51 protein-coding genes, 1 tRNA gene, 1 pseudogene and 1 riboswitch (1 of these 54 only partly in view) are annotated in these 56,405 nt (G+C 72.0%); of the genes and pseudogenes, 27 read left to right on the plus strand and 26 right to left on the minus strand.

Features of this window, described 5'->3' with window-relative positions; translation table 11 throughout:
- Together AB0N63_RS08225 and AB0N63_RS08230 are read right to left on the minus strand one after the other, a co-directional pair.
- A protein-coding gene (locus tag AB0N63_RS08225; RefSeq protein ID WP_365525795.1) for a zinc-binding dehydrogenase crosses the window boundary here: on the minus strand, positions 1-212 show its 5' portion. 754 nt of this gene lie to the left of the window's left edge; only the first 212 of its 966 coding nucleotides appear in the window; its start codon is at positions 210-212; its stop codon lies beyond the left edge, outside the window.
- A 366-nt stretch (positions 213-578) separates the two neighbouring features.
- The gene (locus AB0N63_RS08230) at positions 579-1,802 is read right to left on the minus strand and encodes an NADP-dependent malic enzyme (protein WP_365525797.1); all 1,224 of its coding nucleotides are present in this window, start codon (positions 1,800-1,802) and stop codon (positions 579-581) included.
- A gap of 556 nt (positions 1,803-2,358) precedes the next feature.
- On the opposite strand from AB0N63_RS08230, the gene AB0N63_RS08235 reads away from it, so the two are divergent.
- From AB0N63_RS08235 to AB0N63_RS08245, 3 genes are read left to right on the plus strand one after another with little or no spacing between them, the layout of a single operon-like run.
- The gene (locus AB0N63_RS08235; RefSeq protein WP_365525800.1) at positions 2,359-3,321 is read left to right on the plus strand and encodes an ABC transporter substrate-binding protein; all 963 of its coding nucleotides are present in this window, start codon (positions 2,359-2,361) and stop codon (positions 3,319-3,321) included.
- A 32-nt stretch (positions 3,322-3,353) separates the two neighbouring features.
- Complete coding sequence (locus AB0N63_RS08240; protein ID WP_365525803.1) at positions 3,354-4,295, plus strand: amino acid ABC transporter permease; 942 nt, start codon at positions 3,354-3,356, stop codon at positions 4,293-4,295.
- Between the two features lie 50 nt (positions 4,296-4,345).
- Positions 4,346-5,098 (plus strand): amino acid ABC transporter ATP-binding protein, encoded by a 753-nt coding sequence (locus AB0N63_RS08245; RefSeq protein ID WP_365526414.1) that lies wholly within the window; start codon positions 4,346-4,348, stop codon positions 5,096-5,098.
- Positions 5,099-5,160: 62 nt separating this feature from the next.
- On the opposite strand, the gene AB0N63_RS08250 is transcribed toward AB0N63_RS08245, so the two are convergent.
- Entirely contained in the window at positions 5,161-5,937 is a 777-nt protein-coding gene (locus tag AB0N63_RS08250) for a class I SAM-dependent methyltransferase (protein WP_365525805.1), read from the minus strand.
- Between the two features lie 100 nt (positions 5,938-6,037).
- On the opposite strand from AB0N63_RS08250, the gene AB0N63_RS08255 reads away from it, so the two are divergent.
- Entirely contained in the window at positions 6,038-6,667 is a 630-nt protein-coding gene (locus AB0N63_RS08255; protein WP_365525807.1) for a CGNR zinc finger domain-containing protein, read from the plus strand.
- On the opposite strand, the gene sodX is transcribed toward AB0N63_RS08255, so the two are convergent.
- On the minus strand, positions 6,571-7,005 hold the full coding sequence (gene sodX / locus AB0N63_RS08260; RefSeq protein ID WP_365526416.1) for a nickel-type superoxide dismutase maturation protease: 435 nt from the start codon (positions 7,003-7,005) through the stop codon (positions 6,571-6,573). The two genes, AB0N63_RS08255 and sodX, sit on opposite strands and share 97 nt — an antisense overlap.
- A gap of 145 nt (positions 7,006-7,150) precedes the next feature.
- Between sodX and sodN the strand changes: the two genes are divergently transcribed.
- Positions 7,151-7,546 (plus strand): superoxide dismutase, Ni, encoded by a 396-nt coding sequence (gene sodN, locus AB0N63_RS08265; protein ID WP_019980405.1) that lies wholly within the window; start codon positions 7,151-7,153, stop codon positions 7,544-7,546.
- A 196-nt stretch (positions 7,547-7,742) separates the two neighbouring features.
- A pseudogene (locus tag AB0N63_RS08270) lies at positions 7,743-8,489 on the plus strand (VOC family protein).
- A gap of 8 nt (positions 8,490-8,497) precedes the next feature.
- On the opposite strand, the gene AB0N63_RS08275 reads toward AB0N63_RS08270, so the two are convergent.
- The 3 genes from AB0N63_RS08275 to AB0N63_RS08285 all read right to left on the minus strand — a co-directional run bounded on the left by AB0N63_RS08275 (position 8,498) and on the right by AB0N63_RS08285 (position 12,191).
- Positions 8,498-9,184, minus strand: coding sequence for a GNAT family N-acetyltransferase (locus tag AB0N63_RS08275; protein WP_365525811.1), 687 nt, complete (start codon positions 9,182-9,184; stop codon positions 8,498-8,500).
- 318 nt (positions 9,185-9,502) lie between these two features.
- Entirely contained in the window at positions 9,503-10,666 is a 1,164-nt protein-coding gene (locus AB0N63_RS08280) for a family 2 encapsulin nanocompartment cargo protein polyprenyl transferase (protein WP_365525814.1), read from the minus strand.
- A gap of 118 nt (positions 10,667-10,784) precedes the next feature.
- Positions 10,785-12,191, minus strand: coding sequence for a family 2B encapsulin nanocompartment shell protein (locus AB0N63_RS08285; protein ID WP_365525816.1), 1,407 nt, complete (start codon positions 12,189-12,191; stop codon positions 10,785-10,787).
- Positions 12,192-12,403: 212 nt separating this feature from the next.
- On the opposite strand from AB0N63_RS08285, the gene AB0N63_RS08290 reads away from it, so the two are divergent.
- Positions 12,404-13,321, plus strand: coding sequence for a pyridoxal-phosphate dependent enzyme (locus AB0N63_RS08290; RefSeq protein WP_365525819.1), 918 nt, complete (start codon positions 12,404-12,406; stop codon positions 13,319-13,321).
- 61 nt (positions 13,322-13,382) lie between these two features.
- Here AB0N63_RS08290 and AB0N63_RS08295 read toward each other — a convergent pair whose 3' ends face one another.
- Positions 13,383-14,978 carry a Na+/H+ antiporter gene (locus AB0N63_RS08295; RefSeq protein WP_365525822.1) on the minus strand — a complete coding sequence of 532 codons (1,596 nt, stop codon included), beginning with the start codon at positions 14,976-14,978 and terminating at the stop codon, positions 13,383-13,385.
- Between the two features lie 81 nt (positions 14,979-15,059).
- On the opposite strand from AB0N63_RS08295, the gene AB0N63_RS08300 reads away from it, so the two are divergent.
- From AB0N63_RS08300 to AB0N63_RS08310, 3 genes are all read left to right on the plus strand, one after another.
- Complete coding sequence (locus AB0N63_RS08300; protein ID WP_365525825.1) at positions 15,060-15,320, plus strand: UBP-type zinc finger domain-containing protein; 261 nt, start codon at positions 15,060-15,062, stop codon at positions 15,318-15,320.
- A gap of 249 nt (positions 15,321-15,569) precedes the next feature.
- A complete protein-coding gene (locus AB0N63_RS08305; protein WP_009190566.1) occupies positions 15,570-15,986 on the plus strand; it encodes an anti-sigma regulatory factor in 417 nt (138 codons plus the stop codon).
- A gap of 17 nt (positions 15,987-16,003) precedes the next feature.
- Positions 16,004-17,173, plus strand: coding sequence for an RNA polymerase sigma factor SigF (locus AB0N63_RS08310; protein WP_365525828.1), 1,170 nt, complete (start codon positions 16,004-16,006; stop codon positions 17,171-17,173).
- 579 nt (positions 17,174-17,752) lie between these two features.
- Here the strand turns inward: AB0N63_RS08310 and AB0N63_RS08315 are convergent.
- Positions 17,753-18,232, minus strand: a complete 480-nt coding sequence (locus tag AB0N63_RS08315; RefSeq protein ID WP_365525831.1) for a hypothetical protein — start codon at positions 18,230-18,232, stop codon at positions 17,753-17,755.
- A 136-nt stretch (positions 18,233-18,368) separates the two neighbouring features.
- On the opposite strand from AB0N63_RS08315, the gene AB0N63_RS08320 reads away from it, so the two are divergent.
- Both AB0N63_RS08320 and AB0N63_RS08325 read left to right on the plus strand, forming a co-directional pair.
- The gene (locus AB0N63_RS08320) at positions 18,369-19,337 is read left to right on the plus strand and encodes a diacylglycerol kinase family protein (protein WP_365525834.1); all 969 of its coding nucleotides are present in this window, start codon (positions 18,369-18,371) and stop codon (positions 19,335-19,337) included.
- A 319-nt stretch (positions 19,338-19,656) separates the two neighbouring features.
- The gene (locus AB0N63_RS08325; protein WP_003992873.1) at positions 19,657-19,914 is read left to right on the plus strand and encodes a WhiB family transcriptional regulator; all 258 of its coding nucleotides are present in this window, start codon (positions 19,657-19,659) and stop codon (positions 19,912-19,914) included.
- 273 nt (positions 19,915-20,187) lie between these two features.
- Here the strand turns inward: AB0N63_RS08325 and AB0N63_RS08330 are convergent, their stop codons facing one another.
- On the minus strand, positions 20,188-21,654 hold the full coding sequence (locus AB0N63_RS08330) for a PAS domain-containing sensor histidine kinase (protein WP_365526418.1): 1,467 nt from the start codon (positions 21,652-21,654) through the stop codon (positions 20,188-20,190).
- 929 nt (positions 21,655-22,583) lie between these two features.
- Here AB0N63_RS08330 and nagB point away from each other — a divergent pair.
- From nagB to AB0N63_RS08365, 7 genes are all read left to right on the plus strand, one after another.
- A complete protein-coding gene (gene nagB, locus AB0N63_RS08335) occupies positions 22,584-23,369 on the plus strand; it encodes a glucosamine-6-phosphate deaminase (RefSeq protein ID WP_365525837.1) in 786 nt (261 codons plus the stop codon).
- A 288-nt stretch (positions 23,370-23,657) separates the two neighbouring features.
- On the plus strand, positions 23,658-24,422 hold the full coding sequence (locus tag AB0N63_RS08340) for a GntR family transcriptional regulator (RefSeq protein WP_009190560.1): 765 nt from the start codon (positions 23,658-23,660) through the stop codon (positions 24,420-24,422).
- A gap of 137 nt (positions 24,423-24,559) precedes the next feature.
- Positions 24,560-24,823: a DUF3311 domain-containing protein gene (locus AB0N63_RS08345; protein WP_365525840.1), complete on the plus strand. Its 264-nt coding sequence runs from the start codon at positions 24,560-24,562 to the stop codon at positions 24,821-24,823.
- Positions 24,820-26,448, plus strand: a complete 1,629-nt coding sequence (mctP, locus tag AB0N63_RS08350; protein WP_365525843.1) for a monocarboxylate uptake permease MctP — start codon at positions 24,820-24,822, stop codon at positions 26,446-26,448. The genes AB0N63_RS08345 and mctP overlap by 4 nt, the downstream gene beginning before the upstream one ends.
- A 167-nt stretch (positions 26,449-26,615) precedes the next feature.
- Positions 26,616-27,122: a GNAT family N-acetyltransferase gene (locus AB0N63_RS08355; protein ID WP_365525846.1), complete on the plus strand. Its 507-nt coding sequence runs from the start codon at positions 26,616-26,618 to the stop codon at positions 27,120-27,122.
- Positions 27,123-27,167: 45 nt separating this feature from the next.
- A riboswitch (cobalamin riboswitch) is annotated at positions 27,168-27,322 on the plus strand.
- 121 nt (positions 27,323-27,443) lie between these two features.
- Positions 27,444-29,816, plus strand: coding sequence for a ribonucleoside-diphosphate reductase subunit alpha (locus AB0N63_RS08360; protein WP_365525849.1), 2,373 nt, complete (start codon positions 27,444-27,446; stop codon positions 29,814-29,816).
- The gene (locus tag AB0N63_RS08365; protein ID WP_365525852.1) at positions 29,816-30,835 is read left to right on the plus strand and encodes a ribonucleotide-diphosphate reductase subunit beta; all 1,020 of its coding nucleotides are present in this window, start codon (positions 29,816-29,818) and stop codon (positions 30,833-30,835) included. The genes AB0N63_RS08360 and AB0N63_RS08365 overlap by 1 nt, the downstream gene beginning before the upstream one ends.
- Here AB0N63_RS08365 and AB0N63_RS08370 read toward each other — a convergent pair.
- Complete coding sequence (locus AB0N63_RS08370) at positions 30,748-31,017, minus strand: hypothetical protein (protein WP_365525855.1); 270 nt, start codon at positions 31,015-31,017, stop codon at positions 30,748-30,750. The genes AB0N63_RS08365 and AB0N63_RS08370 overlap by 88 nt on opposite strands.
- 93 nt (positions 31,018-31,110) lie before the next feature.
- On the opposite strand from AB0N63_RS08370, the gene AB0N63_RS08375 reads away from it, so the two are divergent.
- Positions 31,111-32,076, plus strand: coding sequence for a helix-turn-helix domain-containing protein (locus AB0N63_RS08375; RefSeq protein ID WP_365525857.1), 966 nt, complete (start codon positions 31,111-31,113; stop codon positions 32,074-32,076).
- Positions 32,077-32,127: 51 nt separating this feature from the next.
- On the opposite strand, the gene AB0N63_RS08380 is transcribed toward AB0N63_RS08375, so the two are convergent.
- The 10 genes from AB0N63_RS08380 to AB0N63_RS08425 form a co-directional block, all read right to left on the minus strand.
- Positions 32,128-33,504 (minus strand): cytochrome P450, encoded by a 1,377-nt coding sequence (locus tag AB0N63_RS08380; protein ID WP_365525860.1) that lies wholly within the window; start codon positions 33,502-33,504, stop codon positions 32,128-32,130.
- Positions 33,501-34,586 carry an epi-isozizaene synthase gene (gene cyc1 / locus AB0N63_RS08385; protein ID WP_365525862.1) on the minus strand — a complete coding sequence of 362 codons (1,086 nt, stop codon included), beginning with the start codon at positions 34,584-34,586 and terminating at the stop codon, positions 33,501-33,503. Before cyc1 ends, AB0N63_RS08380 begins: the two co-directional genes overlap by 4 nt.
- A gap of 285 nt (positions 34,587-34,871) precedes the next feature.
- Entirely contained in the window at positions 34,872-35,522 is a 651-nt protein-coding gene (gene def / locus AB0N63_RS08390; protein ID WP_365525864.1) for a peptide deformylase, read from the minus strand.
- Between the two features lie 59 nt (positions 35,523-35,581).
- Positions 35,582-36,562 carry a hypothetical protein gene (locus AB0N63_RS08395; RefSeq protein WP_365525866.1) on the minus strand — a complete coding sequence of 327 codons (981 nt, stop codon included), beginning with the start codon at positions 36,560-36,562 and terminating at the stop codon, positions 35,582-35,584.
- A 105-nt stretch (positions 36,563-36,667) separates the two neighbouring features.
- Positions 36,668-37,906, minus strand: coding sequence for an HD domain-containing protein (locus AB0N63_RS08400; protein ID WP_365525868.1), 1,239 nt, complete (start codon positions 37,904-37,906; stop codon positions 36,668-36,670).
- A complete protein-coding gene (locus tag AB0N63_RS08405) occupies positions 37,903-39,441 on the minus strand; it encodes an HD domain-containing phosphohydrolase (protein WP_365525871.1) in 1,539 nt (512 codons plus the stop codon). Before AB0N63_RS08405 ends, AB0N63_RS08400 begins: the two co-directional genes overlap by 4 nt.
- A 223-nt stretch (positions 39,442-39,664) precedes the next feature.
- Complete coding sequence (gene rsrA / locus AB0N63_RS08410) at positions 39,665-39,979, minus strand: mycothiol system anti-sigma-R factor (protein ID WP_365525878.1); 315 nt, start codon at positions 39,977-39,979, stop codon at positions 39,665-39,667.
- Entirely contained in the window at positions 39,976-40,671 is a 696-nt protein-coding gene (gene sigR, locus AB0N63_RS08415) for an RNA polymerase sigma factor SigR (RefSeq protein ID WP_365525881.1), read from the minus strand. Before sigR ends, rsrA begins: the two co-directional genes overlap by 4 nt.
- 316 nt (positions 40,672-40,987) lie before the next feature.
- Positions 40,988-41,644 (minus strand): alpha/beta family hydrolase, encoded by a 657-nt coding sequence (locus AB0N63_RS08420; RefSeq protein WP_365525884.1) that lies wholly within the window; start codon positions 41,642-41,644, stop codon positions 40,988-40,990.
- A 111-nt stretch (positions 41,645-41,755) separates the two neighbouring features.
- Positions 41,756-42,571: an SOS response-associated peptidase gene (locus AB0N63_RS08425; RefSeq protein ID WP_365525887.1), complete on the minus strand. Its 816-nt coding sequence runs from the start codon at positions 42,569-42,571 to the stop codon at positions 41,756-41,758.
- A 49-nt stretch (positions 42,572-42,620) separates the two neighbouring features.
- Between AB0N63_RS08425 and AB0N63_RS08430 the strand changes: the two genes are divergently transcribed.
- The 4 genes from AB0N63_RS08430 (at position 42,621) to AB0N63_RS08445 (ending at position 46,441) form a co-directional block, all read left to right on the plus strand.
- Complete coding sequence (locus AB0N63_RS08430) at positions 42,621-43,343, plus strand: M50 family metallopeptidase (RefSeq protein ID WP_365525889.1); 723 nt, start codon at positions 42,621-42,623, stop codon at positions 43,341-43,343.
- A 243-nt stretch (positions 43,344-43,586) separates the two neighbouring features.
- The gene (aroA, locus tag AB0N63_RS08435; RefSeq protein WP_365525892.1) at positions 43,587-44,915 is read left to right on the plus strand and encodes a 3-phosphoshikimate 1-carboxyvinyltransferase; all 1,329 of its coding nucleotides are present in this window, start codon (positions 43,587-43,589) and stop codon (positions 44,913-44,915) included.
- Positions 44,916-44,931: 16 nt separating this feature from the next.
- Positions 44,932-45,942 (plus strand): ribosome small subunit-dependent GTPase A, encoded by a 1,011-nt coding sequence (rsgA, locus tag AB0N63_RS08440; RefSeq protein WP_365525894.1) that lies wholly within the window; start codon positions 44,932-44,934, stop codon positions 45,940-45,942.
- 175 nt (positions 45,943-46,117) lie between these two features.
- Positions 46,118-46,441: a multidrug efflux SMR transporter gene (locus AB0N63_RS08445; RefSeq protein ID WP_365525896.1), complete on the plus strand. Its 324-nt coding sequence runs from the start codon at positions 46,118-46,120 to the stop codon at positions 46,439-46,441.
- A 46-nt stretch (positions 46,442-46,487) separates the two neighbouring features.
- On the opposite strand, the gene AB0N63_RS08450 is transcribed toward AB0N63_RS08445, so the two are convergent.
- Positions 46,488-47,198: a TetR/AcrR family transcriptional regulator gene (locus AB0N63_RS08450; protein WP_365525899.1), complete on the minus strand. Its 711-nt coding sequence runs from the start codon at positions 47,196-47,198 to the stop codon at positions 46,488-46,490.
- Positions 47,199-47,429: 231 nt separating this feature from the next.
- Here AB0N63_RS08450 and hisN point away from each other — a divergent pair, with 231 nt between their 5' ends.
- Positions 47,430-48,230: a histidinol-phosphatase gene (gene hisN / locus AB0N63_RS08455; protein ID WP_365525901.1), complete on the plus strand. Its 801-nt coding sequence runs from the start codon at positions 47,430-47,432 to the stop codon at positions 48,228-48,230.
- Positions 48,231-48,377: 147 nt separating this feature from the next.
- On the plus strand, positions 48,378-48,773 hold the full coding sequence (locus AB0N63_RS08460) for a CBS domain-containing protein (protein WP_365525903.1): 396 nt from the start codon (positions 48,378-48,380) through the stop codon (positions 48,771-48,773).
- Between the two features lie 132 nt (positions 48,774-48,905).
- Here AB0N63_RS08460 and AB0N63_RS08465 read toward each other — a convergent pair whose 3' ends face one another.
- Complete coding sequence (locus AB0N63_RS08465) at positions 48,906-50,357, minus strand: catalase (RefSeq protein WP_365525906.1); 1,452 nt, start codon at positions 50,355-50,357, stop codon at positions 48,906-48,908.
- Positions 50,358-50,501: 144 nt separating this feature from the next.
- Here AB0N63_RS08465 and AB0N63_RS08470 point away from each other — a divergent pair, with 144 nt between their 5' ends.
- Positions 50,502-50,918 (plus strand): Fur family transcriptional regulator, encoded by a 417-nt coding sequence (locus tag AB0N63_RS08470; RefSeq protein ID WP_365525908.1) that lies wholly within the window; start codon positions 50,502-50,504, stop codon positions 50,916-50,918.
- 155 nt (positions 50,919-51,073) lie between these two features.
- On the opposite strand, the gene AB0N63_RS08475 is transcribed toward AB0N63_RS08470, so the two are convergent.
- The 3 genes from AB0N63_RS08475 to AB0N63_RS08485 all read right to left on the minus strand — a co-directional run bounded on the left by AB0N63_RS08475 (position 51,074) and on the right by AB0N63_RS08485 (position 56,397).
- Positions 51,074-51,147, minus strand: a tRNA-Met gene (locus AB0N63_RS08475).
- 208 nt (positions 51,148-51,355) lie between these two features.
- Positions 51,356-53,188: a sel1 repeat family protein gene (locus tag AB0N63_RS08480; RefSeq protein WP_365525911.1), complete on the minus strand. Its 1,833-nt coding sequence runs from the start codon at positions 53,186-53,188 to the stop codon at positions 51,356-51,358.
- Positions 53,189-53,403: 215 nt separating this feature from the next.
- Positions 53,404-56,397 (minus strand): UPF0182 family protein, encoded by a 2,994-nt coding sequence (locus AB0N63_RS08485; protein ID WP_365526420.1) that lies wholly within the window; start codon positions 56,395-56,397, stop codon positions 53,404-53,406.
- Between the last annotated feature and the right edge of the window lie 8 nt (positions 56,398-56,405).

Consider the following 56,405-nt stretch of genomic DNA (forward strand, 5'->3'; position numbering starts at 1 on the left):
ACGCCCGCGGCGTCGCAGCCGAGGATCATGGGCAGCCTGTCCTCGGACAGGCCCACGCCCTTGAGGGACCAGAGGTCGTGGTGGTTCAGGGAGGCGGCCCTGACGTTGACGGTGCTCCAGCCGGGGCGGGCCTCGGGGGCCGGGCGCTCCCCCGACTCCAGTCCGTTCAGCGGCTGGTCGCGGTCGATTCGGGCGGCATAGACAGCGAACATGACCTTGACGATAGGCCCGCTCCGCCCGTCACGGAACCGACCGCCCCTGTGACACACGCCCTCTTGCCAACGATGCCGTGCGTGCGACGGGACGCACGGCGCCTCGTTCCGCCGGATGCGCAGCCGCTGTGCCGGCCAGGTGGGCCACCGTTCCCGCTCCTCCCCCGCGCGCGTACCGCCGGGTGCGTCGCCCCTCCCCGCGCGCGTACCGCCGAGCCCGTCACCCGTACGGCCGGCTGGGGCACCGCCCTGTTCGCACCCCGTTCCGCGACACGGGCCGTCCTCGGTGGCGTGCCCGGGCGAGGGAATGGCCCCGCTCTTTCGGGCGGGGCCATTCGGGTTCGTACCGGCTCGCGCCGGGTCACATCAGCGGCGGGCGACGCCCTCCGCCCGGGCGGCCGCGGCGACCGCCGCCGTGACGGCGGGGGCGACGCGCTCGTCGAACGGCGAGGGAATGACGTAGTCCGCGGCGAGATCGTCGCCGACGACCCCGGCCAGCGCCTCGGCCGCCGCGATCTTCATGCCCTCGGTGATCCGCGACGCCCGCACCTGCAGCGCACCGGCGAAGATGCCGGGGAACGCGAGGACGTTGTTGATCTGGTTGGGGAAGTCGGACCGACCGGTGGCCACGACCGCCGCGTACTTGTGCGCGACGTCGGGGTGCACCTCCGGGTTCGGGTTGGCCATGGCGAAGACGAAGGCGCCCTTCGCCATGGAGGCGACGGCCTCCTCGGCCACCGTGCCGCCGGAGACGCCGATGAAGACGTCGGCGCCGTTCAGCGCGTCCTCCAGCGTCCCGCTGAGGCCGGCCTTGTTGGTGAACTCGGCCAGCTCGCGCTTGACCGGCGTGAGGTCCTGCCGGTCGGCGGAGACGATGCCCTTGCGGTCGGCGACCGCGACGTCGCCGATGCCGGCCTCGACCAGCATCTTGGCGATGGCGACACCGGCCGCGCCCGCGCCGGAGATGACGGCGCGCAGCTCGGCGATGGTGCGCCCGCTCAGCCGGGCCGCGTTGCGCAGCGCGGCGAGGGTGACGACCGCCGTCCCGTGCTGGTCGTCGTGGAAGACCGGGATGTCGAGGCGCTCCTGGAGCTTGCGCTCGATCTCGAAGCACCGGGGCGCCGAGATGTCCTCCAGGTTGACGCCGCCGAAGGACGGCGCGAGCCGCACGACGGTCTCGACGATCTCGTCGGCGTCGGTGCAGTCGAGGGCGATCGGCACCGCGTCCACGCCGCCGAACTGCTTGAAGAGGATCGCCTTGCCCTCCATCACCGGGAGGGAGGCTTCGGGTCCGATGTCACCGAGGCCGAGCACGGCCGTGCCGTCGGTCACGACGGCGACGACGGACGACTTCCATGTGTAGTCGTTGACCAGGTCCGGCTGCTCGGCGATGGCGGTGCACACCCGCGCGACGCCGGGCGTGTACGCCAGGGACAGGTCGTCCTTGTCCCGGACGGGCACGGTGGCCTGCACGGCCATCTTGCCGCCACGGTGCAGCGCGAACGCCGGATCGAAGGAATCCAGCGGCTCTGCCCCGCCGTCCTGATCCGTACTGCTGTCGCTGCGAGGATTGACGATCTCCGCTGCCACTTGGTTTTACCCCTTAATTGTTCATGGTTTGAGGGTGGCCACTCCTGGTGAGGGGTGGGCGGGACCGCGCACAGCCCTGTGAGTGATGCTTCGGGCGCATACGCGTCGGGCGCGCCGCACACGCGCCCTGAGCCCCAGGATGAGGGGTGTAAAGAACCTTCATACCGGACGCGCGGCGTCGGCGACGAGTCCATAACGCGAAGGTCACATGACGACGCCCCGACACTTGGCCCAATATGGGGACAAGTACTCGTCGAATGTTTGACAAGGCCCTGGAATCACCCAAAAGACGTGTTCCTTTGATCCACATCCCGGGACGGGCAGAAGATCTTCCGGCCGGAAGAGGGCATTCCCGCAGATGATCCGGCCTTGCTGGGGCGCATATGAGGGGTTCGGAGGTCTCCCGTTATCCGATTTTGACATGGCGAGTCCCCTGATTGGCGCATCCCGAATGGCAAGATGCGTCAATCGCACGAGGTCGCGACACCCGAAGGTGTGCTGTCGTCGACCCCACCACCCATCGGCAACGCCACCCATCCGCCGGAGGAGAACCACCATGACCGCACGCTCCACCCGTCGTACGACCACCGCCAAGCACTCCCGTCTGGCAGCGGCCGGTGCGATCGCGGTCGCAGGCGCCCTGATCCTCACCGGCTGCGGTGACCAGACCAAGGACACGGACAAGTCGTCCGACAACGCGTCGTCCGCCTCGGCGCCGCTGGCGAACAAGCTCCCGGCCTCGATCCGCGACAAGGGTGTCATCCGGGTCGGCTCCGACATCTCCTACGCCCCGGTCGAGTTCAAGGACGCCTCCGGCAAGGTCGCCGGTATCGACCCGGACCTCGCGGACGCGATGGGCAAGCAGCTCGGCGTGAAGTTCGACTTCCAGAACGGCACCTTCGACGCCCTGCTCACCGGCCTGCGCTCCAACCGCTACGACATCGCGATGTCGGCGATGACGGACAACAAGAACCGCCAGGACGGCGTGGACCCGACCACGGGCAAGAAGGTCGGCGAGGGCGTCGACTTCGTCGACTACCTCCAGGCCGGCGTCTCCGTCTACACCCGCAAGGGCGACACCAAGGGCATCGCCACCTGGTCGGACCTGTGCGGCAAGAAGATCGCCGTGGAGCGCGGCACCGTCTCGGAGGACCTCGCCAAGGCCGAGACCAAGAAGTGTCCGGCCGGCAAGCAGATCACCATCCAGGCCTTCGACGACAACCAGCAGGCCGAGACCCGACTGCGCTCGGGCGGCGCCGACGCCGTCTCCGCCGACTTCCCGGTCGCCGCCTACGCGGTCAAGACCTCCGGCGGCGGCAAGGACTTCGAGATCGTCGGCGACCAGGTCGAGGCGGCCCCGTACGGCATCGCGGTCGGCAAGTCGAACACCCAGCTGCGCGACGCCCTCCAGGCCGCGATGGACGCCGTCATCAAGAGCGGTGAGTACCAGAAGATCCTGGCCAAGTGGGGCGCCCAGGACGGCGCCGTCCAGCAGTCCGCCGTCAACGGCGGCAAGTGACCGCCCCGCGCGGCCACCGAAAGGCAACACCTGTGAGCGCTGACATCGACAAGACGGCGGAGCCCAAGGGCACGCCTCCCGCCGGACCGCAGGCCGTCAAGGCCATCCCGGTCCGCCACTACGGACGGTACGTCACCGCCGTCATCGCGATCGCCCTGCTCGCCGCGATCATCTACGCCTTCAGCCAGGGCAAGATCAACTGGCAGGCCGTCCCCGACTACTTCTTCGACGACCGGATCACCACCGGCGTCGGCAAGACCCTCCTTCTGACCGTCCTGTCGATGCTGATCGGCATCGTCGGCGGCATCGTCCTCGCGGTGATGCGCCTGTCGAAGAACCCGGTGACCTCGTCCATCGCCTGGTTCTACATCTGGTTCTTCCGCGGCACCCCGGTCCTGGTCCAGCTGTTCCTCTGGTTCAACCTGGGCCTGGTCTTCGAGTACATCAACCTGATGCCGTTCTACAAGGACTACTGGTCGAACTTCATGACGCCGCTGCTGACGGCGCTGCTCGGCCTGGGTCTGAACGAGGCGGCGTACATGGCGGAGATCTGCCGCGCCGGCCTGCTCGCCGTCGACGAGGGCCAGACCGAGGCGGCCCACGCGCTCGGCATGAGCCACGGCAAGACCCTGCGCCGGATCATCATTCCGCAGGCCATGCGGGTGATCGTGCCGCCTACCGGCAACGAAGTGATCAACATGCTCAAGACGACCTCGCTCGTGGCGGCCGTCCAGTATCCCGAGCTGTTCCGCTTCGCCCAGGACATCGGCACGGTCTCCGGCGCCCCGGTGGAGATGTACTTCCTCGCCGCCGCCTGGTACCTGATCCTCACCTCCGTGCTGAGCGTGGGCCAGTACTACCTGGAGCGCTACTACGCACGCGGCTCCAGCCGCAGCCTGCCGCCGACGCCGTGGCAGAAGGTCAAGGCCAGCATGTTCTCCATCGGCCGGCCGAAGGGAGCCGTGGGCGCATGAGCGACAAGCTCACGAAGCAGGACGCCACCCCGCGCGACACCACCGTCGCGATGGTCAAGGCGGAGGGCGTGCACAAGTCCTTCGGCCAGGTGGAGGTGCTCAAGGGCATCGACCTGGAGGTGAAGCCGGGCGAGGTGTTCTGCCTCATCGGCCCCTCCGGCTCGGGCAAGTCGACCTTCCTGAGGTGCATCAACCACCTGGAGAAGATCAACGCGGGCCGGCTGTACGTGGACGGCGACCTCGTCGGCTACCGCCAGCACGGCGACAAGCTCTACGAGCTGCGCGACCGCGAGGTCGCCATGAAGCGCCGCGACATCGGCATGGTCTTCCAGCGCTTCAACCTGTTCCCGCACATGACGGCCGTCGAGAACGTCATGGAGGCGCCGGTCCAGGTCAAGGGCACGAGCCGGGCCGAGGCCCGGGAGCGGGCGATGAGCCTGCTGGAGCGGGTGGGGCTGGCCGAACGCGCCGGCCACTACCCCTCGCAGCTGTCCGGCGGCCAGCAGCAGCGGGTGGCGATCGCCCGCGCCCTGGCCATGGACCCCAAGCTGATGCTCTTCGACGAGCCGACCTCGGCGCTCGACCCGGAACTGGTCGGCGACGTCCTCGACGTCATGCGCGACCTCGCCGAGTCCGGCATGACGATGGTCGTCGTCACCCATGAGATGGGCTTCGCCCGCGAGGTGGGCGACAACCTCGTCTTCATGGACGACGGCGTGGTGGTCGAGTCCGGCCACCCGCGCGACGTCCTGACCAACCCGCAGCACGAGCGCACCCAGTCGTTCCTGTCGAAGGTGCTGTAGCCCCGGCCGGCGCGCGAAGGGGCGGTACGGGATTCCCGTACCGCCCCTTACGCCGTGGTCGGCTACTTCAGCGCCAGGAGCAGCGTGTCCGACGGGGAGCACCACACCGGGCGGGCCTCCGCGAATCCCTTCTCGCGCAGCACGCGCGCGTGCCAGGCGGGCGAGGGCATGTCGCCGTCGGCGTGCTCGCCGTAGATCTCGAACCGGCGGGCGGTCGGCTCGGCCAGCACCGGGTCCTGCGCGGCCAGCTGCCACCACTCGGCCCAGTCCAGCGCGCCCCCGTCCCTGGCCTGGTCCATGCGGGCGTGCCGCTGCGCGCGCTCGGCGGCGTTGATCCGCGGGGTGGTCTCGTCGATCATGTGGTCCGCGTTCATGAAGACGCCGCCGTCGCGGACGAGGTCCGCGATCGATCCGTACAGGGCCGCGAGGGGTTCGCAGTGCAGCCAGTGCAGGGCCGTCGCGGTCAGGACGGCGTCGTAGGAGTCGTGCGGCAGCTTCGCCGTCCAGTCGGGGTCCTTCAGGTCGGCGGTGACGAAGGAGACCCGCTCGTCGCCCCCGAACGTGCCGCGGGCGATGGCGAGCAGCGCCGGATCGAGGTCGACGCCGGTGCTGGTGGCGCCGGGGAAGCGGGCGAGCAGGCGGGCGGTGATGGTGCCGGTGCCGCAGGCGAGGTCGAGGACGCGCGGGGCGGTGCCGACGAGGGCCTCCACCATGTCGAGCATGACCCGGAAGCGGTCCTCCCGGTCCGGCATGTACCACTCCTGCTGCCGGTCCCAGCTCTGCTGCCAGGCCTGCCAGTCGGTTCCCGCAGCGGTGAGGTCCCTGTGCGTGTCCGTCATCGTCGCCCTCCCTGACGTAGGCCGCGTAATACCCTGGAAGCACGACCGTCTGTTACAAGGTCGTGCCCACGACCATAGGGCACACCGGTAAGGACTACAAGTGGAACTGGCCTATTACTCGGACTACGCCGTCCGTCTCGTCAACACCGAGGAACCGGCCCGGGGGAAGGACACCCTGACGTCGGTGGAGGCGGTACGGGACCTGTTCGGCGCGAACGGCTCGGCGGCCCGCCGCGCCACCGAGGCCGACGTGACGCGCTTCCGCTCGGTGCGGGCCCGGCTGCGGGCGGTCTTCGAGGCGGCCGACCAGGGCGACGAGACCCTGGCGGTGGCGCTGCTGAACTCCCTGCTGCTGGAGTTCCCGGTGAGCCCACAGATCTCCGGACACGACTACCGGGACGAGGACGGCCGCCCGCTGTGGCACATGCACCTGGCCGACCACCCGTCGAACGCCACGGCCGGCTACGCGGCGATCGCCGCCATGGGCCTGGCCTTCCATCTGACGGAGTACGGCGTGGACCGGCTCGGCCTGTGCGAGGCCGCGCCCTGCCGCAACGCCTACCTCGACACCTCCACCAACCGCTCACGCCGCTACTGCTCCGACCGCTGCGCCACCCGGGCCAACGTGGCCGCCTACCGCGCCCGCAAGCGCCTGGAGGCCGACCGGTCGGCGAACACGGGCCTGGCGGCCGACAGCGCCCAGCGCGCCAGCGCGGGTCCGGAGCGCTGACCGGGCCGCCGCGGCCGGTAACGGAACCACACCTTCCCGAGCACCAGCTCCTCGGGGACGGTGCCGTAGTCGGTGCTGTCGCCCCCGGCGTACGTGTTGTCCGCGAGCACCCACCAGCCGCCCTCGCGCCGTTCCGCGGCCCGCTTGACGACCAGCAGGTCCTGCTGGAACGGATGGCGCAGGACGACCACGTCACCCGGCCGGATGCGGGCCCCGTACCGCACCAGGAGCCGGTCGCCGTGGTACAGCGTCGGCACCATGGACGGCCCGGTCACCTCGGCCAGCCCGAAAGGCAGTACGGCGGCCCCGCGCTCGGTCTCCTGCGACAGCTCCGGCATCCCCGGCACCTCCCCGGTCCGTTCGTCCACCAGTCTCAGTCTGACCCTGGACTTTTGTCCTAAGCCCAAGGGGGCACCCGAGAAATCACGCCTTGCAGGGAGTAATGTCCCACCTGAGAAGACGATCACGAGGAAGGAATGCTCCATGCTTTCCCGCCTGTTTGCCCCCAAGGTCAAGGTCAGCGCGCACTGCGACCTGCCCTGCGGCGTGTACGACCCGGCCCAGGCCCGCATCGAGGCGGAGTCGGTGAAGGCCGTCCAGGAGAAGATGGCCGCCAACGACGACCCGCACTTCCAGGCGCGTGCCATTGTCATCAAGGAGCAGCGCGCCGAGCTGGCCAAGCACCACGTCTCGGTGCTGTGGAGCGACTACTTCAAGGCCCCGCACTTCGAGAAGTACCCGCAGCTGCACCAGCTGGTCAACGACACGCTGAAGGCCCTCTCCGCCGCCAAGGCCTCCACCGACCCGGCGACGGGCCAGAAGGCCCTGGATCTCATCGCCGAGATCGACAAGATCTTCTGGGAGACCAAGAAGGCCTGAACCCCAGGCTTCGACGCGGCGGCTCCCACCGGGGCGCGACGCCCCGGTGGGAGCGTCCACGAGAGAGGTCCGGCCGTAGCTCACGGCCGGACCTCGGCTCGTTCCGGGAGATCTTCCGGAGAGCCGCCGCGATGCGGCGGTCAAGAGCGTCCGGCGCGGTCGGGGGGCCGTCGGTTCGGCGGCCTGCGATCGGCGCATGAGCATCCGCTGGACCTACGCCTTCGTCGACCGGCCCGCCGCGCGGTTCGCCCGCGCGCTGGAGTTCTGGACGGCTGTCACGGACACCCGGTTGTCCGAACGTCGTGGTGACGACGGTGAGTTCACCACTCTGCTCCCGGACGGCGCCGATCCGTGTGTCAAGGCGCAGGCCGTCGGATCGGGGGACGGTGGCGCGCGTCTCGATCTCGTCGGCGAGGACGTCCGCGGGCTGATGACGGCGGCGGTGCGGCTCGGGGCCGCGGTCGTCGCCGAACACGAGGAGAGGGCCGTACCGCGGTCGCCCGGTGGGCGGTTGTCCTGCGCGGTGCCCTGGGGCGGGGAGTCCGTACGTCCGCCCGTCGTCCGCGGCGGCCGACTCGACCAGGTGTGCCTGGACGTCCCGCCCTCCGCCTTCGCCGCCGAAGTCGCCTTCTGGGGCGCGCTGCTGGCCGACTGGGAGTCGCGGCCCGGTTCCCGGCCCGAGTTCCACGTCCTCACGCCGCCGCCCGGCCTGCCGGTCCGCGTCCTGCTGCAACGCCTGGACGGGGAACGGCCCGCCGGCGCCCATCTCGACCTCGCCTGCGCGGACATCGCCGCCACCCGCGCGGACCACGAGCGGCTGGGCGCCACCCATGTGGCCGACCGTCCGCGCTGAACCGTGCTGCGCGACCCGGCGGGCGGACTGTACTGCCTGACCGGGCGGGACCCGGAGACGGGCGGACTGACCGCCGCCGGGCGGGGCTGAGGCGGCGGTCAGCTCCCGAGAGGCCTCGCCGCGTCCGCCGTGGGCGCGGGATCGGTGAGGGGTTCACGCCACATGGGCCACATCCGGGGGCCGTCGGGGAGATCGAGGGTGCGGTCGGTGAACGTGAAACCCAGCCGCTCGTACAGCTTGGTGCTGCGCGTGCTGCTGGCCTCCAGATAGGCCGGAAGACCCTTCCGGTCGCACCGGTCGAGAACATGCCGGATCAGCGCGCCGCCCAGCCCCTCGCCCTGCCGCTCCGGAGCGACGCCGATCATCCACAGGTACTCGTGGGCACGGCCGGCCGGGTGCGACTCGGCCAGCAGCCGGGCGATCTCCTCGACCCGGGGGTTCGCCGGGTCGACGGCCTCCCGCATCCGCACCGCCTCGTCGGCCCCCTCCAACCCGCCGGCGCCTTCCGGCGCGGCGGCCGAGCCGCCTTCGTCCGGGCCCTCGTGGCCGTCGGCCGGTACGGACAGCCAGAGCGCGCACGCCGAGCCGTCCTCGGTGACATCGATCCGGCCCACGGCGAGGACGATGTCGGTGAAGGCGGCCATCAGCCGGTGGTGGGTCGTGCGGCGGTACTCCTCACCGGGGAAGACCCAGCCGCTCACCGGGTCGTCCTGGAACGCCTCGTCCAGCAGCCGCACGATCAACTCCCGGTCGTCCGTGCCCGCCACCCGAATCGCCACGCCCATCTTCCGCCCCTCCACCCTCTGACTTCTCCGGAAGCAACGGGAGTCGAGCGTACTCGGAGGACGGTCCGGGTGAGGAGTGGCGGGCCCCGCACACCGTGGGGAAGTGCGGGACCCGCCGGGCCGAAGCCGCCAAGGTCCGCACGGGGTCAGGAGCCGTACGGACCCGGCGACTCCGGGGTCTGCGTCCGCCCCTCCGGTTCCTCCATGGGAAGCTCCGTCCCCGCCCCGGGGATTCCCTGTGGAGTTCCGGACTCGCGGAGTCGCGGCGCTGTGGAGTTGTGCCGTCACCCGGCGCCGGTGTGGATGCCGGCGCCGGCGTCAGCTGGTGCGTCTGGTCACGAACTCGGCCAGGGCCAACAGGCCCCCCGCCGCGGCGGGGTCCGGGATCGCCCGGGACAGTTCCTGGACCGCCTGGGCCATCCGGTCGGCCGCCTGGGACTGGGCCCAGTCCCGGCCGCCCGCCCGCTCCACCGCCAGCGTGGCGCGCTCCTCCTCCCCTTCCTGGTGCGGCCGGGCGTACAGCTCGGCGAGTTCGGCGGCCGCCGGGGTGGCGGAGGTGAGTGCGGCGACCACCGGAAGGGACTTCTTGCGGGCGGCGAGATCGGCGCCCGCGGGCTTGCCGGTGCGCTCCGGGTCGCCCCATATGCCGATCACGTCGTCGATGAGCTGGAACGCGAGCCCGGCCTGTCGACCGAAGGCGTCCAGCGCGCGCACCTCGTCCTCGGCCGCCCCCGCGTACAGCCCGCCGACGGCGCACGCACAGCCGAGCAGCGCGCCCGTCTTGGCCTCGGCCATGGCGAGCACTTCGGCGAGCGTCACCTCCGTCGGCGCCCGGCTCTCCAGTGCCGTGTCCGCGCGCTGGCCCGCGCACAGCTCCACCACGCACGCGGCGAGCCGGGCGGCGGCGGCCGGGGCGGCCGGGTGCGGGTCCTCGGCGAGCAGCCGCAGGGCGAGCGCGTGAAGGGCGTCGCCGGCGAGGATGGCGTCGGCGTCGCCGAACACCGTCCACACGGTGGGCCGGTGCCGCCGGGTGGTGTCCCGGTCCATCACGTCGTCGTGCAACAGCGTGAAGTTGTGGACCAGTTCCACCGCCGCGGCCGCCCGGACCGCGGCCGCCCGACCCCGCGCCCCGCCGATCGCGTGGGCGGCCGTCAGGACCAGCGCCGGGCGGATCGCCTTGCCCGCGTTCCCCGTGGCAGGGGTGCCGTCGGCGTGCTCCCATCCGAAGTGATAGCTCGCGATCCGGCACAAGGACGAGGGCAACGAGGCGACCGCCGAACGAAGTTCCGGGTCGACGGACACGCGGGCCCGGTCCAGGATCACCGCCGCGTCGAGCCCGTCGGACGCACCGGCCGCTACGCCGTCGGGGCCGGTGGCGGGCCGGGGGAACGGCACGGGCGCCGTCCCCGCCGGCCGCGCCGGCGTCACATCGCCCAGGCCACCGGGCGGTCGCGGTGTCGTCTCCGTCATGAACTCGGCCATCCGCTCCCCCTCGGAGAGTCCGCGAACACTGGTGGCTGCGCTGCCGGTACCGGGTCCCTGCCCCCGTGGTGTCCTACCCGGAGCGGCGGGCGGGGACACCGCGGGCCGGCGGGGAGCGTCAGCGCCAACGGCCGACCTCGATGTTCTCCAGGACGCCCAGCGCGTCCGGGACCAGCACGGCCGCCGAGAAGTACGAGGTCACCAGGTACTTGATGATCGCCTGCTCGTTGATGCCCATGAACCGCACGGACAGGCTCGGCTCGATCTCGTCCGGGATGCCCTGGGCGCGCAGCCCGATGACGCCCTGGTCCTCCTCGCCCAGACGCATGGCGATGATGGAACTGGTCCGGGCCTCCGTGACCGGGATCTTGTTGGACGGGAAGATGGGCACTCCGCGCCAGGTGGGGATGCGGTTGCCGCCCATGTCGATGGTCTCGGGCACCAGGCCCCGCTTGTTCAGCTCGCGGCCGAACGCGGCGATGGCGCGCGGGTGGGCGAGGAAGAGCTTGGTGCCGCGACGCCGGCTGAGCAGCTCGTCCATGTCGTCGGGGCTCGGCACGCCGTCGTGCGGCTGGATCCGCTGGTCGTACTCGCAGTTGTGGAGCAGGCCGAAGTCACGGTTGTTGATCAGCTCGTGCTCCTGGCGCTCCTTCAGCGCCTCGACGGTCAGCCGGAGCTGCTGCTCGGTCTGGTTCATCGGCTGGTTGTAGAGGTCGGCCACGCGGGTGTGGATGCGCAGCACGGTCTGGGCGATGCTCAGTTCGTACTCGCGGGGCCGGGCCTCGTAGTCGACGAAGGTGTGCGGGATGTCCGGCTCGCCGCTGTGGCCCGCGGCGAGGTCGACCTCCTTCTCGCCGTACTTGTTGGTGCGCTGACCGGGGATCGAGCGCAGCCGCCTGAGGTGGTCGCGCAGCGAGGCGGCGCGCTCGGAGACCTGCTCGAAGTCGTGCCGGGACAGGACGAGGACGGTGCAGGTGGTGTCCGCGCGGACCGTGTACTCCCAGATCGCGTCGGAGTCCAGGAGCGCGTGCTCGCCGAAGTAGGCGCCGTCGGCGAGGATGCCGAGGACCTGGTCGTCGCCGTAGGGGCCGGTGCCGACCTTCTCGGCGCGGCCGTGGACGAGGAGGTAGACCTCCTCCAGCTGGTTGCCGAACGAGGCGATCACCTGGCCGGCGCCGATCTCGCGCTGCCGGCAGCGCGAGGCGAGTTCGGAGAGCACGTCGTCGTCCTCGTACCCCCGCAGTGCGGGCAGTTCGCCGAGTTCGGCGGGGATCACCTCGACGCGCTCGCCCGTCTTGACGAAGGTGATCCTGCCGTCGCCGACGGCGTAGGTGAGCCGCCGGTTCACCCGGTAGGTGCCGCCCTGCACATCGACCCAGGGCAGCATGCGCAGCAGCCAGCGCGAGCTGATCTCCTGCATCTGGGGTACGGACTTGGTGGTGGTGGCCAGGTTCCGCGCGGCCGCCGTGCCGAGGCTCTGCTGCGGCCGGCCCTGCGCCGCACGGACCTCTTCGCCTACCGACATAGAGAATTGCCCTCCCGATCATGCCAGGCGCTCGATCGGCGCCCGCATCGACTTGCATGCGCCACCCTTCCATCACGCACCGTGTCGGTGCTATTACACGAAAGAGCGGGAATGGATCACCGCCGGGCCGGGCAAAGGCGGTGGTCCGGCCCGGTCCCTGCGCCGCTGCGCCGCCCCGTGCGCTCCCCTGCCCGCTCCGGGACAATGGGCCGGTGACCAGCTCCGCCGCCCCCGGCCCCGCCGCACCGACCCCCCGGCTGCCGTCGCCGCTGCAGGAGCTGGCCGACGACCGCTTCACCCGGCGCGGACTGCGGCTGCTGCTCAAGCGGGACGACCTGATCCACCCGGAGCTGGTCGGCAACAAGTGGCGCAAGCTCGCCCCGAACCTGGAGGCCGCGGCCGGCCGGACGGTCGTCACCTTCGGCGGCGCGTACTCCAACCATCTGCGCGCCACCGCCGCCGCGGGCCGGCTGCTCGGGCTGCCCACCGTCGGCGTGGTGCGCGGCCACGAGCTGGCCGGCCGTCCGCTCAACCCGTCCCTGGCCCGGTGCGCGGCCGACGGGATGCGGCTGCACTTCGTGGAGCGCTCGACGTACCGCCGCAAGGCCGAGCCGGAGACGCTGGCGGCGCTGCTGGAGGCGGTCGGCGCGCGGGACGCCCATGTCGTGCCGGAGGGCGGAAGCAACGCGCTCGCGGTGCGCGGCTGCCGGGCCCTCGGCGCGGAACTCGGCGCGCACGCCGATGTGGCGGCCGTGGCCTGCGGCACCGGCGGCACCCTGGCCGGCCTGGCCGCCGGTCTGCCACCGGGCCGGCGCGCCCTCGGCGTACCGGTCCTCAAGGGCGGCTTCCTGGGCGAGGAGATACAGGCCCTACAGCAGGAGGCCTTCGGCGCGCGCCGGGGCACGTGGTCGCTGGACGAGCGGTTCCACTTCGGCGGGTACGCCCGCACGACGCCCGAGCTGGAGGCCTTCGCCGTGGACTTCTCCGCCCGCCACGGCGTCCCGGTCGAACGCCTCTACGTCGCCAAGCTGCTGTACGCGCTGGTCGCCCTGGCAGCCGAGGACGCCTTCCCGCGCGGGACGACGGTCGCGGCGGTCGTCACGGGCCGCCCCTTCCCGGACCAGCCCTGAGGCGCCTCGCCACGGAACCCGTCACCCCCGACCCGACCGGCTCACCCGCCGCGGGCGGCCCCTACGCCGTCTCCCGGTAGACCGCCGCCTCCTCAAGGTCCAGGCGGCGCAGCAGCGTGCGCAGCATCTCGTCGTCGATGTAGCGGCCGTCCCGCAGACGTACGAACACCTCCCGTTCGGCGCCGATCATGTCCCTGGACAGCCGGCGGTAGGTGTCGTCGACCGATTCCCCGGTGACCGGGTTGGTCTGGCCGAGGCGTTCCCAGACGGCGTTGCGGCGGCGCTCCAGGACCGCGCGGAGGCGTTCGGCCAGCGGCGGGGGCAGGCTGTTGCGCTCGTCGGCGAGCAGTTCCTCCAGGCGCCGCTCGGCGGCCAGGGAGGCCTGGGCCTGGGCGTTCGCCTCGGCGAGGGTGGCGGCCTGCGCGTCGCGGCCGGGGAACTTCAGCAGGCGGATCAGCGGGGGCAGGGTCAGGCCCTGGACGACGAGGGTGCCGATGACGGTGGTGAAGGTCAGGAAGAGCAGCAGGTTGCGCTGCGGGAAGGGGCCGCCGCCGTGCACCGTGACCGGGATGGAGAAGGCGATGGCCAGCGACACCACGCCCCGCATGCCGGCCCACGCGGTGACCATGGCGCCCCTCCAGGTGGGGTTCTCCTCCCGCTCGCGCACCCGCCGGGACAGCAGCCGGGGCAGGAACGTCGCCGGGTACACCCAGACGAACCGGGCCGCGACGACCACCAGGAAGAGGACGACCGCGTACAGGACGGCGTCGGCGCCGGAGTACGTGTCGAGGCCGCGGACGACGACCGGCAGCTGGAGGCCGATGAGGGCGAAGACCGCGGACTCCAGGACGAAGGCCACCATCTTCCACACGGCCTCCTCCTGGAGGCGGGTGGCGAAGTCGACCTCCCACGCGCGGTGCCCGAGGTAGAGGGCGACGGTGACGACCGCGAGCACACCCGAGGCGTGCACCTGTTCGGCGACGCCGTAGGCGACGAACGGGATCAGCAGGGAGAGGCTGTTCTGGAGCAGCGCCTCCCTCAGATGGGTGCGCAGCCAGTGCAGGGGGGCCATCAGCACCAGGCCGACGCCGACGCCGCCGACCGCCGCGACCAGGAACTCCTCCACTCCCCCGGCCCAGGTCGCGCCCTCGCCGACCGCCGCGGCCAGGGCGACCTTGTAGGCGGTGATCGCGGTGGCGTCGTTCAGCAGGGACTCGCCCTGGAGGACCGTGGTGATCCGCGAGGGCAGTCCGACCCGGCGGGCCACGGCCGTCGCCGCGACCGCGTCCGGCGGTGCCACCACGGCGCCCAGCACCAGGGCGGCGGTCAGCGGCAGGTCCGGCACGATCAGATAGGCGGCCCAGCCGACCACGAAGGTCGCGAAGAGCACGTAGCCGACCGAGAGCAGCGCCACGGGTCGCACCTGTGCGCGCAGGTCCAGATACGAGCTGTCGATGGCCGACGTGTACAGCAGCGGGGGCAGCAGCAACGGCAGGACGACCTCGGGGTCCAGGGCGTAGTCGGGCACCCCGGGGACGTAGGAGACCGCCAGTCCGGCGGCGACCAGCAGCAGCGGCGCGGGCACCGGGGTGCGCCGGGCGGCCCCGGCCACCGCGGCGCTGCCCGCCACCAGCAACAGCAGCGGCATCACGTCCATCGTCCTCGCCCGCCCATCGTCGTCTCGTTCCGTCCGCCCGTTCCACGTGGTCGCGGGTGCGGACGTCGTAATCTGGCAATCATGAAACAGTGCACGCACACCGGCGCGCTGCCGAACCCGGAGCCCGAACCCCGCAGCGAGACGTGCCTGGAGTGCCTCGCCGAGGGCACGCACCCGGTGCAGCTGCGACTGTGCCTGACCTGCGGCCACGTAGGGTGCTGCGACTCCTCGCCGAATCAGCACGCCACCAAGCACCACAAGGACACCGGGCACCCGGTGATGCGGACGTTCGAGCCGGGCGAGGACTGGCGCTGGTGCTTCGTGGACCACGTACTCGTGTGACCGGGGTTCCGGACGGTTCGGGGCTCTGACGCCTGGGTACGTCAACCCGGCGCGCGCTGTTCCCATTTGAGCCCGCCGAACCCCTAGACACGGAGCGTATCCGTGCGTTTACTATGAGTGACAGCAGGGGTTGGGGTCCCAGGGACAGTAATGTCGAGAGCGCGGTAGCGTCACCGCTGAACCACGCGTCGCGTGACCCGGGGGGCGACCCTCGGCCCCGTAAATGCTTGTACCACCTTGGAGGTGAGGGTGTCCCAGATCGCAGGCGAGCCCGCGGCGAACCAGGACTTCGTGGAGGTCCGGCTGCCGGCTGCGGGTGCCTACCTGTCGGTGCTGCGGACGGCCACGGCCGGCCTCGCGGCCCGTTTGGACTTCACCCTGGACGAGATCGAGGACCTGCGCATCGCGGTGGACGAGGCCTGCGCGATCCTGCTCCAGCAGGCCGTGCCCGGCTCGGTGCTCAGCTGCGTCTTCCGGCTGGTCGACGACTCGCTGGAAGTCACCGTCTCGGCCCCCACCACGGACGGCCACGCGCCCTCGCGGGACACCTTCGCCTGGACCGTCCTGTCCGCGCTCGCGGGCAAGGTCTCCTCCGCGGTGGACGAGGACAAGACCGTGTCGATCAGCCTCTACAAACAGCGCGGCGCGGGACCCGGGCCGGCGTGAGGAACGGGGACGGGCCGGTGCGGGACGAAGAGCGCGGCGCACGGGAACTGCCGGCCGAGGGCGGGTCGCCGCCCCGCGCGGACGGGGCCGGGGCCCCGGCCGGAGGCGGTCCGGGCGGTCCGGCGGGGAGCGCGCGGCCGGCCGCGGGCATCGACGGCATCCCCGAGCAGGCCAGGCCGCACCCGGACGACGAGACCGCGGGCACCGCTGCCGCGGGCGAGCGTCCGGACGACGCCGTACGGGGCGCGCCGCCGCCGGTGCGCGGCGGGGCCTCCGCGGGCCGGAGGGGCCCCGCCACCCACGCCACGCCGAAGGCGGGGGAGGAGGCGAGGGCTCGGGGAAGGGCGACGGGCGGGACGATGAGCGAGCACGAGCGGAACTCCGAGGACGGCACACCGAGCGTGCCCAGCGTGCACGGCACGCACCACGACGCGCACGACCGCAGTGGCGCACGCGCGATGTTCGTGGAGCTGCGCGCCCTGAAGGAGGGCAGCCCGCAGTACGCCGAGTTGCGCAACCAGCTGGTCCGGATGCACCTTCCGCTCGTCGAGCATCTCGCGCGCCGATTCCGCAACCGCGGGGAGCCGCTGGACGACCTCACCCAGGTCGCCACCATCGGCCTGATCAAGTCGGTCGACCGCTTCGACCCGGACCGCGGCGTGGAGTTCTCGACGTACGCGACCCCGACGGTCGTCGGCGAGATCAAGCGGCACTTCCGTGACAAGGGGTGGGCGGTGCGGGTGCCGCGCCGGCTCCAGGAGCTGCGGCTGGCGCTCACCACGGCGACCGCCGAGCTGTCCCAGCTGCACGGCCGCTCCCCCACGGTGCACGAGCTGGCGGAAAAGCTCGCCATCTCCGAGGAGGAGGTCCTGGAGGGCCTGGAGTCGGCCAACGCCTACTCCACGCTGTCCCTGGACGTCCCCGACACGGACGACGAGTCCCCGGCCGTCGCGGACACCCTCGGTGCGGAGGACGAGGCACTGGAGGGGGTGGAGTACCGCGAGTCGCTGAAGCCGCTGCTGGAGGATCTCCCGCCGCGCGAGAAGCGGATCCTGCTGCTGCGGTTCTTCGGCAACATGACCCAGTCGCAGATCGCGCAGGAGGTCGGCATCTCGCAGATGCACGTCTCCCGGCTGCTGGCCCGCACCCTGGCCCAGCTGCGGGAGAAGCTGCTGGTTGAGGAGTGACACCGTCGGCGTGAGGCCTGACGGCCGCCGACGGCGCGGACGCACCCGCGCGGGGCTGCCCACAGAGCCGGTAGGTCGCTGGATCACCGGGGCACGGACCGACGCGGCAGGTCGCCGGAGGCGCGTCCCGCGGTCTCGGGTCCCGGGACCGCCGGAGGGGCGTCGTGCGGGTGGCTTCGCAGGGTGCTGCACAGTCGTACGGTGCCTGCGGCCGCCCAGCGGGGTCCGCCCCCTCGGCCGCTCGGCGGCGTACGGAAACCCACCAGCCACCCCCGCGGGGACGCGGCCCTCCCGGCGACCCGCACGCGGGCGCGGCCTTCCCGGCCCCCTTGCAGGGGACGCACCCCTCAACCACCCCTGCGGGGAACACGGCCCAGCGGCCGTGACGTCGTCGGCCGCCGGGGCGCGCTTCGAAAGCGGCGTCGTCGGCCCGAAGGGCGGGGCCCGCGGCGTCCGGTCAGGTGCGGTGCATCGCAGGGCCGAGGGTCGCCTGCGTACCGGGCGTACGCGGAGACCCCGGCAACGCGGCGAGGCACCGTGTCAGACGTCGCGGGCCAGACGGGAGTTTCGAAACACGCCCTAGCGGCGTCGGTCGCTCTCCTGCGTGCGGCCCGGGCCCTTGATGCCGAGGGCCAGGGTCGTCGCCGGGTTGACGAGCAGGACCAGCGAGGTCACCGCGACCGCCGCGAGCGCGATGCCCGCCGGGACGGCCATGCCGTCCGCCTTGAGCAGGTTGTAGGCGACGGGCAGCGCCATGATCTGGGTGATGACGGCCGGTCCGCGGCTCCAGCCGCGCCGCAGCAGCAGCCCCCGGGCGGCCAGCAGCGGCAGCAGCGCGAGCACGAGCACGGTGATCCCACCGGTGACGGCCTGCTGCCGGTCGTCGCCGTCGCCCGTGATGCCGAGGACGAGCATCCAGACCCCGCCGGCGAGCAGCGCGAGCGCCTCCAGCCCGCACAGCGCCGCCGCGTACGTCAGCCGCCGCGGGCGTGACCCCGCGGGGTCCGCCGGGTTCGTGGTGCCGACGGTGCCGGAAACGGATTTCTGCTCACTGCTCACCCCTGAAGGGTAGCCTTCGGTGCCCGGGCGCGGGCCGCGCGGGCCGCGCCGCCGTGTCCAGGGTCACGCCCCTTCCTCTTACCCGTTCCCTACCTCGGCCTGGGCGGAGTACTACCCAGTAGGTACCCTGCAACCCATGCGTGCACTTCTCGTGGTCAATCCGGCGGCAACCACCACAAGCGCACGTACGCGCGACGTCCTGATCCACGCGCTCGCCAGCGAGATGAAGCTGGAGGCGGTCACCACCGAGTACCGCGGCCACGCGCGCGACCTCGGCCGGCAGGCCGCGGACAGCGACGAGATCGACCTGGTGGTGGCCCTCGGCGGCGACGGCACGGTCAACGAGGTGGTCAACGGTCTGCTGCACCGCGGCCCCGCCCCCGAGCGGCTCCCCCGCCTCGCCGTGGTGCCGGGCGGTTCCACCAACGTCTTCGCCCGCGCCCTGGGGCTGCCCAACGACGCGGTGGAGGCCACCGGGGCGATCCTGGACGGCCTGCGGGACGGCAGCGAGCGCACGGTCGGACTGGGCCTGGCCTCCGGGACGCCGGGCACCGAGGACGCGGCCGTGCCCGAGCGCTGGTTCACCTTCAACGCCGGCCTCGGCTTCGACGCGGGCGTCGTCGGCCGGGTCGAGCAGCAGCGCGAGCGCGGCAAGAGGTCCACCCACGCGCTGTACGTGCGGCAGGTCGTCCGCCAGTTCCTCGGCGAGCCGAACCGCCGGCACGGCACGATCACCCTGGAGCGGGACGGCGAGGACCCGGCCACCGATCTGGTGGTCGCCATAGTCTCGAACACGTCGCCGTGGACGTATCTGGGCAATCGCCCGATGTACACGTCGCCCAAGGCCTCGTTCGACACGGGACTCGACGTCCTCGGGCTGAGCCGGCTCTCGACGGCCGCGGTCGCCCGGTATGGCACGCAGTTGCTCACTTCGTCCCCGGAGCGCGGACCCCAGGGCCGGCACGCTCTGTCACTGCACGATCTGAGCCGCTTCACCTTGCATTCGAAGGTGCCGCTCCCCCTCCAGATGGATGGCGACCACCTGGGACTGCGAACGAGCGTGACGTTCACAGGCGTACGCCGTGCACTGCGTGTGATTGTGTGAGTGGAAGGGCCGAAAGTCCTTTCACTCGAACGTTTAGGCCAGGGTCCACCCCATGGAAGTACGGCTGTGACCTAGTCGACACCGAGGAATCAAAAAAAACTTTCCGGAAGGGGTTGTATCCGTCGCCGAGGTTTGCGAGTCTCTACATGGCGATCGGGGCGGCCCACCACACGGGCCCCAGAGATCGCCGGAACCCCTCTTCACACCACAGGACCACGCCAGGGAAACCTGACGGTCGGCCCTTCACTTGTTGAGGGATTCGTGAAAGCGTTCACATTCACAAGCAACTTGCACGTAATACCAAGGAGAGGTAGCAGCCATGGACTGGCGTCACAACGCCGTTTGCCGCGAGGAAGACCCCGAGCTCTTCTTCCCCATCGGCAACACCGGTCCTGCGCTGCTGCAGATCGAGGAAGCCAAGGCCGTCTGCCGTCGCTGCCCGGTGATCGAGCAGTGTCTGCAGTGGGCGCTCGAGTCCGGTCAGGACTCCGGCGTCTGGGGTGGTCTCAGCGAGGACGAGCGCCGCGCGATGAAGCGCCGCGCCGCCCGCAACCGGGCCCGTCAGGCCTCCGCCTGACCACAGCCACCCCGCTGACAGCCTGAGCTTGGCGGCGCGTACAGCGAGTACGCATCTCCCGCCCCCGAGCCGCAGCGCGCAGTACCCCCCGGTGGCCCCCGCTCTTCGAGTGGAGGCGCCCGCCGACAGGGGAAGCACGAAGCGACTAGCCCCGGACCTTTCGAGGTCCGGGGCTCTTTGCTGTGCTCCCGGCCCGGAGGCCGCGTTCCGGCCCGGAGGCCGCGCGCGGACCCGAGTTGCCGCCCGGCCCGGGGATCTCACCGCGCCAGGCGGCTACTTGTGGGCCTGGACCGGGAGGTCGAGGATCACCCGCGTACCGCGGTCCGGGGCCGGGACCATGTCGAAGCTTCCGCCCAACTCGCCCTCGACCAGGGTCCGTACGATCTGGAGGCCGAGATTGCCGGAGCGGTGCGGGTCGAAGCCCTCGGGCAGTCCGACCCCGTCGTCCTGGACGGTGACCAGCAGACGGCACTCGCGCGAGGTGCCGCCGCGGACCGCGGAGACCTCGACCGTGCCGGTGTCGCCCTCCCGGAAACCGTGCTCCAGGGCATTCTGGAGGATCTCGGTGAGCACCATCGACAGCGGGGTGGCGACCTCGGCGTCCAGGATGCCGAACCGGCCGGTGCGCCGGCCGGTCACCTTGCCCGGCGAGATCTCGGCGACCATCGCCAGCACCCGGTCGGCGATCTCGTCGAACTCCACCCGCTCATCCAGGTTCTGAGACAGCGTCTCATGCACGATGGCGATCGACCCGACCCGGCGCACGGCCTCCTCCAGGGCCTCGCGTCCGCGCTCGGAGCCGATCCGCCTGGCCTGGAGGCGCAACAGCGCCGCCACCGTCTGGAGGTTGTTCTTGACCCGGTGGTGGATCTCCCGGATCGTCGCGTCCTTGGTGATCAACTCCCGCTCGCGGCGGCGCAGTTCGGTGACGTCGCGGAGCAGCACCAGCGAACCGATGCGGGTGCCCTTGGGTTTGAGCGGGATGGCCCGGAACTGGATCACCCCGTCACTGGCCTCGATCTCGAACTCGCGCGGCGCCCAGCCGCTGGCCAGCTTCACCAGCGCCTCGTCCACCGGGGCGCGCGACGGGGCGAGTTCGGCCGTGGCCTCGCCGAGGTGGTGGCCGACGAGGTCGGAGGCGAGGCCGAGGCGGTGGTAGGCGGACAGGGCGTTCGGCGAGGCGTAGTGGACGATGCCGTCGGCGTCCAGCCGGATCAGTCCGTCGCCGACGCGCGGGGAGGCGTCCATGTCGACCTGCTGGTCCGGGAAGGGGAACGTTCCTGCGGCGATCATCTGCGCCAGGTCGGAGGCGCTCTGGAGATACGTCAGCTCCAGCCGGCTCGGGGTGCGCACGGTGAGCAGATTGGTGTTGCGCGCGATGACGCCGAGCACGCGGCCCTCGCGCCGGACCGGGATGGACTCGACGCGGACCGGGACCTCCTCGCGCCACTCCGGGTCGCCCTCGCGCACGATCCGGCCCTCGTCGAGCGCCGCGTCCAGCATCGGGCGGCGGCCGCGCGGCACGAGGTGGCCGACCATGTCGTCCTGGTAGGAGGTCGGGCCGGTGTTCGGGCGCATCTGGGCGACCGAGACGTAGCGGGTGCCGTCCAGGGTGGGGACCCACAGGACCAGGTCGGCGAAGGAGAGGTCGGAGAGCAGCTGCCACTCCGAGACCAGCAGATGGAGCCACTCGAGGTCGGAGTCGTCGAGCGCGGTGTGCTGGCGTACGAGTTCGTTCATGGAGGGCACGTCTGCGAGCGTACCCGGGCGTTTGTACGGTCTCGAAATATCCGGTGGCGCGGCCTCTGCGTCCGGCGCCGGGACCTCGCGCCCCGGCCGGCATACGGCCCCGCAGACACCCGCGGGCCGCGGCGCCTGGGAGGGACCCTCAACCCTCCCGGCACCGCAGCCCGGAGCAATATCGGCCGTGGGGTGTGCGGTCCCGGTCGGCCGAAGGATGAGGAGCCGGAGCAGTCAGGGCAGAGAGCACCGGTTCCTCGGTCCGTCCTCCTGTGCGGGGAGGACGGAGGCTCGTACGTTCTGTGTGTCGCTCGTCTGTCGGTCGTCTGTCGCTCGCCGCGGGTGGCGCGCGCGGGTTCCGCTGTTCGAGGGACGTCTCCTCGATTCTGGACTAGACCACTGCGCCTGTCCATGAGCGGGGAGGGTGTTCGTCGTCCTTTCTCGCCGAGCGGACGGACCGGTGGGGCCGGAACCGTCCGGCCGGACGCCGAGCGTCACCGGACAGCAGCCTAGCCCGCGCGACCCCGCCACGGGGCCGCTTGACGGCGGCAATTTCGCCGAGTGCCCCCGGCCGCGCCCTTCTCGCGCCGTCGCACGCCTGTCGCGCACGCACACCGCATGTGGGCGTGCACGGCGCGTGAGGCCGAGCATGCGGCCCCGGGGCGAGGGGAGGCGTACGGACACGTGCGGCGCGTGCGGCCATGGACGGCGGATGGGATCGCGGGCGGCGCGTGAGAGCGCGGGCGGGGCGCGGTGGGGCGCCTTGATCGGCGTATGGCGGAAGCCGCGCGGCATGCGGCGGGAACCGCGCGGCGGACCTCCGGAGCCCGCGCCCCGCAAGGGCCGTTCTGCTAGATTGGTCTAAACCACAGGCCCCTCGTACCGGGTCAGGTCCTCTCCTCGGCTCTCCTCAGATCGGCAGGCCCAGCGTGGAAGTTGTCATCGTTCCGGACGCCGCAGCGGGCGGCGAGCTCATCGCCGAGGCCATGGCGCGGCTGCTGCGGCGCAAGCCCGACGCACTGCTCGGCGTGGCCACGGGTTCCACCCCGCTCCCCGTCTACGAGGCGCTGGCGGCGAAGGTGCGCTCCGGCGCGGCCGACACCTCGCGGGCGCGGATCGCCCAGCTCGACGAGTACGTCGGACTGCCCGCCGACCACCCCGAGTCGTACCGCTCCGTGCTGCGCCGCGAGGTGCTGGAGCCGCTGGGGATCCCGATGGAGGCGTTCCTCGGGCCGGACGGCACCGCCGAGGACGTCCAGGCGGCCTGCGAGGCGTACGACCGGACGCTGGCCCAGGCCGGCGGTGTCGACCTCCAGCTGCTCGGCATCGGCACGGACGGGCACATCGGGTTCAACGAGCCGTGCTCCTCGCTCGCCTCGCGGACGCGGATCAAGACGCTGACCGAGCAGACCCGGGTGGACAACGCGCGCTTCTTCGACGGCGACGTCGACCAGGTGCCGCACCACGTCATCACCCAGGGCATCGGCACCATCCTGGAAGCCCGGCACCTGGTGCTGCTGGCCACCGGCGAGGGCAAGGCGGACGCGGTCGCCGCGACCGTGGAGGGTCCGGTCGCGGCGATCTGCCCGGCCTCGGCGCTCCAGCTGCACCCGCACGCCACGGTCGTGGTGGACGAGGCCGCCGCCGGCAAGCTGAAGCTCGCCGACTACTTCCGCCACACCTATGCGAACAAGCCCCACTGGCAGGGCATCTGAGCTGACCGGAGGGGCGCGGGCGCGGTACCGCGCCGACGGACCGGCGTCCGCGTCCGCCGTCCGTCGCCGCCGGGCGGGCCGCACCGGCCGCGCCCGCCGCACGCCCCGCTCCCCCGGGCCGCTGTCCTCATGACGGACGTTGGACTAGACCAGCCTGGGTCACGGCGGTATACAGAGGAGATCACGGAGCGTGCGGGTGAGCACCCGGCACAAGAAGCCGTGCCACGATGTGAGCCGTGGCCGATGGTGATGTCGGTCGCTTCGGCACCTGAGCCGGGAAGGCGGAGCATGAGCACCGACGTCAGCAGTGCGGAGAACGAGGGTGGGGCGACTGTCCGTACCGCACGCGTGCCCAAGTACTACCGTCTGAAGAAGCATCTGCTCGACATGACCCAGACGCAGGCTCCGGGGACGCCGGTGCCGCCGGAGCGCACGCTGGCGGCCGAGTTCGACACCTCGCGCACCACCGTGCGCCAGGCGCTCCAGGAGCTGGTGGTCGAGGGCCGGCTGGAGCGCATCCAGGGCAAGGGCACCTTCGTCGCCAAGCCGAAGGTCTCCCAGGCGCTGCAACTCACCTCCTACACGGAGGACATGCGCGCCCAGGGCCTGGAGCCGACGTCGCAGCTGCTGGACATCGGCTACATCACCGCCGACGACCGGCTCGCCGAGCTGCTCGACATCACGGCCGGCGGCCGGGTGCTGCGCATCGAGCGGCTGCGCATGGCCAACGGCGAGCCCATGGCGATCGAGACCACCCACCTGTCGGCCAAGCGCTTCCCGGCGCTGCGCCGCAGCCTGGTGAAGTACACCTCCCTCTACACCGCCCTCGCCGAGGTCTACGACGTCCATCTCGCCGAGGCCGAGGAGACCATCGAGACCTCGCTGGCCACCCCGCGCGAGGCCGGGCTGCTCGGCACTGACGTGGGCCTGCCGATGCTGCTGCTGTCCCGTCACTCGCTGGACCGCGGCGGCGAGCCGGTGGAGTGGGTGCGCTCGGTCTACCGCGGCGACCGCTACAAGTTCGTCGCGCGGCTCAAGCGCCCCATGGACTGAGGTCCCCGACCGGCCCGGCCCCGCCGGGGGCCGTCAACCGGTATGCGGACAAGGGGTTCCGTTCCCGCGGCACCGTGACCTAGATTGCCTGCGCATTGCACCGATGGTCAGTGGTCAGCGAGGGGACGGAGCCGCACATGTCAGATGCCTCAGGAGTCGGCAGAGGGGCGGTGACGCCCGTGCGGGTCGTCATCGGCCTGTGCCTCGTCGCCCCGTTCGTGGCGATGCTCTGGGTCGGTTCGTACGCCAAGACCGACCCCACGTTCGTCGGCGTCCCGTTCTTCTACTGGTACCAGATGCTGTGGGTGGTGCTGTCCACGGTCCTCACGGTGATCGCGTACCGGCTCTGGCAGCATGACCAGCGCGCCCGCGCGGCCCGGAAGGACGGTGCGGCCAAGTGAAGGACGGCGTCAACGGCGTCGCGCTCGGCGTCTTCATCTTCTTCTTCGTCCTGGTCACCGCGATGGGATTCCTCGCCGCCCGCTGGCGCCGCGCGGAGAACGAGCACAGCCTGGACGAATGGGGCCTGGGCGGCCGGTCGTTCGGCACCTGGATCACCTGGTTCCTGCTCGGCGGGGACCTGTACACGGCGTACACCTTCGTGGCCGTGCCCGCGGCGATCTACGCGACCGGCGCGGCCGGCTTCTTCGCGGTGCCGTACACGATCCTGGTCTACCCGCTGATCTTCACGTTCCTGCCACGCCTGTGGTCGGTGTCGCACCGGCACGGGTACGTGACGACCTCCGACTTCGTGCGCGGGCGGTTCGGCTCCAAGGGACTGTCGCTGGCGGTGGCGCTCACCGGCATCCTCGCCACGATGCCCTACATCGCGCTCCAGCTCGTCGGCATCCAGGCGGTGCTGGACGTGATGGGCGTGGGCGGCGGCGAGAACACCAACTGGTTCGTCAAGGACCTGCCGCTGCTGATCGCCTTCGGCGTGCTGGCCGCGTACACGTACTCGTCGGGTCTGCGCGCACCGGCACTGATCGCGTTCGTGAAGGACGCGCTCATCTACATCGTCATCGCGGTCGCGATCATCTACATCCCGATCAAGCTGGGCGGCTTCGACGACATCTTCGCCAAGGCCGGCGACGCCTTCGCGCAGACCAACCCGGCCACCGGCAAACCGCGCGGCGCGGTCGTGCCCGGCGAGGCGAACCAGTGGACGTACGCCACGCTCGCCCTCGGTTCCGCGCTCGCGCTGTTCATGTACCCGCACTCGATCACCGCGACGCTGTCCTCACGCAGCCGTGAGGTGATCCGCCGCAACACCACGATCCTGCCGCTGTACTCGCTGATGCTGGGGCTGCTGGGGCTGCTGGGCTTCATGGCGATCGCGGCGGGCGTGAAGGTGACCAACGGGCAGCTGGCGATTCCGCAGCTGTTCGAGGACATGTTCCCGGACTGGTTCACGGGCGTGGCCTTCGCCGCCATCGGGATCGGCGCGCTGGTGCCGGCGGCGATCATGTCGATCGCGGCGGCGAACCTGTTCACCCGCAACATCTACAAGGACTTCATCAAGCCGGACGCGACGGCCAAGGAGGAGACCCGGGTCTCCAAGATCGTCTCGCTGCTGGTGAAGGTGGGCGCGCTGGTCTTCGTCCTGACGATGGACAAGACGGTCGCCATCAACTTCCAGCTGCTGGGCGGCATCTGGATACTTCAGACCTTCCCGGCGCTGGTGGGCGGCCTGTTCACCCGCTGGTTCCACCGCTGGGCGCTGCTCGCCGGCTGGGCGGTCGGCATGGTCTACGGCACGGTGGCGGCCTACGGGGTCGCCTCGCCGACGCAGAAGCACTTCGGCGGCTCGGCCAAGGAGATCCCGGGCATCGGCGAGATCGGCTACATCGGCATGACGGCGTTCGCGCTGAACGTGGTCGTGGCGGTGGTCCTCACCTTCGTCCTCAGGGCTCTTAAGGCCCCCGAGGGCGTGGACGAGACCAGCCCGGAGGACTACGTCAAGGACGCGGGCGACCCCGGCGTCGCGGTGGAGCTGCCCCCGGCCACGGCCGGCAGCGCCCACTGACCCCTGCGCGCACCCGAAGGGCCGCCGGAGCCTCCCCCGGCGGCCCTTCGCCGTGCCCGCGACCCCTCCGGCGGTCCTCGCCGTCCCTGTGCCACCGCCTCCCCGGCGGCCCGCACGGCCGGGAAAACCGGCGGCCCGTCGCCCCGCCCCTGCGGCAGACTCCCCCCATGGACATCGTGGTGCGGCGGGCCGAGCCCGCGGAGTACGAAGTGGTCGGGGAGATCACCGCGCAGGCCTATCTGCGGGACGGACTGCTGGACTTCGGGGACGACGACGAGTACCTCGGGGAGCTGCGGGACGTGGCCAAGCGCGCCGCCGCGGCCGAGGTGCTGGTGGCCGTGCGGGACGGCGAAGTGCTCGGCGGGGTCGCCTTCGTCCCGTCCGGCGGCCCGATGGCCGACATAGCCGGGCCCGGCGAGGCCGAGATCCGGATGCTCGCGGTCGATCACGCGGCGCGCGGCCGGGGCGTCGGGGAAGCGCTCGTGCGGGCCTGTGCGGACCGTGCGCGGGCCACCGAAGGGTGTGTGCGCCTGATCCTGTCCACCCAGCCCACGATGCACGCCGCCCACCGCCTCTACGAGCGCCTGGGCTTCGTGCGCACCCCGGAGCGCGACTGGAACCCCCTGCCGGACCTCCTGGACCTCTCCCTGCTCACCTACGCGTTGACGCTCTGACACGCTACGCAGTCGCCACGACACTAGATATGGGGGTGGCTTCCTCACCCGGCACAAGATGTATGCTCGTGCTCGCTGTCGTCGCAGGGGAATCCGGTGCGAATCCGGAACTGTCCCGCAACGGTGTACTCATACACGTATGCCCTTATGGCCGTGTACGAGCGTCAGTCCGAGGACCTGCCGACAGTGCGCCCGGCCGTCCGGCCCGGGCGCCTGACGTCCGGGCCTCGTGGAATGGGCCGGTGGACGCGACGCCGCGTGCGCTCGTGTACTGCCGCATGCCCTCGGCGAGGCCCCGTGCCGAGCGAGGGAGAGCCCCAAGTGACCATCGCGCCTGCGGATCCGGCTTCAGTCGTCGACCGCCTGGAGACCGACGGTCCCGGAACCGCGCTGCTGCGGACCCTGACCGAGCTGACCGCCGATCTCCCCGACGCCGACCCCGGCCGGGTCGCCGCCGCCGCGCTGCGCGGCCGCTCCGCGCGGGCCGACGCGGCCGAGCTGCGGGAGCTGGCCACCGAGGCGTCCGCCGGGCTCATCTCCGAGGACCCCGCCTACTCACGGCTGGCGGCCAGGCTGCTGACCCTCGCCATCCGCGCCGAGGCAGCCTCGCAGGGAGTCACCCGCTTCACCGAGTCGGTCGCCGTGGGCCACCGCGAGGGGCTGATCGCGGACCGCACCGCCGAGTTCGTGCGGCTGCACGCCGAGCGACTGGACGCGGCCGTGGACCCGGCCGCCGACGACCGCTTCGGCTACTTCGGCCTGCGCACCCTGCACAGCCGCTACCTGCTGCGGCACCCGATCACCCGCAAGGTGATCGAGACCCCCCAGCACTTCATGCTGCGGGTGGCGAGCGGTCTGGCGCAGGACGCCACCGACCACGCGGTGGACGAGGTCACGGCGCTCTACGGGCTCATGAGCCGCCTCGACTACCTCCCCTCCTCCCCCACGCTCTTCAACTCCGGCACGCGGCACCCCCAGATGTCGTCCTGCTACCTGCTCGACTCCCCGCAGGACGAGCTGGACAGCATCTACGACCGCTACCACCAGGTCGCCCGCCTCTCCAAGCACGCCGGCGGCATCGGCCTCGCCTACTCCCGCATCCGCTCCCGGGGTTCGCTGATCCGCGGCACCAACGGCCACTCCAACGGCATCGTGCCGTTCCTGAAGACCCTGGACGCCTCGGTGGCCGCCGTGAACCAGGGCGGCCGGCGCAAGGGCGCGGCCGCGGTGTACCTGGAGACCTGGCACTCGGACATCGAGGAGTTCCTGGAGCTGCGGGACAACACCGGCGAGGACGCGCGCCGCACCCACAACCTCAACCTCGCGCACTGGGTCCCGGACGAGTTCATGCGCCGCGTGAACGCCGACGGGCAGTGGTCGCTGTTCTCCCCCTCGGACGTGCCCGAGCTGGTGGACCTGTGGGGCGGGGAGTTCGACGCCGCCTACCGCGCGGCCGAGGCCAAGGGCCTGGCCAGGAAGACGATGCCGGCCCGCGAGCTGTACGGCCGGATGATGCGCACCCTGGCGCAGACCGGCAACGGCTGGATGACGTTCAAGGACGCCGCCAACCGCACCGCCAACCAGACGGCCGAGCCGGGCCACGTGATTCACTCCTCGAACCTGTGCACGGAGATCCTGGAGGTCACCGACGACGGCGAGACCGCGGTGTGCAACCTGGGGTCGGTCAACCTCGGCGCGTTCGCGCGCGACGGGGACATCGACTGGGAGCGGCTGGACGAGACCGTCCGCACCGCCGTGACCTTCCTGGACCGCGTGGTCGACATCAACTTCTACCCGACCGAGCAGGCGGGCCGCTCCAACGCCCGCTGGCGGCCGGTGGGCCTGGGCGTCATGGGCCTCCAGGACGTCTTCTTCAAGCTGCGCCTGCCCTTCGACTCGGCCGAGGCCAAGGCCCTGTCCACGCGGATCGCCGAGCGGATCATGCTCGCCGCCTACGAGGCCTCCGCCGACCTCGCCGAGCGGCACGGGCCGCTGCCGGCGTGGGAGAAGACCCGCGCCGCCCGGGGCGTGCTGCACCCCGACCACTACGACGTGTCCCCGGCCTGGCCCGAGCGGTGGACGGCGCTGCGCGAGCGGATCGCGGCCGTCGGCATGCGCAACTCGCTGCTGCTGGCGATCGCGCCGACCGCCACCATCGCCTCGATCGCCGGCGTCTACGAGTGCATCGAGCCCCAGGTGTCGAACCTGTTCAAGCGCGAGACGCTCTCCGGCGAGTTCCTCCAGGTCAACTCCTACCTGGTCAGCGACCTGAAGGCGCTCGGCGTGTGGGACGCCCGCACCCGCGAGGCGCTGCGCGACTCCAACGGCTCGGTGCAGGACTTCGCGTGGATCCCGGCCGACGTGCGGGCGCTGTACCGCACGGCGTGGGAGATCCCGCAGCGCGGCCTGATCGACATGGCCGCCGCCCGCACCCCGTTCCTGGACCAGGCGCAGTCGCTGAACCTGTTCATGGAGACGCCGACCATCGGCAAGCTCTCCTCGATGTACGCGTACGCCTGGAAGCAGGGCCTGAAGACGACGTACTACCTGCGCTCGCGCCCGGCGACCCGGATCGCCCGCGCCGCCCAGGGCCAGACGCGTGCCGAGGCCCCCGTCCCCGCCCAGCAGACGGCCGACCCCGACGCCGTCGCCTGCTCCCTGGAAAACCCCGAGTCCTGCGAGGCCTGCCAGTGATGACCACCACCGACCGCACCCAGAACCTGCTCGACCCGGGCTTCGAACTGACCCTGCGTCCCATGCGCTACCCGGACTTCTACGAGCGCTACCGGGACGCCATCAAGAACACCTGGCACGTGGAGGAGGTCGACCTCCACTCGGACGTCGCCGACCTCGCCCGGCTCACCCCGGGCGAGCAGCACCTCATCGGCCGTCTGGTGGCCTTCTTCGCCACCGGCGACTCGATCGTCGCCAACAACCTGGTGCTCACCCTCTACAAGCACATCAACTCCCCGGAGGCGCGCCTGTACCTGTCGCGCCAGCTGTTCGAGGAGGCCGTGCACGTCCAGTTCTACCTGACACTGCTGGACACCTACCTGCCCGATCCGGACGACCGGGCGGCGGCCTTCGCGGCGGTGGAGAACATCCCCTCCATCCGCGAGAAGGCGGAGTTCTGCTTCAAGTGGATGGACTCGGTCGAGAAGCTGGACCGGCTGGAGACCAGGGCGGACCGGCGGCGGTTCCTGCTGAACCTGATCTGCTTCGCCGCCTGCATCGAGGGCCTCTTCTTCTACGGCGCCTTCGCCTACGTCTACTGGTTCCGCAGCCGGGGCCTGCTGCACGGTCTGGCCACCGGCACCAACTGGGTGTTCCGCGACGAGACGATGCACATGTCGTTCGCGTTCGACGTGGTGGACACCGTCCGCGAGGAGGAGCCGGACCTCTTCGACGACCAGCTGGAGCAACAGGTCACCGACATGCTGCGGGAGGCCGTCGAGGCCGAGCTGCAGTTCGCGCGCGACCTCTGCGGTGACGGCCTCCCGGGCATGAACACCGACTCCATGCGGCAGTACCTGGAGTGCGTCGCCGACCAGCGTCTGGCCCGGCTCGGCTTCGCCCCGGTGTACGGCTCGGAGAACCCCTTCTCCTTCATGGAGCTCCAGGGGGTTCAGGAGCTGACCAACTTCTTCGAGCGGCGTCCGTCGGCGTACCAGGTGGCGGTGGAGGGCACCGTCGACCTGGACGAGGACTTCTGAGGCTCCTGTCGCTTCAGGGCCTCACGGGACTCCTGGTCCGCGTGTTCCCGCTGCGCCCGCCGGATCTGGCGGTCGATGCGCTTGTCGCGCACGACGCCGAGGGCCGAGGGGAGCGCCATCAGGACCAGGAGTCCGAAGGTCGCGAGCAGTCCGATGAGGGCTTCGATCCGGTCTGTGTTCATGCGGACCACTCTCGCGCCGTGACCGCCCCACCGTGAGTGGCAGGACTGCCGCACACCTTCAAATTCCTGCCACTCATGGTGCACACTGGCGGCATGCTGCACAACGTCGCCGCCGTTCTGCTCGACGGCGTGCACCCTTTCGAACTGGGCGTCGTCTGCGAGGTCTTCGGGATCGACCGCAGCGACGAGGGCCTGCCCCGCTACGACTTCGCCGTGGTCTCCGCCGAGGGACCGGCGCTGGGCACGCATGTGGGCGGGCTGACCGTCAGCACGCCCTACGGCCTGGACCGGCTGGAGGCGGCCGATCTGATCGCCGTGCCGGCCGGGAACGACTTCGCCACCCGCACCTATCCGCCCGCCCTGCTGGACGCCCTGCGCCGGGCCGTGGCCCGGGGGGCGCGGGTGCTGAGCGTGTGCTCGGGGGTGTTCGTGCTGGGCGCGGCCGGCCTGCTGGAGGGGCGGCGCTGCGCGGTGCACTGGCACCACGTGACCGAGCTGCGCCGGCAGTACCCGCACGCGGTCGTGGAGCCGGACGTGCTCTACGTGGACGAGGACCCGGTGATCACCTCGGCCGGGACGGCCTCCGGCATCGACGCCTGTCTGCACATCGTGCGCAAGGAGCAGGGTCCCGAGGTCGCGAACAAGATCGCCCGGCGGATGGTGGTGCCGCCGCACCGGGACGGCGGGCAGGCGCAGTACATCGAGCGGCCGCTGCCGAAGTCGCCGTGCGACACCGTCGGCGAGGTGCTGGTCTGGATGGAGCAGCACCTCGATCAGGAGGTGACCGTCGAGCAGCTCGCCGCCCGCGCGCACATGTCCCCGCGCACCTTCGCCCGCCGTTTCCAGCAGGAGACGGGCACGACGCCGTACCGGTGGATTCTGCGGCAGCGGGTGCTGCTGGCGCAGCAGTTGCTGGAGGGGACGGACGAGACGATGGACGCGATCGCCGACCGGACCGGGTTCGGGACGGCGGCGGCGCTGCGGCACCAGTTCGTGCGGGCGCTGGGTACCACGCCGAACGCCTACCGGCGTGCGTTCCGGGGCCCGCAGGCCGCCTGAACGCACGCCGGACGAGACCGGTCCGGCCGCCGCGCGGTCGGTCGTGGCCGGTCAGCGGGGCCGGGTGTGCAGCAGCAGGCGGCGCGGACGCAGGGTGATGCCGATGCGCGGCCTGGGGTCGGAGCCGGGCGCCTGCTCGAACCGGAGGGCGCTGGCGACGGCCCCGGTGAGCAGGGTGAGTTCGGCCATCGAGAAGTGGTCGCCCGGGCACTTGCGGTTGCCCACGCTGAACGGGCTCATCGCGTACTTGGGCACCTCCTTCGACTGGCCCGGCAGCCAGCGGTCCGGGTCGAAGTCCTCGTGCCGCGCGAAGGAGCGACGGTCGCGCTGGATGGCGTAGGGGCTGTAGATGACGTCCGCCCCCGCCGGAATGCGGTATCCACCCAGCTCCGTGTCGGCTACCGCCCGGCGCGTCAATATCCATACGGCCGGATACAGGCGCAGCGTCTCCACGACGACATTCCCGGTGTACGTCAGTTTTCGGACGTGCTCGAATGCGACCGGGCTGCCTTCCGTGACCGTTTCCACCTCGTCGCGGATCTTGTCGCCGAGTTCCGGGTACTCGGCGAGAGCGAGGAGCAGCGACATGATCGTGGAACCGACGGTTTCGCTTCCCGCGGTGAGGATGGCAATGACCTGATCGTGGATCTCCTGTTCCCCGATGGGATCGCCATTCTCGTCCGTCGCCTCCAGCAAAGCCGTCAGCAAATCGTCCGGTTTTTGACCGCTCGCCCTGCGGTCGGCGACGATCTCGTCCACCAGGAGATGGAAATCGGCCAATGCGCGGTTGAATTCGAGGTTCGAGCGCAGCGGGAGCCTGTAGAGCGGGCCGAGCGGGACGACCATGCGCTGGTACATGCCGCTGAACAGGGTGGCCAGCGCCGCGCAGATGCGCTCGGCGCGGTCGTCCATGTAGCTGCCGCGCATCAGGCAGCGGGCGGCGACGCGGACGGCCGCCCGGAAGGACTCGGTGGTGACGTCGAGGACGTCGGCCCGGCCCCAGCGCTCGACCAGCGCGTGCGCCTCCTCGGTCATGATCGGCCCGTAGGCGGGGATCGCGTCGAGGCGGAAGGCGGGCTGGATGGTGCGCCGCTGGCGGCGGTGGAGCGGGCCGTTGGCGGTGGCCACGCCCTCCTTGCCGAGCAGGTCGCCGAGGGACTCCCACAGCGGGCCGGCGACGATGAAGTCGGGGTTGAGCGCCAGCGCGCCGGTGAGCGCGGGCGCGGTGACGGCGTAGAGCGTCTTGGGGCCGAGCCGGAGGCGGACGACGTCGCCGTGGTCGCGCAGCCCGGTCAGGAAGGCCAGCGGGTCGCGGGCCAGTTTGAGGCCGTGACCGAGGAAGGGGACGCCTCCCGCCGCCACCGGCGGCTCCGGCGGCCGCCCGTCCGCCTGGTGCCGGTCCTCGGACTTGACCGATTCGACGGTCATTTCTCACCTGCCGTTTCGTTGCTGACGTACGGGGGTGTGGACCGGTCGTCCCAGCTGTCGACCATGTAACGGCCGGACTCGTGGTGGAACCAGTAGACGGAACTGAACCAGTTCCGCATGTTCGCGACACAGGACAACACGGCCGCGCCGAGTTCCTTTCCGCGTACCGTGCCGTCCACCAGGGAGTCCGCGAGACGTAATGCGTCCTGCTCTGCGACAAGGAATTCGGAAATGCATTCCTCGACCCGGCGGCGGAGTTCCGCTATCGCCTCCTCAAGGCTCAGCCCCTCGTGTTTGACAAGACTTATGCCGAGGTTGTGGACCTCGTCGCCCGCGATTTCCTTGGGTAGTGAGCACAGGTCGTTGTACCAGGCGGCGAATTCCTGGCTGAGCAGTGCCGGGCGCCGGTAGGCGGGGTTCTTCCGGACGCTGTCGGGGAGTTCGCGGCCGGCGCTCGGCTCCAGCAGATCGGTCCAGATCCAGTGCGCGAAGGTGAGCCGGCGCAGCGCCAGGTACTCCTCGACCGTGGGCACGACGCCCTCGGTGCGGTTGTGGAACTCGCGGTCGTAGGCCTCGATCACCGCGTGGAAGTGCCGGGCGAAGCGGGCGTTCCAGGTCGCCGGCAGGAAGCCGTACAGCCGCAGCACGCTGTCCGCGAAGGCCGCGACCAGGGTGTCCGGGTGGTGCAGATGGTCCCGGGGCGAGTCGAGCGCCGTGTGCAGCGCGCGGCGCAGCCGCCGCCAGGCCACGGGCCGGCCGTGGACGATGTCGCGGTCGTGCCGGTCGTCCCAGACGAAGAACCACGCGCTGTAGTCGGCGATGGCCTGGAGGACCTCGTCCGGGGCGCCGAGGTAGTAGCCCGCCATGAGGTCGGTGTAGCGCAGGCCGTCGGCGTGCTGCTCCACCTTGTCCGCGGGCATGAGCCGCATTTCCAGCAGCCAGCCACGGGTCTTCTCCTGGAGGCGGGGCCAATAGGCGTGCAACCGCCTGGGAAACTCGGCCTCGATCACCGGGAGCGCCAGTGACGGCGGCACCGCGACCGCCGTGGATGTCGATGGTGCGCTGTATGGGAAAGCCGGCACGAACAACCCCTCTCAGCCGCCGGCGGCGCCCGCCCCCTGCTGTGCCCGGCGCACGCCGTCCTGTATCCCCGTCCTCCCATTCAGCACCACAACTGACCGTTCTGGGAACGGATTTGGCTCACCCATCGCCGTGGATGCCGAGAATATCCCCTTGTGTGACTGATTCGATTCGACGAATGCGCACAAAGGATCGAACAGGGGCGGCACACAAGTACGGCGCCTGACCGTCCGTCCGGTCAGGCGCCGTTCACCGGGGTCACTCGTGCCCCGACTGCCGTGCTGGGCTCAGTCGTTGGCGACCACGGGGTAGCGCGGCTCGTTCTCGGCCATCTGCCGCAGCGCGTCCTTGCGCTCGCGCTTGGAGAGCCGGTCGATGTACAGCTGCCCGTACAGGTGGTCGGTCTCGTGCTGCAAACAGCGTGCGAAGTAGCCGGTGCCGCGCACCTTGATCGCGTTGCCCCGCTCGTCCTGGCCGGTGACCTCGGCGTAGTCGGGGCGGGCGAGCGGCGCGTAGGCGGTCGGCACGGACAGGCAGCCCTCGTTGCTGTCGTCCAGCCGGCGCCGGTCGGCGGGCAGCTCGACCAGCTTCGGGTTGCAGACCACGCCGACGTGCCGGACGCCCTCGTCGTCCATGCAGTCGTAGACGAAGACCTTCAGGTCCACGCCGATCTGGTTGGCGGCCAGGCCCACGCCCTCGGCGGTGCGCTGGCTGGCGAACATGTCCGCGACCAGCTGCTGGAGCTCCTCGCCGAACTCGGTGACGTCCTTGCACTCCTTGTGCAGGACGGGGTTGCCGACGACCGTGATCGGCCGCGAGGTGCCGCGCTCGCGCCAGGCCGCCTCGCGCTCCTCGCAGTCCTCCGTGTCGACGACCCAGCCCTCGTCGTCGACGGGGAGCACGCCCGCGTGCTGCTGATCGGTGTCCTGCTGCGCCATGACCGACGTACGCCTGCCTTCCTGGGATGACTGATGCCGAATAAGAGTACGGGGAATCCTCAGCAGACCTCTTCCAGGTCCCGCCAGTCCCGCGAGTCCGGACTGTCCGCCACCCAGCCGTCCAGCAGCCCCCTGACCAGGGAGGCCGGCGCGGCCACCCCGCACTCCCGTTCGGGCACCCACAGCTGCCCGTCGGTGCGGTGGCCCAGCGGTCCTGGGTGGCCCGGCTCGCTGTGGTCGTGCGGGTCCAGGTGCACGCCGTCGCCCTCGTCGGACGGCATCCGCGACTCCGAGCAGGTCCGGCACAGCAGCCGTACGGAGGACGACCAGTCCTCGGCGGCGAACCCGGCGTCGGCGGCGAGCTGTTCCAGGGCGTCCCGGTCGGCCTCGGTGGCCGCCTCCAGCAGCACCACCCAGGTGGGCACCGGCGAGGGCGCCCACAGCTCGATCTCGTCGAAGACGGGGTAGCTGTGCCCGGCGGTGGTGGTCCGCTCGCCGTGCGGCACGCCGTCGTGCAGGACGACCTCGCCCCAGCGCCGCCCGGAGGAGGGCAACGGGATGGACAGCACCTCCATGCGGGCCGGGTCGAGCCGCCGGCCCCACACCACCTCGGCCTCGCCCTCCGGCGACAGCCGCACCGCCGCGCTGCCCAGCTCCATGCCGAGCGGCTCGCCCGCCGCGGTCGCGCCGCCGGGCACCTTCAGGCCGTAGGCCTGCCAGGCCCGCCGGGCCAGCGGCCAGTCCTGCAACGCGGTGGCGGCGATGCCGACGTTCCACCAGTCGGGCGCGCCGGTCTCCTTCTCCAGCAGCGCCACGGCGCGCAGCCCGGCCGCCCTGGCCTGTTCCCAGTCGTGGCGGAACTTGTGCAGCAGGGCGAGGTTGAACCAGGACTCCGACAGCCAGGGTTCCAGATCGGCGGCGCGCGTCAGCAGAGCGCCCGCGTCCTCGTACCGGCCGTCGCCGATCAGGGTGAACGCGCGGTCGGTGGCCTGCCGCCAGGAGGCGGAGGGCCGGTGCCGTCCCTTGCCGAAGATCCTCACGATTCCTGCCTGCCAGTTCCGTCGATTGGGCTGGCTCTGCCCCCGGACACCCTTTCCTTTCGCATCCAACCACGTACGGCTTCAGCGGCGCTCATTACCCATGGGTTACCCCGTCGCGGGCGACGGAAGACTCTCCCGTGCGAGCACCCGGGCCAGCGCCTCGACCACCTCCGGCGCGTAGGCGTCCGCGGGGGCCAGGCGCAGCTCCTCCAGCGCCGTCAGGGGGCCGCCGGGGCCGGCGTGCCGGGCCTTCTCGTCGTAGGCGTTGACCGCCCGGACGATGCGCGCGGGCAACGGCTGATCCGGGCAGGGGTCGGCCTGCCGCTCCACCACGAGCGCGACCTCCGTCCCCACCCCGCTCTGGCGGACCACGGCCCCGCCGAGCAGCGCGATCCGGCGCTGCTCCTCGGCGGGCAGATCGGCGGTGGCGCCCGCGGGCACCGGGTCGACCAGGCTGAGCTGCCCGATGTCGTGCATGAGCGCCCCGTGCTCCAGGACGGTCAGCTCGGGTTCGGTCAGCCCCAGCTCGCGGCCCACGGCCCGGCTGAGCGCGGCGACCCGCCGGGCGTGTCCGGCCGGGGTGTACCCGGCGACCTCGGTGGCCCGGGCCAGCGAGGCGATGGTCTGCCGGTAGGTGTCCCGCACGGCCGCGTAGCGGCGCAGGGACAGCTGGGCGAGCAGCAGCGGCAGGGCGAGGGCGGGCAGCGCCCACAGGCCGACGACGGCGACCGCGAGGGCCATCACCGCGCCCGTCGCGCACACCGCCGGGCCGATGCCGATGAGGCCCCGCAGCTCCTCGCGCAGCAGCGGGCCGAACGGCCACCGGGTACGGCAGTGCGGCGGCGCGGCGGCGAGCACGGCTCCACACAGGGCGGTGAGTCCCAGCAGCGCGACCAGCAGCAGGGCGTACGCCGGTCCGACCCAGCCGCGGAACGCCCCCTCGCCGTACAGCGGCTGGAAGCAGACGGCGGCGAAGAACACGGTGAGGACGCGCCGCGCCAGGTGGTCCAGGGTCGGACCGCGCCCGCGCGCGATGTGCGGCACGCTGCCGAGCAGGGCGGCGCCGACCACCACGGCGACGACCTGGAAGGCGCCGTGGTGTCCGGTGTGCCCGGCGTTCTCGCCGAGCAGCGCGTACGACAGCGCGCCCGCGGCCCCGAGCGGCGCGGCCTCGCGGACGTGCTCCCCGGTCCAGCGGGTCAGCTCCCCGACGAGCACGAGCACCCCGAAGGCCAGCGCCGTCCCGCGCTCCGCCAGACCGCACCACAGGGTGACGCCGAGGGAGAGCAGTGCCACGAGGAGGGCGGCGCCCCGGATGAGGTCCGCCAGCCGGCACTCCCTCACCGACGCGCCCTCCGGCGCCCGGGCTCGGGACCCGGGCCGGGTCCGGGTGACGCGGGGCGGGCGGGCCGCGCCGCGCGGGTGTCCTGGTCGTCGGGGGCGGCGGACGGAGTCCGCTGCGGGGCAGGGGTGTCGGCGGGCGGCCGGGCGTGGCGGGGAGCGGGGCCGGCCGGCAGGCCGCTGTGTGTCGCCGGCGGGGCGTCGGGTGTGCCCGGCGCGCCGCCGGGCGGCGGTACCGGATGCGCGGCAGTGGGCGTGGGAGTTTCCGGGGTGCGCGGAGGTGGCGGGGCGGGGTCCGCGGTGACCGACGGGCGCCAGCCGTGCCGGTCGACGGCGCGGGTCAGCGCGGTGACCATCCGCGGGTCGAACTGCGCGCCCGCGCACCGCTGCAGCTCCGCGAGCGCGGCGCCGACCGGGCGGGCCCGCCGGTAGGACCGGGTGGACGTCATCGCGTCGAAGGCGTCCGCGACGGCCACCACCCGGGCGCACTCGGGGATCTGGCCGCCGCTCAGGCCGTAGGGGTAGCCGCTGCCGTCCAGCCGTTCGTGGTGGTGGAGGATCGCGGCGCGGGCCTCGTCGAGGAAGGAGATCCCGCGCACCATCTCGTGGCCGTACTCGGGGTGCAGCTCGATCACCCGCCGCTCCTCGGGCGTCAGCGGCCCGTCCTTGCGCAGCAGCCGGGTGGGGACGCCGAGCTTCCCGACGTCGTGCAGGATGCCGGCGAAGCGGAGTACCTCGACGCGCTCGTCGGCCAGGCCCAGTTCGCGGGCGATCAGCACGGAGGCCTGCCCGACCCGCTCGCTGTGGCCGCGCGTGTAGCCGTCCTTGATGTCGACCGCCTGCACCAGGGCGCGGATGGTGGCCTGGTGGGCGGCGTGCTCCCGGTGGTACTGCGCGTACGCCCACCAGGTGACGTACATGGGCAGCAGGACGAGGAGGGCGGCGACCGGGCCGTAGCGGCTGCGCCAGAGCACGGCCATCATCAGCCCGGCGAGCCCGTGCACCGCGACGGGCGCCAGCGAGCGGACGAGCAGCTCGCGCGAGGCCCGCAGCGCCCCGACCCGCTCGGTGAGCGCGCGGACGCCGCCGTCCAGCGCGGTCAGCGCCAGGCAGAACACCAGGACGGCGACCGCGGCGGGCAGCAGGGCGTAGGGGAAGTCGGAGGCGACGACCGCGTCGCGACCGCCCAGCTCCCAGTGCGTGCGGGCGGCGGCCCACACGGCGAGCACGAGCTGCGCCGCGCGCCAGAGCCGGCGCAGGGCCTCGGGCCGCCGTCCGGTGCGCGAGAGCAGCGCCCCGGGCAGCGGGACGCACGCGGCGGCGGGCGGCGGCAGCAGGAAGACGGCGGCCAGCAGCACGGGGTAGAACGGCCCGGCGAACTGGCGCGGGGCGAGTCGCCTGCATCCGGCGTACAGCGCCGCCAGCAGCGCGACCACCCACCAGGGGGCGTGGGTCGCGGGCAGCGGCAGCAGACAGACCAGGGCGGCCAGGACGGCACAGGCGACGTACGCGCGAGCCCGTAAGGGAACGGCCTCCATGACGCCCCTCCCCCGGGTCATGCCTGTCCACGGCCAGTGGGTCCGAGCCTAGGCCGGGCGAGGGGGCATCCGCAGGCCGATAACCCGCGGATTAGCACGTACGAGTGATGGTCGGTCAGCGAGTGGACGCCCGTTCGGCGCAGCGCGCCGGGCTCTGGGCTCCGTGGAGCATCCGGCGAGGACCGGGCTCAGGCCTCCGCGGGGCACCCGGCGGGGATCCGGCTCAGGTCTCCTGCGGAGCACCCGGCGGAGGCAGCACGTCACGGCCGACGCCGCCCGCGTCGCCGGAGCGGATCAGCTGGATCCGCCCCATGACCTTGGCACGCAGGTCGGCGGGGACGTCGTCGTGTCCGCAGCACCGCTTGACCAGCTTCTTCACGGCCTGCTCAAGGCCGTACTTCTCGAGGCACGGGGAGCACTCCTCGAAGTGGTGCTCGAACTTGGTGCGATCGACTTCCGGCATCTCACTGTCGAGGAACTCGTACAGGTGGTCGAGTACCTCACTGCAGTCCGTCTCATGCGGCTCTCCGCAGCTCATGAGCCCGAGCCTTTCGCTTCGTTCGACTTGCCGGCGCCGGCGGGGACCAGTCCGCGATCGCGGGCGTAGTCCTCGAGCATGCCGCGCAGTTGACGGCGGCCCCGGTGCAGCCGGGACATCACCGTGCCGATGGGTGTCCCCATGATGTCCGCGATCTCCTTGTACGCAAAGCCCTCGACATCGGCGAGATACACGGCGATGCGGAATTCCTCGGGGATCGCCTGGAGCGCTTCCTTCACGTCCGAGTCGGGCAGGTGATCGAGCGCCTGCGACTCGGCGGAGCGCAGACCCGTCGACATGTGCGACTCGGCGCGGGCCAGCTGCCAGTCCTCGATCTCCTCCGCGGCGCTGCGCTGGGGTTCGCGCTGCTTCTTGCGGTAGGAGTTGATGAAGGTGTTGGTGAGGATGCGGTAGAGCCAGGCCTTGAGGTTGGTGCCCTCGCGGAACTGGTGGAAGGACGCGTACGCCTTGGCGTACGTCTCCTGCACCAGGTCCTCGGCGTCGGCGGGGTTGCGCGTCATGCGCAGCGCGGCCGAGTACATCTGGTCGAGGAATTCGAGCGCGTCCCGCTCGAAGCGCGCGCTGCGCGCGGCGGTCGACTCCGCGGACGCGGACGCGCCTGTGCCCTGGCCCTCGGGCAGCTCCGCCTGGCCGTCGTCGGTCCCTGCGTCGGTACCGGGAACCGGACCCACCTCCTCAAGCGATGTCGTGAGACCGAGAGAGATCCCACTCGTTTCGGAGGATAGACGACGACTCGTGCCCGCCGCCCCTCGAATAGGGGCGGCCTTCGCCGCGTGCAGCACGGTCCACTCCAGGTCGGCGCGGCTGCCGCGGCCGGAATCGAACGCTGCCGGGCGCGCCCCCTCCACCGGGTGGTGGGCGACGGGCGGGCAGGCGGTGCAACCCATGCGGCGGACTCCCTCTTCTACGACTTCGGTGCCGGCGACCAGCACTTCCGTCCCGCTCAACAGCGGCAGGCCGCCCGGCATTCCCGACCGCCGGCCGCCGTCACCCGAGTGCCGCGGCCCACCGGATCACGGCCTCCGTGAGCAGGGTCAGCGCCTGCTCCTGCCCGGTCTCCGCCCGCTTCGGCACCGCGAAGCCGTGGTCGCCGCCGGGGATCTCGACCAGCTCGTAGCCGCCCTCGGGGAACTCCGCCGGCCTGCCGAAGGGGTCGTTGCCGCCCTGGACGACGAGGGTGGGCGCCCCGGCGCCGAGCAGTTCGGCGGCCCGGGACTTCTCCGGCCGGCCCGGCGGGTGCAGCGGGAAGGAGAGCGCGAGCACGGCGTGCGCGCCCAGCTCGGCCGCCGTACGGCAGGCGACCCGCGCGCCGGCGCTGCGGCCGCCCGAGATCACCGGCAGCCCCGCCCCGGCCAGGGTGGGCCACACCCCGCGCCAGCCGGCGTCCAGCGTCCTAGGCGCGGGGGCCACCTTCTTCCCGGCCACCCGCCAGGGCTGTTCCACCAGGGCCACGGTGACCCCGTGACCGGGCAGCGCATCGGCCAGCGCCCTGAGGTCCCGGGCCTCGACACCGCCGCCCGCGCCGTGGCTCACGGCGAGGACGAGCCGTGCCCTTTTCGCGCGGTGCCAGATCACGCGGGCCGTGCCCGCCTCCGTCTCGACGGTCTCGACGGGGTCGCCGGCCGCGCTCGCGTCGGAAGTCATCTCGGGCACCTCGGTCGTCGTCTCGGGGGTCACGCCGACGTCGTCTCCCGCGCTCGCGTCGCCGTCGTGACAGGGGTCGCGACAGACGTCGCGGTCGTGTCGGGGATCACGTCAGAAGAGTGTGCCCTCCTCGGGCGCGGGCAGCTCCTTCAGCAGCTCCGGGCCGTTGTTGCGGACGTTGCTGACGGCGGTGGACACCGGGTGGGCGCGCATCAGGCCGGGCGGCGGCGGGGCCAGCAGCGCGCGCAGCTCCTCCGGGTCCGTGCGGGCCGGGTCCAGCCAGGCGTCCCAGCGGTCCGGGGTGAGCATCAGCGGCATCCGGGGGTGGATGTCGGCGAGCGAGCGCGGTCCCTCGGCGGGGGCCACCCCGAGCGGGGCGTGCTCGGCCTCCGTGGTGATCACCGAGCAGGTCGCCCACCAGGCCCGCGGGTGGTCGTCGGGCAGGGTGCGGTCGCGCCAGAACTCGTAGAGCCCCGCCATCGCGAACACCGAACCGTCGGCGGGGGTCACGAAGTACGGCTGCTTGCGCGGGCGCTTGCGCCGCCCCTCCACCTCCAGCTCGCGCTCCTGCTCGCCGGTGACCCACTCGTAGTAGCCGTCGGCCGGCACGATGCAGCGCCGGGCGGCGAAGGCGCGCCGGTACGACGGCTTCTCGTGCACGGTCTCCGCACGCGCGTTGATCATCCGGGCGGCGCCCTCGGGCGACTTCGCCCACGACGGCACCAGTCCCCACCTCAGCGTGCGCAGCTGGCGAACCGGCCGCTGATCGACGGCGTCCTTCAGAGGGCGGTCCAGGACGACGTGGACCTCTTTGGTCGGGGCGACGTTGTAGTCGGGGGCAAGGGTCTCCTCCGGCTCCCACTTCTCTATCCCGAAGACGTCCGCGAGGTCCTCGGCTCCGCGACTGGATGCATACCGTCCGCACATACGTGCAACACTGCCAGACCCCGCCCCGCTCAAGGAGCCACTCCGCACCATGGACCACCTCGCCGCGACCGCGCTGCCCGACCTCTGGGACCGGCTCCTCGGCACCCAGCCCTCCCCGGACCGGTGGGTGGTGATCGGCACCGCGCTCGTCGCGCTCGCCGTCGTCGTCCCGGCCGCGCTGTGGCGGGTGGCGCGCAACGCCGTCACGATCGCGCACGAGGGCGGCCACGGGCTGGTGGCCCTGCTCACCGGCCGCACCCTGACCGGGATACGCCTGCACTCCGACACCAGCGGCCTCACCCTGAGCCGGGGCAAGCCGTACGGCCTCGGCATGATCCTCACCGCCGCCGCCGGGTACACCGCTCCCCCGCTGCTGGGGCTCGGCGGTGCGGCGCTGCTCGCCGTGGGCCGCGTCACGCTGCTGCTGTGGGTGGCGACGGCGCTGCTGCTGGCGATGCTGGTGATGATCCGCAACGCCTACGGCGTGCTGACCGTGCTCCTCACCGGCGGCACGTTCCTGCTGGTGTCGTGGCTCGCCGGGCCGCAGGTGCAGGCCGCGTTCGCGTACGCGGTGGTGTGGTTCCTGCTGCTCGGCGGGGTGCGGCCGGCCTTCGAACTCCAGGTCAGGCGGGCCCGCGAGGGAGCCGGGGAGTCGGACGCGGACCAGCTTGCGCGGCTGACGCACGCCCCGGCGGCGCTGTGGCTGTTCCTGTTCCACGCGGTGTCGCTGTGCTCGCTGATGGGCGGGGGGCGGTGGCTGCTCGGGCTGTGAGGGCGGGGTGCCCTGAGGGGTGGCCGCCCACGCGGTGAGCGCGGCGGTGCGCTACGGGACCGGTGCTCACGCGGTGAGCGCCGGCAGCGGGCTACGGGCCGGACGCCCACGCCGGGAGCACGACGGGACGCGCGGGGCCGCGTACCCCGGCCGGTGCGCGAGGGGCGGACCCTCCCGCGCCCCGGCCCGTGGCCGCAGGTCCGCGGGACGGCCGGGCCGACCGCCTCCTTATAGAGTGGGCCCATGGCCTCGAACCCCGCTCACACCGCCCTCTGGCCCGCCCCGCACGCGAGCGGAGCCGTCGACGCGACGGTCCACGTGCCCGGGTCGAAGTCGGTCACCAACCGCGCTCTCGTGCTCGCCGCGCTCGCCTCGGAGCCGGGCTGGCTGCGCCGCCCGCTGCGCTCCCGCGACACGCTGCTGATGGCCGGGGCGCTGCGGGCGATGGGCGTCGGCATCGAGGAGACGGTGTCCTCCGCCTCCGGCGCGGGCGCCTCGGGCGAGGCCTGGCGGGTGATCCCGGCGGGGCTGCACGGCCCGGCGACGGTCGACGTCGGCAACGCCGGCACGGTGATGCGCTTCCTGCCGCCGGTGGCCGCGCTGGCCGACGGCCCGGTCCGCTTCGACGGCGACCCGCGGTCGTACGAGCGTCCGCTGCACGGCGTCATCGACGCGCTGCGCGCGCTCGGCGCCCGGATCGACGACGACGGCCGCGGCGCGCTGCCGCTGACGGTCCACGGCAGCGGCGCCCTGGACGGCGGCGCGGTGGAGATCGACGCCTCCTCGTCCTCCCAGTTCGTCAGCGCCCTGCTGCTGTCGGGCCCGCGCTTCAACCAGGGCGTCGAGGTGCGTCATGTCGGCGCCACGCTGCCGTCGCTGCCGCACATCCGGATGACGGTGGACATGCTGCGCGCGGTGGGCGCCCAGGTGGACACACCGGAGGCGGGCGGCGAGCCGAACGTGTGGCGGGTGACGCCGGGTGCCCTGCTCGGCCGGGACCTCACCGTGGAGCCGGACCTGTCGAACGCGCAGCCGTTCCTGGCGGCGGCGCTGGTGACCGGCGGCAAGGTGGTCGTCCCGGACTGGCCGGCCCGCACCACCCAGCCGGGAGACCGGCTGCGGGAGATCTTCACCGAGATGGGCGGTTCCTGCGAACTCACCGATTACGGACTGGTGTTCACCGGCTCCGGCGCGGTGCACGGCATCGACGTCGACCTGAGCGAGGTGGGCGAGCTGACCCCGGGCATCGCCGCGGTCGCCGCGCTCGCGGACTCCCCCTCCACCCTGCGGGGCGTGGCCCATCTGCGGCTGCACGAGACGGACCGGCTGGCCGCGCTCACCAAGGAGATCAACGAGCTGGGCGGCGACGTCACCGAGACCGCCGACGGGCTGCACATCCGTCCGCGCCGCCTGCACGGCGGGATCTTCCACACCTACGACGACCACCGCATGGCCACCGCCGGCGCCGTCATCGGCCTGGCGGTCGAGGGTGTCCAGATCGAGAACGTGGCGACGACGGCGAAGACCCTGCCGGACTTCCCCGACCTGTGGACCGGGATGCTCGGGGCGTAGGACGCGGGGAACAGTCATGCGCCGTTACGGCAAGCACACCGACGAGGACGACATCCGCTCCCGGCCCAACCGCCGGGGCAACCGCCCGCGGACGAACATCCGCCCGAAGCACGAGGACGCCGCCGAGGGCATGGTCCTCACCGTCGACCGGGGCCGGCTGACCTGCCTGGTCGACGGCCGTACGGTGCTGGCGATGAAGGCCCGCGAACTGGGCCGCAAGGCCGCCGTGGTGGGCGACCAGGTGGCCCTGGTCGGTGATCTGTCCGGCAAGAAGGACACCCTCGCGCGCATCGTCCGCATCGAGGAGCGCACCTCGGTGCTGCGCCGCACGGCGGACGACGACGATCCGTACGAACGCGTGGTCGTGGCCAACGCCGACCAGCTGGCCATCGTCACCGCGCTCGCCGACCCCGAGCCGCGGCCCCGGCTGATCGACCGCTGTCTGGTGGCGGCGTTCGACGGCGGGCTGGAGCCGCTGCTGGTGATGACCAAGTCGGACCTGGCCCCGCCGGACAAGCTGCTGGAGCTGTACGGCGCGCTGGACATCCCCTACGTCGTCACCAGCCGCGAGGAGCTGGAGACCGGCGACGCGGCGGACCGGGTGCGGGAGTTCCTCGACGGGCGGGTCACGGCGTTCGTGGGCCACTCCGGCGTCGGCAAGACCACCCTGGTCAACGCGCTGGTCCCGGACGACCGGCGGCGCATCACCGGCCATGTGAACGCGGTGACCGGCCGCGGCCGGCACACCACCACCTCCGCGCTCGCGCTGCCCCTGGCGGGCGGCGCCGGCTGGGTCGTGGACACCCCGGGCGTACGGTCCTTCGGGCTCGCCCACGTCGATCCGTCCCGGGTCATCCACGCCTTTCCCGACCTGGAGCCCGGCACGGAGGGCTGCCCCCGCGCGTGCAGCCACGACGAGCCGGACTGCGCGCTGGACGCGTGGGTGGCGGACGGGCACGCGGACCCCGCCCGGCTGTACTCGCTGCGCCGGCTGCTGGCCACGCGCGAGCGCACGGAGGGCGACTGACGGAGACTGCGGGCCGGTGACCTGGGCGGGGGCCATGACCCGGGGGGCGTCGTGCGGCGTGGTGGGCCGGTCGGTGACCTTGGCGTTGTTTGCCCCGGCGCCAGGCCGGTAAGTGCATAATCGCACCGAGCCGGAGCGGCCACGGAGACGCGGGACGACACACGGAGGACGGCACATGGCGTGGCTGCTGGTCATCGTCGCGGGACTGCTCGAGACCGGCTTCGCGGTGTGTCTGAAACTCTCCCACGGCTTCACCCGGCTCTGGCCGACCATCGCCTTCAGCTGCTTCGCCCTCGGCAGCTTCGGACTGCTCACGCTGTCGCTGCGCAAGCTGGACGTGGGGCCCGCGTACGCGGTGTGGACCGGGATCGGGGCGGCGGGCACCGCGGTCTACGGCATGGTCTTCCTCGGCGATCTGGTGTCGGTGCTGAAGATCGTCTCGATCAGCTTCGTGATCATCGGCGTGATCGGACTCCAGCTGTCCGGTTCCTCGCACTGAGCGCCCTCTTCCTTCGTCCGGATCCGGGAGCCTCGTGGCGCGCGGGTCAGGCCGTCCGCCGGTGGTGCAGTGCGCCGCGCACCAGTTCCGCGACCCCGCCCTCGTCCGGCGGGGCCGCCACACAGGAGAGCGCTAGGCGGAAGACCAGTTCGCAGACATCGGCCGGAACGGCACCCGCCGCCCCCGGCGCGCACAGGGCGGCCGCGGCACGGTCGCGGACCGCCGCGAGGAGACCGCCGGGTGACAGCACCGGCCCGTCCGCCCGGCCCTGCGGCGGCACCGCGCGCGGGGACGGGTGCGGCGCGAGCGGCGGCGGGGACGCGGACGCCGATACGAACGGCGGTGCGGGCCCGACGGCCGACGGGAACCACCGTTCGAACGACGGTACGGGCGCCGCGGCCGGTGCGAGCGTACGCGGCGGCGGGGGCAGCCGATCGCTCCAGCAGCCGGTGAGCAGGGCCTTGACCAGTGCGTTCCCCTGCGCGGCCGAGGCGGTCCACTCGGCGGCGGCGGTCAGCCGCTCGTACGGGTCGGCGGGCGGAGGGGCGAGCGTGCGGTCGATCCCCGCGAGGAAGCCGGCCGCCTCCCTGCGCACCAGCGCCCGGGCCAGCCCGTCCTTGCTGCCGAACTCGTTGTAGAGGGTCTGCCGGGAGACCCCGGCCGCCGCGGCCACGTCCACCATCCGCACGGCCGGCCACGGCAGGCGCGCCAGCGCCATGTACGCGGCGTCCAGCAGGGAATCCCGCGCTGCAGGCATCGTCGCCTCCCCGGACCGAGCGGCTCCGCCCCCAGATTTGAGGCGGCCCCGGGCACTGTCAAGGGTTCCCGGCGCGCCCCGCGCGGAGCGCGCCCGGCTCGCGCGCGGCCCGCACCGCGGGCTCCGGCCGTACCGCGGACCGCCCGCGCACTGGTCCCACCGCGTGGACCCGGGCGCCACACGCCCCGTCCCCGGTGGCCCCGCGCAGGCCCGGGCCGATACCGTTCCCCCATGCCCGACTACCTCGATGACCTGCGTCTGGCCCACGTCCTCGCGGACGCCGCGGACGCCGCCACCATGGACCGGTTCAAGGCCCTCGACCTCAAGGTCGAGACGAAGCCGGACATGACTCCGGTCAGCGAAGCGGACAAGGCGGCGGAGGAACTGATCCGCGGTCAGCTCCAGCGCGCCCGCCCGCGCGACGCGGTCCTCGGCGAGGAGTACGGCGTCGAGGGCACCGGTCCGCGCCGCTGGGTGATCGACCCGATCGACGGCACCAAGAACTACGTGCGCGGCGTCCCCGTGTGGGCCACGCTGATCTCGCTGATGGAGGCCGGCGAGGGCGGCTACCAGCCCGTCGTCGGCGTCGTCTCCGCGCCCGCGCTGGGGCGCCGCTGGTGGGCCGCGAAGGGGCACGGCGCCTTCTCCGGCCGCAGCCTGTCCCAGGCGTCCCGGCTCCAGGTCTCCAAGGTGGCGAGGCTGGCCGACGCGTCCTTCGCCTACTCCTCGCTCAGCGGCTGGGAGGAGCAGGGCCGGCTGGACGGCTTCCTGGACCTGACCCGCGAGGTCTGGCGCACCCGGGCCTACGGCGACTTCTGGCCCTACATGATGGTGGCCGAGGGCTCGGTCGACCTCTGCGCCGAGCCCGAGCTGTCGCTGTGGGACATGGCCGCGAACGCGATCGTCGTGACGGAGGCCGGTGGCACGTTCACCGGTCTGGACGGCCGCCCCGGCCCGCACGGCGGAAACGCCGCCGCGTCGAACGGCATCCTGCACGACGAGATGCTGGGGTATCTCAACCGGCGCCACTGAGGAACGAGGGACGCCTGCGCACGCCCCCGATCGGGCTGCGTGCGCCCCCTTGTTGCCCCTTGCTCTGCCTGCCACTCTGGGAGTCCCCCACATGTGAACTTGTGAATCCTCGCACTGAGGGATTCCAGGAGGAGGTGGCTCCATCCCATGCTCGTCCGCGACGCCATGAGCACGGTGGTCCTCAGCATCGGCCCCGCCCACACCCTGCGGCAGGCAGCCGCCCTGATGTCCGCGCGCCGCGTCGGCGCGGCCGTGGTGCACGATCCCGACGCCGGGGGCATCGGCATCCTCACCGAACGGGACATCCTCAACTCCGTCGGCCTGGGCCAGAACCCGGACACGGAGCACGCCCACGCCCACACCACCACCGACGTCGTCTTCGCCGCCCCGTCCTGGACGCTGGAGGAGGCGGCCCGCGCCATGGCGCACGGCGGCTTCCGCCATCTGATCGTCCTGGAGGACGGCGAGCCGACGGGCATCGTCTCGGTCCGCGACATCATCCGCTGCTGGGCGCCCGCACGGCAGCCGGCGCCGGCCCTCTGAACCAGGGCCGCGACACCGGCACCGGTACGGGCGCCGGGGGCGCGGACGACGCCGTCCGCCGCGTACGACAACGGGCCGGGCCCCCGGAGGGACCCGGCCCACTGCCCACGGCAAGCGGTCCAGTCGCTGGAATCAGCCGCGCAGGGCCTGGACCGCGGCTTCCAGCCGCTTGCCGAAGTCGTCGTCCGCCTGGCGGAAGTTGTTGATCGCGCGGTCGACGATGTCCTCGCGCGAGACCTGGGAGACGGCACCCGCCAGGTTGCCGATCAGGCGGTCCTTCTCCTCGTCCGTCATCAGCCGGTAGAGGTTGCCGGCCTGGACGAAGTCGTTGTCCTCGGCGTGCACCGGCGCCTCGTGGTCGCCGGTGACGCCGGAGACGGGGACCGGCTGCCACAGCGGCCGGCCGGTCTGGGCGGGACCGCCGAAGCTGTTCGGCTCGTAGTTCTTCGCACCCTTGTGGCGGCCGTCGTAGAGGTAGCCGTCACGGGAGTTGGTACGCGCCTCGGCGGCGTGCGGGCGGTTCACCGGCAGGTGGTCGGCGTTGATGCCGACGCGGTAGCGGTGGGCGTCGCCGTAGGCGAAGAGGCGGCCCTGGAGCATCTTGTCGGGGGACGGGCCGATGCCGGGCACGAAGTGCGCCGGGGAGAAGACCGACTGCTCGACCTCGGCGAAGATGTTCTCCGGGTTGCGGTTCAGCTCCAGCTTGCCGATCTCGATGACCGGGTAGTCCGCGTGCGGCCACACCTTGGTCAGGTCGAACGGGTTGAACCGGTAGGTCGCGGCCTCGGCGGCGGGCATGATCTGCACGCCGACGGTCCAGGACGGGAAGTCGCCGCGCTCGATCGCCTCGCGCAGGTCGCGCTGGTGGGAGTCGGGGTCCTTGCCCGCCAGGACGTCCGCCTCCTCGGCGGTCAGGCACTTGATGCCCTGGTCGGTCTTGAAGTGGTACTTGACCCAGAAGACCTCGCCGGCCTCGTTGTTCCACTGGTAGGTGTGCGAGCCGAAGCCGTCCATGTGGCGGTACGACGCCGGGATGCCTCGGTCGCCGAACAGCCAGGTCACCTGGTGCGTGGACTCGGGCGACAGGCTCCAGAAGTCCCAGACGTTGTCCGGCTCGGTCGAACCGGTGTACGGGTCGCGCTTCTGGGTGTGGATGAAGTCGGGGAACTTGATGGCGTCCTTGATGAAGAACACCGGGGTGTTGTTGCCGACGAGGTCGTAGTTGCCCTCCTCGGTGTAGAACTTCAGCGCGAAGCCGCGCGGGTCGCGGACGGCGTCCGCGGCGCCGAGGTTGCCGGCCACGGTGGAGAAGCGCAGGAAGGTCTCCGTCTGCTTGCCGACCTCGGAGAGGAACTTGGCGCGCGTGTACTTCGTGACGTCAGCCGTGACCGTGAAGGTGCCGTAGGCGCCGGCCCCGCGGGCGTGCACCACGCGCTCCGGGATGCGCTCGCGGTTGAAGTGGGCGAGCTTCTCCAGCAGGAGCTGGTCCTGGACGAGAACAGGTCCGCCGGCTCCCGCGGTCTCGCTGTTCTGGTTGTCGGCGACCGGAGCACCGGCCTCCGTCGTGAGCGGTCCCTGGGTCACGTCGCCTCCTGCTGGCACTTTCGTCTGATCCTGTCGCTTGGCCAAAGCCATGCTCGATCCTACAATGGACATTGTCTAAGTCAAGTGAAGCTCCAAAGTCACACTCGTTCGGGATCTGTTCCCCTTGCTGTTAGGCTGGTGGGTATGAGCGACCTTCTGGAACGGCTGCGCGGACGCGGATGGCGGATGACCGCACAGCGCCGCGTCGTGGCCGAGGTCCTGGACGGCGAGCACGTGCACCTGACGGCCGACGAGGTCCATGCGCGCGCCGTGGCGAAGCTGCCCGAGATCTCCCGCGCGACCGTGTACAACACGCTCGGCGAGCTGGTAACGCTCGGCGAGGTGCTGGAGGTCAGCACCGACAAGCGCGCCAAGCGGTACGACCCGAACGCCCACCGGCCGCACCACCACCTGGTGTGCGCCCACTGCGGCGCGATCAAGGACGTGCACCCGAGCGGCAACCCGCTGGCGGACCTGCCGGACTCTGAGCGTTTCGGCTTCACGGTCTCGGACGTCGAGGTGACGTACCGCGGCGTCTGCCCGAACTGCGCGTCGGCCTGACGATCAGCGAGAAAGCCCCGGCACCGCGAGTCGAGTGCCGGGGCTTTGTGCTGCGCGCCGTGTGCGCGTTCCCGGACGCACAGACCGGGCCCGTTCGCGGGCGCGCACACGCCGAGGGCCGGAACCCTGATCGGATTCCGGCCCTCGGCCATCAGTAGCGGGGACAGGATTTGAACCTGCGACCTCTGGGTTATGAGCCCAGCGAGCTACCGAGCTGCTCCACCCCGCGTCGATGAACTGAACACTACGTGCTGGACGGCCCCGGAAGCAAATCGCTTCCGCGAGCACCGGCCGATCCGCCGCGGCACGGGCCGGGAGCGCGGTGGCTCCCGGCCGGGCACGGGGTGGTTCCCTGCCGGGCGTGGGCGGGCCGGGGAGGGACGGCTCCACCGGCCCGGGAGCCCCGGCGGTACGTTTCCCGGACCGGGGCCCCTGCGCTACGCCGACAGTTCCTCGCGCAGGGCGTCCCGGAGGCGGGACGCCCGCTGGGCCACCTCACGGGGGCCGAGGGCCGCGGCGCGGTCGGCCCAGCGCTGGCCCTCGGACAGCTCGCCCCGGCGGGCGTGGACGAGGGCGAGGCGCAGCGCCGCCCGGCCGTGCCCGGCGTCGGCGGCCCGGGTCCACCACACGACCGCCTCCGGCTCGCTGCCCTCCCGGGCGAGCAGCAGTCCCAGGTTGAAGGCGCCGTTGCGGGAGCCGGCCTCCGCCGCGGTCCGGTACCACCGCGCCGCCTCCACCACGTCCCCGCGGGCCGCGGCGAGCATCCCGACCCGCACCTGCGCGCGCCGGTGCCCCTGGGTGGCCGCCCGCTCGTACCACTCCTCGCACTCGGTCTTCTCGTGGACCGCCGACTCGCCGAGTTCGTGCGCGGGCGCGGGCGGGCGGCGGGCGTCGAGCACGGTCGCCAGCCGGTACGCGGCCTCCGCGCTGCCCCCGCCGGCCGCGCAGCGCAGATGCCGTTCGGCCTCCTGCTCGTCCCCGGCGCGCAGCCGGGCCATGCCCACCTGGAGCGCCGCCTCGGTGTGCCCGGCGGCGGCCGCACGTTCGTACCAGCGCAGCGCCTCGGCGGTCATGTCCCGGCCCGCGTAGAGGATCCCCAGGTTGAACGCGGCGTCCACGCTCCCGGCCTCGGCCGCCTTGGAGAACCACGGCTCGGCCCCCGCGGTGTCGCCACCTTGGAGCAGCAGGACGGCGAGCGCGTTGGCGGCCTCGCGGTGGCCGGCGTAGGCGGCGCGCCGGTACCACTGCTCGGCCTGGGAGGTGCGGCCCTGCTCGGCGCAGAGCAGGGCGAGGTTGTAGGCGCCGTTCACGTCGCCGGCGTCCATCGCGGCCCGGTACCACCGCTCGGCGGTCTGGGTCTCGCCGCGCTCGGCGTGCAGCGCGCCGAGCGCGTTGGCGGCGTTGCCGTCGCCGTCCTGGGCGGCGCGCAGCCACCACACGGCGGCGCTCTCGGTGTCCCCGGCGTCGCGCAGCAGGAAGCCGAGCGCGCAGGCGGCCCGCGGCTCGCCGTCCTTGGCGGAGGTCAGGTACCAGCGGCCGGCCTCCTTCAGCTCGCCGCGGCCCTCCAGGATGGCGCCGAGGTGCAGCGCGGCGCGCCGGTGGCCGCGCGCGGCGGCCTGCCGGTACCACTGCTCGGCCTCGGTCCGCGGTTCGGCGGCGTCGGCGTCCGCCGCTGCCTCGGCGGCCCGCCGGTCCAGTGTCCGGGCCAGCCGGTACGCCGCCTCGCGGTGGCCGTGCTCGGCGGCGACCCGCATCCAGCGCTCGGCGTCGGCGTCGGCCCGGTGCTCCAGCAGATCGGCGAGCGCGTAGGCGCCGAGCACGTGCCCCTGCTCGGCGGACTGGCGCAGCCAGTACTCGGCGGCGGGTTCGTCGCCGCGCTCGCGGTGGTGGCGGCCGAGCGCGTGCGCGGCCGGGGCGGAGCCGGCGACGGCGGCGATCCGCCACCAGCCGGCGGCCTCGTCCGGGTAGCCGCGCTGCTGGAGCAGGACGCCCAGGTTGTTGGCGGCGGCGCGGTCGCCGGCCGCGGTGGCGGCCCGTAGATGGGGTTCGGCTCCGTCGAGGTCGCCCCGGCGCAGCAGCATGGCGCCGAGGACGCTCATGGCCTCCGCGTCGCCCGCTTCGGCGGCGAGCCGGCGGCGCGCCAGCTCGGCGACCTCGTCGGCGGCGGCGCCCGTCTCGTCCCGGGCGCCGTCCACGATCTCCACCGGATCGCCGGTCTGCGCAAATCGCCCTGAATCGAACAGAGTTACCTTGTCCCCCATAACGTCCATCGTCGCACCACCCGCAACCCGGGTACACCTGGTATACCGCAAGCCAGTGAGGTCACTTCAGCGTTTTGTCGACATGCCCACAGAGAGACAAGTCAAACACAGATCGCCCAACTCCCCACGGCGGCGCGGCGGTCCTGCACGTCGGCACATCCGTTCGCCCACGAACGGAAGGCCCGGGTCCGCACCGGACCCGGGCCTCGTGACGTCCACGGCGATCAACCGCCGTTCTTGTCACCGCTCTTGTCGCCGTTGTTCGCGCCGCTCGTGCCGGCGGTCCTCCCGTCGCCGGTCGCGCCGCTGCCGCCCTTCGCACCGCCCTTGTCGCCGTTCTTGGCGTTCGAGCCGGCCGCCTTGTCCGCCTCGGCCTGCGCCTTCTCGGCGCGCTGGAGGGCGGCCTGGAGTCTCTTCTGGGCTTCGTCGTAGGCCTTGAAGTCGGGCACCTTCAGCGCCTTCTGGCCGTCGTCGAAGGCCTTCTGGGCGTCCTTCAGGGCCTGTTCGACCGTCGGGCTCGCCGTACCGGGCGGATTCTCCTTGCCGGTGTCCGGTGGCGGGTTCTCCGTCCCCGAGGTCCCGAAGATCTTGTCGAGGGCCTCGCCGAGCGTGTTCTCGAACGCGGTGCTGCCGCCGAAGCTCACCAGGACCTTGCGCATCAACGGGTACTTGAGCTGTCCGCCGCGCACATAGACCGGTTCGACGTAGAGCAGGCCCCCGTCGAGCGGGATCGTCAGCAGGTTGCCGTACTCGATCTCCGAGTCGCCGCCCCTGATGAGCCGGACGAACTCGGCGATGTTCTGCTGCGAGTTGGAGTTGAACTGACTCTGCACCTGTTTGGGGCCGCCGACCGTCGTGCTCGCCGGCAGCTTCAGGATTCTGATCTTGCCGTAGTCGGGGGTGCCCGCCTGGGAGTCGACCGCCATGAACCCGCTCAGCGCCTCGCGCCCGTTCGGCGTGAAGGTCGTCGTCAGCGAGAACGCCTGCGCCTGCTGGTCGGGCATCTTCATCGTCAGGTAGTACGGCGGCACCGAGTTGCCCGACTTGTTGGTCGGGTCCACCGGCACCCGCCACACCTCGCTGCCGCTGAGGAAGGTCTGCGCGTCCGTCACGTGGTAGCGGGTGAGCAGCTCGCGCTGCACCTTGAACAGGTCCTGCGGGTAGCGCAGATGGGCCATCAGGTCGGCGGAGATGGCCGTCTTGGGCTCGACCGTGTCGGGGAACGCCTTCATCCAGGTCTTCAGGACCGGGTCCTCGGTGTCCCACTGGTACAGCTTGACCTCGCCGGTGTAGGCGTCGACGGTCGCCTTCACCGAGTTGCGGATGTAGTTGACCCGGTTCTGCTGGGCCACCACCGCACGCTGGTCGTTGTTGTAGGTCAGCGAGTCCGCCGTGGTGTCGCCGAGCGTCGTACGGGAGGCGTACGGGTAGCCGTTCGTCGTCGTGTAGGCGTCGACGACCCACTGGATGCGGTGGCCCACCACCGCCGGATAGGCGTCGCCGTCGATGGTCAGCCAGGGCGCGACCGCCTCGACGCGCTCCTTGGGCGTGCGGTTGTACAGGATCCGCGAACCGTCGCCGATGGCACCGGAGTAGAGGATCTGCGGCTCGCCGAACGCCATCGCGTACGCCGCCCGGTTGAGCGTGCTGGACAGGCTGACGCCGCTCCTGCCCTGGTAGGTGGTGGTCGCCTCGCCGTCGCCGGCCGGGTAGTCGATCTCCTTCTGGGGGCCGCCGACGATCGAGTACGTCGTGGTCTTCTCGCCGTAGTAGACCCGCGGTTCGTAGCTGCCGAGGTCGCCGGTGGAGGGGACGTCCTTCTCGGTGAAGACCGGCTCGCCGTTGCTGGTCTCGGTGCCCTTGGCGGCGACCATGCCGTAGCCGTGGGTGTAACGGAAGTGGGTGTTGATCCAGTTCTTCTTGACGCCGTCCAGGTTCAGTTCGCGCAGGCCGACGACCGTGTCCTGGACCTTGCCGTCCTTGCCGGCGTACCGGTCGACGTCCAGGTTGTTCGGCAAGGCGTAGTAGCCGCGGATCTGCTGGTTCTGCTGGAAGGTCGGCGAGACGATGTTGGGGTCGAGTATGCGGATGCTCGCCGCCTCGCCGACGTCGTCGCGCAGCGAGGACTTGTCCTTCGTCGTGCTGGTGCCGTCGTAGCCGGTCACCTGGGTGTCGTCGATGCCGTACGCGGCACGCGTCGCCTTGATGTTCTTCGCGACGTACGGCGCCTCCTTGGCCTGCTCGTTGGGCTGCACCTCGAACTTCTGGACCAGGGCCGGGTACAGGCCGCCGATGAGGATCGCCGAGAGCACCATCAGGCCGAAGCCGATGACGGGCAGCTGCCAGGTGCGCCGCCACAGGGTGGCGAAGAACAGCAGCGCGCAGATGACCGCGATGCAGAACAGGATCGTCTTGGCCGGCAGATAGGCGTTGGCGTCGACGTACCTCAGGCCCGTCCAGTCGCCGGTCGCCTTGAAGTCGCTGGACTTGACCGCGAGGCCGTACCGGTCGAGCCAGTAGGCGACGGCCTTGAGGGCGACGAACACGCCGAGCAGCACCGACAGGTGCCCGGTCGCCGCCGCCGTGGCCCGCGGGCCCGGGCTGGTGACCCGCAGCCCGCCGTACAGGTAGTGGGTCAGCGCGGCGGCGATCAGGGACAGCACCGTAGCGGCGAAGCCGAAGCCGAGCAGGAACCGGTACCAGGGCAGGTCGAAGGCGTAGAAGGAGATGTCGAGGTGGAACTGCGGGTCCGTCTGGTGGAACGGGACGCCGTTGACCCACATCAGCCAGGTCCGCCACTGGCCGGCGGCGGAAGCGCCCGCGACCAGGCCCACCAGCGCGGTCACCCCGCACAGCAGCCACCGCCGGTAGGGCGCGATGCCCATCCGGTAGCGGTCGAGGTTCTGCTGCTCCAGCGACATGGCGCTCAGCGGCGGCCGCAGCCGGTGGGCCAGCCAGACGTTGAAGCCGACCGCCGCGGCCATCAGCAGCCCGAAGACGAAGAACAGCCCGACCTTGGTCGTCAGGGTGGTGGTGAAGACCGACGAGTAGTGCACCGACCGGTACCAGAGCCAGTCCGTCCAGAAGCCGGCGAACATCGTGAACGCCATGGCCAGGACGGCCAGGACGCCCAGTGTCATCAGCAGGGTCCTAGCTCGCCGGGACGGGCGGCCGACTCTGATCCGCGGCCCCGTGGGGCCCCCGCCGCGGTCCGGCATCTGGAAAG

The sequence above is a fragment of the Streptomyces sp. NPDC093260 genome (genome assembly GCF_040683715.1).
In the GTDB taxonomy this organism is placed as follows: Bacteria; Actinomycetota; Actinomycetes; order Streptomycetales; family Streptomycetaceae; genus Streptomyces; species Streptomyces sennicomposti.

Bases quoted from the DNA above. Each gene is read 5' to 3' on its own strand.
- AB0N63_RS08235 (WP_365525800.1), top strand. From the start codon at position 2,359: ATGACCGCACGCTCCACCCGTCGTACGACCACCGCCAAGCACTCCCGT.
- AB0N63_RS08245 (WP_365526414.1), top strand. From the start codon at position 4,346: ATGGTCAAGGCGGAGGGCGTGCACAAGTCCTTCGGCCAGGTGGAGGTG.
- AB0N63_RS08250 (WP_365525805.1), bottom strand. From the start codon at position 5,937: ATGACGGACACGCACAGGGACCTCACCGCTGCGGGAACCGACTGGCAG.
- sodX (WP_365526416.1), bottom strand. From the start codon at position 7,005: ATGCCGGAGCTGTCGCAGGAGACCGAGCGCGGGGCCGCCGTACTGCCT.
- sodN (WP_019980405.1), top strand. From the start codon at position 7,151: ATGCTTTCCCGCCTGTTTGCCCCCAAGGTCAAGGTCAGCGCGCACTGC.
- AB0N63_RS08275 (WP_365525811.1), bottom strand. From the start codon at position 9,184: ATGGGCGTGGCGATTCGGGTGGCGGGCACGGACGACCGGGAGTTGATC.
- AB0N63_RS08280 (WP_365525814.1), bottom strand. From the start codon at position 10,666: ATGGCCGAGTTCATGACGGAGACGACACCGCGACCGCCCGGTGGCCTG.
- AB0N63_RS08285 (WP_365525816.1), bottom strand. From the start codon at position 12,191: ATGTCGGTAGGCGAAGAGGTCCGTGCGGCGCAGGGCCGGCCGCAGCAG.
- AB0N63_RS08295 (WP_365525822.1), bottom strand. From the start codon at position 14,978: ATGGACGTGATGCCGCTGCTGTTGCTGGTGGCGGGCAGCGCCGCGGTG.
- AB0N63_RS08300 (WP_365525825.1), top strand. From the start codon at position 15,060: ATGAAACAGTGCACGCACACCGGCGCGCTGCCGAACCCGGAGCCCGAA.
- AB0N63_RS08320 (WP_365525834.1), top strand. From the start codon at position 18,369: ATGCGTGCACTTCTCGTGGTCAATCCGGCGGCAACCACCACAAGCGCA.
- AB0N63_RS08325 (WP_003992873.1), top strand. From the start codon at position 19,657: ATGGACTGGCGTCACAACGCCGTTTGCCGCGAGGAAGACCCCGAGCTC.
- AB0N63_RS08330 (WP_365526418.1), bottom strand. From the start codon at position 21,654: ATGAACGAACTCGTACGCCAGCACACCGCGCTCGACGACTCCGACCTC.
- AB0N63_RS08340 (WP_009190560.1), top strand. From the start codon at position 23,658: ATGAGCACCGACGTCAGCAGTGCGGAGAACGAGGGTGGGGCGACTGTC.
- AB0N63_RS08345 (WP_365525840.1), top strand. From the start codon at position 24,560: ATGTCAGATGCCTCAGGAGTCGGCAGAGGGGCGGTGACGCCCGTGCGG.
- AB0N63_RS08355 (WP_365525846.1), top strand. From the start codon at position 26,616: ATGGACATCGTGGTGCGGCGGGCCGAGCCCGCGGAGTACGAAGTGGTC.
- AB0N63_RS08365 (WP_365525852.1), top strand. From the start codon at position 29,816: ATGACCACCACCGACCGCACCCAGAACCTGCTCGACCCGGGCTTCGAA.
- AB0N63_RS08370 (WP_365525855.1), bottom strand. From the start codon at position 31,017: ATGAACACAGACCGGATCGAAGCCCTCATCGGACTGCTCGCGACCTTC.
- AB0N63_RS08375 (WP_365525857.1), top strand. From the start codon at position 31,111: ATGCTGCACAACGTCGCCGCCGTTCTGCTCGACGGCGTGCACCCTTTC.
- AB0N63_RS08380 (WP_365525860.1), bottom strand. From the start codon at position 33,504: ATGACCGTCGAATCGGTCAAGTCCGAGGACCGGCACCAGGCGGACGGG.
- def (WP_365525864.1), bottom strand. From the start codon at position 35,522: ATGGCGCAGCAGGACACCGATCAGCAGCACGCGGGCGTGCTCCCCGTC.
- AB0N63_RS08405 (WP_365525871.1), bottom strand. From the start codon at position 39,441: ATGGAGGCCGTTCCCTTACGGGCTCGCGCGTACGTCGCCTGTGCCGTC.
- rsrA (WP_365525878.1), bottom strand. From the start codon at position 39,979: ATGAGCTGCGGAGAGCCGCATGAGACGGACTGCAGTGAGGTACTCGAC.
- AB0N63_RS08420 (WP_365525884.1), bottom strand. From the start codon at position 41,644: ATGACTTCCGACGCGAGCGCGGCCGGCGACCCCGTCGAGACCGTCGAG.
- AB0N63_RS08425 (WP_365525887.1), bottom strand. From the start codon at position 42,571: ATGTGCGGACGGTATGCATCCAGTCGCGGAGCCGAGGACCTCGCGGAC.
- AB0N63_RS08430 (WP_365525889.1), top strand. From the start codon at position 42,621: ATGGACCACCTCGCCGCGACCGCGCTGCCCGACCTCTGGGACCGGCTC.
- aroA (WP_365525892.1), top strand. From the start codon at position 43,587: ATGGCCTCGAACCCCGCTCACACCGCCCTCTGGCCCGCCCCGCACGCG.
- rsgA (WP_365525894.1), top strand. From the start codon at position 44,932: ATGCGCCGTTACGGCAAGCACACCGACGAGGACGACATCCGCTCCCGG.
- AB0N63_RS08445 (WP_365525896.1), top strand. From the start codon at position 46,118: ATGGCGTGGCTGCTGGTCATCGTCGCGGGACTGCTCGAGACCGGCTTC.
- AB0N63_RS08450 (WP_365525899.1), bottom strand. From the start codon at position 47,198: ATGCCTGCAGCGCGGGATTCCCTGCTGGACGCCGCGTACATGGCGCTG.
- hisN (WP_365525901.1), top strand. From the start codon at position 47,430: ATGCCCGACTACCTCGATGACCTGCGTCTGGCCCACGTCCTCGCGGAC.
- AB0N63_RS08460 (WP_365525903.1), top strand. From the start codon at position 48,378: ATGCTCGTCCGCGACGCCATGAGCACGGTGGTCCTCAGCATCGGCCCC.
- AB0N63_RS08470 (WP_365525908.1), top strand. From the start codon at position 50,502: ATGAGCGACCTTCTGGAACGGCTGCGCGGACGCGGATGGCGGATGACC.
- AB0N63_RS08480 (WP_365525911.1), bottom strand. From the start codon at position 53,188: ATGGACGTTATGGGGGACAAGGTAACTCTGTTCGATTCAGGGCGATTT.
- AB0N63_RS08485 (WP_365526420.1), bottom strand. From the start codon at position 56,397: ATGCCGGACCGCGGCGGGGGCCCCACGGGGCCGCGGATCAGAGTCGGC.